This window comes from Brucella sp. MAB-22, from assembly GCF_025908475.1.
In the GTDB taxonomy this organism is placed as follows: Bacteria; Pseudomonadota; Alphaproteobacteria; order Rhizobiales; family Rhizobiaceae; genus Brucella; species Brucella anthropi.
The window spans coordinates 571635-629305 of record NZ_CP109782.1 but is presented as its reverse complement, the minus strand read 5'-3'; the positions used below and the strand labels follow the sequence as shown (position 1 = coordinate 629305).

Genomic DNA, 57671 nt, shown 5'->3' with positions numbered 1-57671 from the left:
ATGTACCGAGCGTCCGAGTAATCCATGCAGGTGGGCATGCTTCGAAGAAGGGGTTTTGGCATATAAAGGTCTTTATCCAGTCCGCGATGACCTTTTATCGAACTCATGGATTCAAACTGTTCTAGTTATCGGGTAGCCTCGCTGGCTGGAGGTGTTCGTAGGCTAAGGAAATCACCAATTCACTGGTTGTCGGGTTTCGCCAGCTCGAAATATGCGAACGCCCTTGGCTCATATCTCATTGGCCAGACAAATCTCGTGGCTTTTCCGCTCAAATGCCCTCAGCTTCCTGGCAGTTGCGCTCAGGAGCGAAGAGAGCCCAGGCATCAACCATCGTCCACTTCCGCCTTCTTCACCCATTGATTGAACACACACGCGTCTAGCCGATCTTGGCGTCAATCGAGTAAACCGCTGCCCATCGCGAGAAATATTCGCCTTGGTGATCCAAAACCATCCGCACTACTCGGGCGTCAACATCCGATGAAATTCGTTCGTCGTCTTGCTCATTCCAGATCCATCGACGCAAACAAATCGGCGCCTTCCAATTGGATCCAATTCCAAGTAACTATGAAATAGGAATAAGGCAAAAAGCGATTTAATGGTCCTGATAGGCTTACTGACTTTTCGTTTCAAAAATCTCGCTTTATGCTGCAATCTAAAATCTCGGAAAAGCAATGAAGATACTTGTATTAACCAACCACCTTTCCATATTCGGCGGGTCCGAAGTAGTTTCATTGGAAATAGCTGACGTTTTTTCGAGAATTGGTGGCGTTGTGAGCATATTTTCAGCGTATATTGCTGATCCTGTGCGCAGCTATATGGATGAATTGGGCCTAGAATACGGGGGGATTGAAGACTGTCCGAGTCCAGAGAATTTTGACATCATATGGTCTCAACACCACTTGCTGCCATACCTCCTCGCAAAGTACGGCATACATAGTATTGAAAACGTGTTCGTTGTGAACGCCAGCCTGTCACCATACGAACCTTTGGAGATACCGGGAGCGGTTGCTGATGTGGCGGATATGATCGTTGCTAACAGCCCGGAAACTGCTGATCGCCTGGTCGAACTGGGTGTGGTCGGTGAGAAGATTTCAGTGTTTTACAATGCGGCCCCTGATAGTTTTAATTTAACTCGCGAAGCTAGTCTCGACCTGAAGCATGCCTTAATCGTTTCCAATCATATGCCAGAAGAAGTTGCGCACGCTGCTGACATGCTAAGAAGCCGAGGAATCACCGTCGATCACATCGGCCTTCCATTGATTCAAAAAAAGATTACGCCAGAAATCATTTCTTCTTACGATGCAGTTATATCAATCGGTAAGACAGTCCAATATTCACTGCTCTGTGAAACCCCAGTGTATATCTATGATCGGTTTGGTGGGCCTGGATGGCTAACCGAGTCCAATGTTGTGGAAGCCGAAAAATTCAACTTTTCAGGTCGGTGCTGCCGGCGCGAGCTGCGACCGGAAGCCATAGCGGACGAACTAGTTGAGGGGTACTCCGAAGCAGCTTCGGCCATTCGCAAGCTGAAGCAGACATACTCCGAGAAATATTCGCTTCGTAATCATCTCACTCAAATCATCGAGCGCGCATCTGGTCGAGCAGATGAGGGAAACAACCGTCCAACCGACCTACGCACATCTAATCTTGTATGTAGAGAAGGCTTGCTGAGCGGTCAGTTGATAACCTTTTTTCAAGTAGCCAAGCATCAGTCGTCGGAAATTGCGCAGCTGATTTCGAACGCAGAAACAGAACGGCAGGACTTTATCCGGGCTCGCCAAGATCTCATCCTTGCTCATGAGGAGGTTTATTCCTCACAGCGACAACAGATTGATGAGAAGGAGCTGCTTATAAGCCAGCTGGAGAGGAACTTAGCGGATATGCTAGACAGCACATCCTGGAAAATCACTAAGCCGCTCCGCACAATAAAACAACGTATGTTACGTAAATGGGGCAAATCTCACACTTAACGGTGCGTGCACATCTCTAAGGATCTGCATTCAACGACTCAGATTCGAGCCATTGACAGCCTGGATGGCATCGAGCTCAACACTCAAATCGAAACGAGCAATTAGATGAAGCTTTCGGTCAGCTATAATTTTTTTAATGGAGAAGAGCATCTCATTGCCAGCATTAATAGCATACGATCCTCAGTTGATTTTATCAGCATCGTCTACCAATCTATTTCCAACGCTGGAAATACAATAAGCTCTGAAGCTCTCGATACTCTGAGCGATATTCGCAATAGAAAACTTGCGGACAGCATCATTGAATTCACTCCCGATTTTTCCGAAGTACGGCAGAAAAATGAGTTGGCCAAGCGAAGGATTGGCTTGGATGAAGCACTTCGTCACCGATGCACACACTTTTTTACGATGGATGCAGATGAATTTTATCGGCAAAATGAAATAGAGTTTGCCAAAGATTACGTTTCCAGAAACAAGATCTGGGCGACGAGTGTATCCAGCTTTTTCCACATCAAAACGCCCAATTGGAGGGCAAAAGATACAACCTGCTGCGCGTTTATTACGAGAATCAATAAACGCACTGAGATTGGGTTGGGAAGTTATTACATCAATATGGTCGATCCCACCCGATCATTAAAAACGCCCGATAGCGGCTCTTTTCTTCAAACTAAACTTAGAACGCTTTTCCCGCGCATGGATCACCATCATTTCGCCGACAGCGACGTGGCTATGTATCATATGAATTTCGTCCGAAAGGATGCAATGAAAAGTAAACTAGCCAATACTTCAACAACAGACACCGCTTTTCTGGAAGAAGTTCGAAATCGTTATCAGGGTAATCCCCCCACCAAATAACGGGCTTCAAAAGTAGAATTTTCTCGGGCTATATGATCGAGGAGATTTTAATGAAGACGAGCAGATTCAGCGAACCACAAATCCTTGCCATCCTTCGCCAGGCGGAAGGCGGCGTTCCTGTACCCGAGTTATGCCGGGAACATGGAATGAGCACTGCGTCATTCTACAAATGGCGATCCAAATACGGTGGCATGGATGCCTCGATGATCAGTCAGATGAAGGCTCTGGAAGACGAAAACCGTCGCCTGAAGAAGATGTATGCGGAGATGAGCATGCAGGCGGAACTGCTTAAAGAGGCTCTTGGAAAAAAGTGACACGGCCATCTCAACGCCGGGAGATGGCCGGGAAAGCAGTGGCGTTGCGAGGGGTGAGCGTTGCGCTTGCCTGCCGCACCTTCGAGGTCAGCGAGACATGCTATCGTTACAGCGCCAGGCTGAACGACGAGAACGGGCAGATTGCCGATCTCCTGATCGGACTGACGCGGGGGCAAAAGACCTGGGGCTTCGGTCTGTGTTTCCTTTATCTGCGCAATGTCCGGGGGCATCACTGGAACCATAAACGCGTTTACCGCATCTATCGTGAGCTTGAATTGAACCTCAGGATCAAGCCGCGCAAGCGGTTGAAGCGGGACAAGCCCGATGCTCTGACCGTGCCAGATGCGCCGAACATGGTCTGGTCCATGGATTTCATGGCCGACCGGCTGGAGGATGGAAGGCAATTCCGGCTGCTGAACGTCCTGGACGACTTCAACCGCGAAGGTCTGGGCATTGAGGTAGACTTCTCGCTGCCTGCCGAACGCGTCATCCGCAGCCTCAACCAGATCATCGAATGGCGCGGCAAACCATTCGCAATTCGTGTTGATAATGGGCCGGAATACGTCAGTGGCAAACTGATGGAATGGGCTGCCAACCAAGGCATCGCCTTGAGCCATATCCAACCCGGCAAGCCACAACAGAATGCGTATGTTGAGCGCTACAATCGCACCGTTCGGAATGAATGGCTCGACCAATATATCATCGAAAGCATTGAGGAGGCGCAGGAATTTGCCACGCAGTGGCTATGGACCTACAACAACGAACGTCCCAATATGGGCATCGGCGGCGTAACGCCCGCACAGAAACTGAAAATGGCCGCGTGAATTCTACTGACGAGCCCCGTTAAAAACGGGGGGATTACCTCAGGACTGGGAGCCGGGAAGAGTCTTCCATTTCCCCAATAAGGGGAAGTTCACATTCGAAAAAGTGGACAATGAATTCGACGCGTGGACGCCATAGGCATCCACGCGATTTCAAAAGTGTCCGCTGCTAGTCACAAAACAGATACCACGAGCATAATACGGCCAGAGTGAAACGAAGGGCGATAAGATCATGCTTAGAATAGAAGGGGTTAGAGCGTCTTGAAGTCCGCGCAAAACCAAAACATCAAGATTATGATCTTAGAATCTTCGCACTATCTTATGATCCCACAGATATCCCATAAGCGATGCAGCGTCTCCGGCTGACACAAAAATTCGATCAAAGTACGTATTGAACTCACGCAACATGTCTACTTGATCATCTGAAAGGGAAATTTCATTTGTCCGGAACGTGTACCGAACCCCCTCCTTAAATCGCTCTGATATGTAGCGGATGCTATCAGTGTTAATTCTGTTTATTTCCACCATCGCTGGCACCTCAGCATCGGCGCTAAATTTCTCCAAATATTTTCTTCGTAGAACATTTGTCATCCAGAATTGCGTTACCGAGCCCGAGCTAGTGACAGAATTTTTGTGTATGCGGTGATTATACAGCGCTTTATTCAGGTAATGAAACTTACCTTCGCCAATAGTGCGTAACGCAAGATCCCAGTCCTGCACCCCTGAATAATTATCATCACTTCCGCCAAGCTCTAGATAGAGTTTGCGTCGAATGACCTTTAGATGAGAAGCCACCATTCCAAGTAAAACGTCATCTTCAATCGAACCCGAAGGGGTTATCCAAGGATAACCGCCGTAATCAAAGCGGGATGTAAAGCGTCCGCTTTCGTCCATATGATTCTTATCGGTAAAAATATAGTCGGCCGATGTTTCTGCAATCACTTGAGATATATCATCAACAGCTGTATCCAAAACGTAATCATCACAATCTACGAAAGCGATATATTCTCCGCTGCACTGCTGTACTGCTAAGTTTTGCGTTAGTGATATTCCATAATTCTCGTCATTTTGGAAAACTTTCAATACAATGGGACCGCTATCAATAGCACACAAGGTATCGATTACGCCTGCCTGTGTAGATCTGTCATCAACAACAATGATCTCAAAGGGAATGGTTGTTTTTTGATTGATCAGAGATTCTATACACTGCTTCAGATATGCTTGGTGGTTGAATACCGGCACAACAAACGAAATAAGCGGGACGTTATCCGACACCGCCCCACTCTCCTTTTTCAGAGTAACGGTCGGATGGAGGCGACCATCCTGCCTTTGCTGTTTTTCACTCCGGCCTGAATTAGAACTATTGGTATGCAGGCGACTTTTTTCCTCGCTGGATAGCCTGCTGCCCTTATAGAAATTCAAATGCCAATCATTTGATGCTTTCGCAAAGCGCGGAAATTGAGGCGCGTAGAGCTTGTCGAGAATTTGTGATGCCTGTACCCACGACTCACCCATTTTATCGAGCGATCGCGTCATACCACTCTCATGCAAACGATAAATCACACCTACAAAGGGACAGTATATGAAGGCATTTTGCTGTCTGCCCGCCAAAATTGACCAAAATAACCAATCCTCTTTTCCGTAAAGCCTCTCTTCGAAAAACAGATCATCGAACACCGAGCGGTGGAATAACCCACAATGTATCGGTATCGAGAAGCCGCGTTCCCATTGGAAAAGAAAACTCTCTGCCGTAAACGGAAACCGATTTATGGAATGCGTCTCATCCCGTAAATTTCTCAACCATTCATTCGAAATATAATAGCCACATACCGAGACGAGTTTGTCCCTCGAATATTCTAGCTGATCGACCTGACGTTGAATCTTTCCAGGCAACAAAACATCATCGCAATCCAGGAGCTGGATGTATGTACCTTTCGCCTCGCGGATGCCAGCATTCCTCGCGGATGACAACCCGCCATTCTCTTTATGAATGATCCTGACGCGAGGGTCGAGCTTCCGGGCTTGATTGCAATAGTGTTTGGCGTGCCCCTCGGTGCTGCCATCGTCAACGACAAGCACCTCTATATCGCCGTTGTAGGAAGACAATGCTGACTGGACCGCAGACTGGAGATACTTTCCTTGATTATAGTAAGGAATGATCACACTAACAGAGTTCATTTTTCCACTACGCTCTTTCATATCCAGGAATCTTTTCAAGAGCTTCAAGGTAAGATTGCTCATTGTGTCGGCCATGCGCCAGTTTGATGAGGCGCTCAGTTCGTCTCTTCGCTTCTACTTGATCGCAAAAGATTTGTCTCAACGCATCAGCATAAGCTTCAGCTGGAGCAAACTTATCAATGGGCCACCCGGTCTTAGAATTTACAAGCTCTCCAACGCCACCGACATTAGAAGCAACAATTGGATAGCCTAGATACGCCGCCTCTATAAGCGCGTTAGGCATGCCTTCTTCCCGCGAAGTGAACAAATATACATTGCCTTTACCCCCAATATCCCATTCAGTGGGGCTTCGATAAGGCCCATACAAATTGATATTGCTTCTCTCTTTCAGTTGCGCTTCGTAATCTCCATCGACAACGCTCCCCCCAAATACCTGGAAATCGCAAAAATCCTCGGTCAGCGCCGCAATTTCGGCCAAAAGATCAGGCCGTTTCTGTCTATCCAGACGACCGGCCCAATGAACCTTACATCTCGCACCAAATTGCTCCTGAACAAGACGGCTATTCAACAGTTTCAATGATGTATCGACACTCACCGTCTGGTCGAGTTTCGATTTATTATAAACAACCTTGAACTTACTGGCGTAGTCTGCAAGACCCAACCTGAGGGGTCCTTCCAGAGAAAACATGTAATTGTCTGTAATGACACAATCTATTTTATCAATATTGGACGACAGGAAATCCTGTCCATATCCGATAATCTTTGTGTCATCCGTAGAATCAAACTGCAAACAAAAAACACTAGACACGACATTTATATTTGAGAGAAACGGCTGTGGAAGCCTTTTCAGCAGATCGAAAGCAACGACAGAGTTGACGATATGGAAAGTCTTCAACGGAACCAAACGCATCAACAGAAAAAGATATTCTTCTCGTGTATTAGAAGCATCTACTTGATCCGTCAGATCAACGACCATTATATTCTTCGGTAGATTTGGAATTTTTCTCTTGGGCCCATTGTCGGTCAAAACTATCAGCACAGAGCAATCACCGTTATTCTGTGCATACGCCCTAGCATAGTCCAATGCTACCGATTCAGCCCCCCCGCCGGCATAAAAATTAAGTGCCAACACCAAATTAACTGGTCCATTCTCTTTCATAAATGAAAGGACGTTATCCAGAAGTAAGGCCGGCAGTAAAGTTGCCCCCACAAAAAACGAGGCCGCCTCTACAGTGCCATCAGTAACCATCTCAGCGTTCGCAATTGATGGAAACCTTCGGGTGGCTCTAAACTGCTTCATACCTGAAGGTAACTGCCCGATTGCAGTCCGCATTGCGCGCATTACGCATCGCTTTATAAGAGCACGAAGCCAAGGGAACCTATCCAGGCGACTATTCAAATTACTCACCAGATACCAGGATAAACTCCGCTCAATAGCGTCGAGTTGAACGACAGCGTGCGCGGCTCTTTGCTCTTCCATTACCGCCCAGGCGGAAGTGCGTGAAAGTGCCCCCCTGAAGCACGCTTCCTGGATTGCAACCTCTTTAACTATCTGGTCCAACGCAAACTGAAGCGTTTGATTCTCACGAACTAGCTTCTCTTGATCAAGTGCATCCCGTCCGATGGTTGACGACTCATCGTTTTGAACCCGCCTCTCAGCACGATCTATCATCTTATATCCTCATTCTGACGCTCTATCGCGGCATCTTGTTCCTACACTAACTGCTGTCTATTGATAACCCACACGAAGCCATATCTACATTATCTTCGCCCATCGAAGGTACATTCAGAACAATCTATCAATAATTTCTTTTGAAGATCAATTGTTGATCTTCTTGTATTAATATTTCTGCGATATACTATGGTATAGTTATAGTATAATATTCATGCTCACTCATCCTTCGGGAGGCTAAAGGCTCAATACAAAGATTAGCCCAACACGTTAATCAAATTATACGTGATTCCCGCGATGCCATTCTTCAACCAGCGCCTCTATCTTGCGCTGCGCTTCCGCGATCATTGGGGTGTAACGCTCGTTTTCAAAACCCCAGAGCGTCGACGTCGCGTCCTCTTTATGGCCTGCAATAAATGGCAAAGCCACAACGACCCGAATGTCTTCCTGCCGCTCCAGATATCTGTCAATCGTATTCGTGACCGCATCGGTATTAAGCGGATCCCATTGCGACAATATTTTTAACGCACTTTCATTGTATATATTGAATACTGTGCTTGTCATTTTGTCGATAGTAACGTACGTGCGACCTTCATACTGATCAACCGAGATAATCTTAGCCTTTGGATGAACATCAGCCATCAAGCCAGAAAATATATCCCATTTTGATTTACGCGCATCAAGATATTCATTGATTTCAATTAGGATATCATTGAAATTATCAGGAAGTTCAACATCGTCTTCAATGACAGTCAACCTGCCTGCTTCATTCTCGAGCGCATAACGTGATAAGGCATTAAAACTGCCCCCACAGCCAATCCAGCCCGAACTGTGACGAATGCCGTCAAATAACTCACAACCAACCGGCAGCGACTGCGCTATGGTCTTGCGTCGCTCTATCGTTTCGGGCAACGAGAGAGCGAAAAAATCACTCCTTCGAGCCATATAAATCGGACGATCGAGGATAACATCGGCTGGAACAACTCCAATCGCCACCAGAAAGCGATCAAACATAAAATTGAAACGAGCAGCACTGACCGAAACAGCTCCTTCAAGAGCTTTGCTTATCGATTCAACATTGTTAGGCGGCGTGGACGAATTTGAGCCAGTATCTTGCGGTAGCAATATGAACCATGCTGATGAAGCTCTCGGCGAGTTGGTCGTATCGAGTAGCAATGGCGCGGTTGATTTTCAGTCTGCCAAACATCCGTTCGATTAGGTTGCGCTGTTTATACAGCGTGCGATCATATTCAATCTTCACGCGGCGGTTTGCTCTGCCAGGAATGACGGGCTTGATATTGCGGCTGGCAAGATCATCACGAATGGCATCCGCATCATATCCCTTGTCAGCAAGAAGCGCCTGTGGCGCTTGCTCGGGTAAGCTGATCAGAGTGTCGTAAGCCTTGCAATCTGCGGCTTCGCCAACCGTCAGATGGAAGGCAAGCGGTCTTCCTCTGGCATCAGCCAGACAGTGAAGTTTACTGGTGAACCCGCCCCGCGAGCGGCCAAGAGCGCGTCGATGAATCCCCCCTTTCCGCCCGCTGCCGAAATATGGGCCCGAACTGTGGTGCTATCGATGCTGTAGTGGCCGCTGTCAGCCATGATCTCAGCGAGCGTGATCGAAACAGCCTCCCAGACCCCGGCTTCGCTCCAACGCCGAAACCGCCGATAGATCGTATTCCAATTGCCGTATTTGGGTGGGACATCCCGCCAAGGCGTCCCGCAGCGAAGTCTCCAAAGTATGCCGTTGATGATCGCACGATTTTGCTCCGGACGACGACCGCGTCCCCGATTGACTGCTTCAATCGGCAATAAATCCTTCAGAACACGCCATTCGGATTCGCTCAGATCGCCTCGGCTCATGACTGCCTCCAAAAAGCAGTCTTGAATCAAGCTGCGATCAATTCGTCAACCAATTCGTCCACGCCGCCTAAGCACTTCTGACGCGCGGGCCATCATGCTATCGATAGACCCTTCATCAAAGAATTTCACGGCACCTTCAAGTTCAGGATACTCATCCTGATCGGATGTTCCCTCAGAAAGAACCGGCACACCCAATGAGATACACTCGCATATCCGAGGCATCTCTAACAGAGCACCTTCGTAGTAATGAATATTGATAACGACTCTGGATTCTTTAATAATAACGTAAAGTTCATCCCCAAACAGATCATTGCATATCTTAACGCTATATTTTTCCTGCAGCTTCTCAAGAAATCTACGCCGTCTTTCGCTGCTTAAGCTATCCCCATAGAACACAAAGTCATATTTTTTCTGCGTTGCATTGCCTTCAAATTCCTCATCAAGCGATGCTCCAATGGGCAAATAATGTACATTTGGATACTTCAGGCCATTCTTGGCCAAGAAATCAATATTCGTTAAAGAATACTCCAGAACCCCGAGTGATTCTGTTAAAATATTCATATAATTCTGCGTGAACCATCTTGAACTAACAGACTGCTCAAGCTGAAATATGACACGTTTACCTGCCGGCGGCAAATGCTTGAACATTTGCGCACATAAGACAATATACAAATCATGATCAAAACTCTTAGGAGAGCCTGTTACGATTTCACTCTCGATCCCATGGCTTGCTAAACGCTCAGATATTGCCCGAGCGATAAAAAGAGTATGGGGAGTACAAAGAATTCCCCACACTATACCGTTGCCGTTCGCAAGCCGCCTACGTAATTTGTCATGATTATATTCGCGCCCGTACCATTTCAAGCGCCTGAACAACCCTGAGACATCCCCTCGGGCCAGATAGCGTAGCGCATTTGTCACCTGTTTCAAACGACTGGCAAATTTTGGCATGGCTACTTACTACCTTACAATATTAATGAAAAATTCACGTAATGGAAAATACCCAACATCGACGTTGGCCTCTCAAACTACTCGTTCAATAGGCCTTCACCCGTCAGGCGACGGACTCATTCCATCATTCGCCAAAGTAGTTCGTCAGCACCTCATCGGGTGAGCCGTCCATTTTGACCCGTCCGTGTTCAAGCCAGATTATTCTGTTACAGTTTTTCTTCATCAGGTCTTTTGAATGGCTCGCGAGGACGAGTATTTTTGTCGAGTCGACCAATTCACGCATACGCTCGTTAGCACGTTCTTTAAAGTCCTCGTCACCTGTCGAAAGCCATTCATCCATGATCAGGATTTCAGGTCGAACTGCCGTTGAGGTCGCGAATGCCAATCTCAATTGCATGCCAGAAGAATAAGTGCGGAACGGAACATCCAGAAACTCTCCAAGTCCCGAAAAATCGGCAATCTGGTCAAACTTTTCGGCAATTTCTTCGGGCGGCATTCCCATCATCGCAGAGCGCAGGCGAATATTCTCCCGCCCTGTCGCATCCGGGTCAATTCCCAGATTGATATTGATCAGGGATACACAATTGCCGTTGATGACCGAACTTCCGTGTGTCGGCGTATAGATGCCAGACAAGACACGAAGCAATGTGGTTTTCCCCGACCCGTTATGGCCAATCAGACCAATTCGGTCACCATCCCTGAACGTCATGGATACATCGTCAAGACCGCGCACAATCACCAGACGATCACTTCGCCTTTCGATTTTCCCGCCCGTAGCGATGCTAAGAACTCTGTTTTTGAGCGAACGGCTGGTCGAGTTATAGATGGGAAACTCGACACTCACATTTTGAAGCTGAATTAAACTCATTTTCTACAACCAATACGCTACGCGCCAGCGATACCGCCCAAAGAATAGAATCGCGACGATCCACCCAATTATCGCGCAAGCAAAGCCGAAGGTCCAATCGAGCAACGATGGCGGCGAACCGAATAACGGGGCGCGTACGAGTTCGATGAAGTGATAGAATGGATTCAATTCGATAAATACTCGGGAGACATGGTCTGGCAGTATCTTAACCATCCACATAATGGGAGTGGCATAAAACAACACTTGCAGGATGTTCGTAACCACTTGGGTCATGTCGCGAAATCTAGCGCAGAGAATCGCAAGGATAAGCATCATCCAAGACAGATTGAGACACAGGAGAACAAACCCTGGAATTGCCCAAAGCACATTCAAGCTGATCATCCGGCCCATAATAAGAAGAAGAATGGGGAAAATAACAATATTGTGGGCGAATATTATTATATTTCTCCATACTGTGCGCATAATATGAGTGAATAGTGGCATCCGAACTTGCAGAATTATCCCATCTGAAGATGTAAATGTCGTGCATCCCTCGTTCAGACAAGTCGAGATAAAACCCCATGTAATGACGCCTGCACAGAGATACGGCAGAAACTCACGCATCTCGCTTTGGAAAAGCGTTCCAAAGATCAAACCCAGCGCACCGATAAACACGGCCATATTCAAGGTTAGCCAGAAAGCGCCCACCCGAGAGCGCCGATAACGTTGTGCTACGTCCTGCCATCCAAAAATTAACGCCAAACGATATTTGGATAGAGCTTCCGAAATGTCACCAATAGCAACTTTAGCTCCTTTTGTCGGCTCTGCTACTACGAGGCCATGAGGCATGCCTGCTCCAGATATCTCGATACTCATGATATTTCCCAGGCCAATCTTCTTTTTGTCACGACTGCCACTTTCTCGAATATATTTATCAGTTCAATAGGCGTAATTGAAGAAATGTAACCATTAAGTCAACTCCGTCGTTGCCGGTGAATACGGCGCATTTACGGCTTCCTCGTTCCAGCGCCATTTCAGAGCAATGAAGTGAAATAGCGAAGGACGCCATTCTGAATTGTAAAACCGGTTCCATGTCTGGGAATAATGTCCGCGCATTATCTCCGTTGAGATCGCATCCCTATCTAGGAGCTTTCGAAAGCGGGAGTGGCGCCACAGCTAAGTGCGCATTCTGCGAATAAGACAATATCGGGGATTGCAACCTCGGGATATTTGAACAAGATCAACAAGGCGTTGGCTTGTATCGGCGATTCATGGCTGGGGCGCCTGGATTCGAACCAGGGAATGGCGGTACCAAAAACCGCTGCCTTACCGCTTGGCTACGCCCCAACAAATCAAACCGAAGCAATCGGTTGCGCGGCCTTATAACCGCTTCGAAACCCGAGCGCAATCGCCTAATCACGAAATACCGCATAAGCTGACAGGCCCTGTGAAGAACGTTTTCAACCGCATATCGTCGCCACTTGTTCCCTAAAACGAAACCGCCGATTTGCGTCCGACTTCAAAGCTGCTACTTCCTACGGACAGGTGCATTTTCGGTATTCACTATGCGGTTTTTGTTGATTTCGTTTCTCGTCAGCGCTGCCTTGTGCGGCATTGGTCTCTATCTGCTCAACCGGCTCTTGCCCGAGCGCTTTCTCGCGGCTCGTATGAGTTCGCGTTCCAACCATACGACCGTCGCACGGCAGATCGGGGGGCTGGCACTCATTCCCGCCATCATCGCGACGCTGCTGATCTTTGCCCCGGACCTGGAAATCAATGCCCATCTGGCGCTTTGCCTTTCCGGGGCTTCGCTCTTGCTCTGGATCGTCGGTGGACTGGATGACCGCTACGAGCTTTCAGAGATCATCAGACTGGGATCGCAGTTCATTGCTGCCGGACTCGTTGTCTACGGTCTGGGGCCGGATTTCCGGTTGTTGCCGGACCTCTTGCCTCACTGGCTTGAGGCGATTCTCATCGTCTTTGCACTGGTGGTGTCAATCAATGTGACCAACTTCATGGACGGTCTCGATCTCATGACCGCAGCTGGTATAGGGATTCCGCTGGCTGGCATCGGGATTCTGGCCACTCTCGGTCTGGCCGGCCTGGAAAGTGGCGGCATCGGCATCATCGCGGCGGGCGGAGTTCTGGGGTTCGCCCTCTTCAACCGTCCGCCCGCAACCATTTTTCTGGGTGATTCAGGAAGTCTGCCGCTCGGCTTGATCACCGGCACAGCGCTGATCCTGCTCGCGCGCGAAACGCATATCGCCGTCGCACTGATCCTGCCGCTTTATTATATTCTGGATGCAGGCACGACCATCGTGATGCGGTTAAGTCAGGGTGAGAACATCTTGAAGGCGCATTCCAAACATGCCTATCAGGCAGCGAAACGCTCCGGCTGGAGCGTGCTCAAGGTGATTGGCCATGTAGCGCTTCTGAATGTGATTCTTGTTGCCTGCGCCGTTGCGCTGCTTGCTCTGGACCACACAATCACCCAGATCGCTTTCCTACTCGTGGCAATTGTCGCAACGCTGGTTCTGCTGCTGGATTTTCGCGGGCGCTTCAGGAAGTTATAACTTCGAACAGAACCTTGCGAACCGCATCAAGATCACCACTTTCCATCGCCATACGAAGTGCAGTGAGGCTGGCCGGAACATCAACCTCAGCCTTCTTGCCCCGAGGAGCGCGCATTATCTTGGGATGGCGCGTCGGCTTTGCCTGCGCAGGATCGTAGAAGAGTTCTTCATACATCTTCTCGCCTTCGCGAATCCCCGTCGTCTCAATGGCAATATCGCCGTGCGGGTTTTCGTCGTTTCGAACGGTCAGCCCTGCCAGCAGGATCATGTTCTCTGCCAGGTCGCGGATCTTCACCGGCTCGCCCATCTCCAGAAGAACCGTGTCGCCGGATGCGGCAATGCCGCCAGACTGTACAATAAGCTCGGCGGCTTCCTTGATCGACATGAAGTAGCGGGTCATGTCTTCATGGGTCAGGGTAATCGGACCGCCATTGGCAATCTGCTCACGGAAAAGCGGGACGACCGAACCGTTCGATCCCAGCACATTGCCAAAACGAACGGAATAGAAAGCCTTCTTCTTTCCGGATTGTTCAGCCAGCATACCGCAATAATAGACGACCAGCTCGGCCCAGCGCTTGGTTGCGCCCATCACATTCGTTGGTCGCACCGCCTTGTCGGACGAGATGAGGACCATGCGCTCGACATCGGTGTTGAGAGCGGCCTGAGCCACTTCCAGCGTGCCGAACACATTGTTGAAAATACCGACCAACGGGTTTTTCTCGACCAGTGGCACATGTTTGTAAGCCGCACAATGATAGACCGTATCGACATTGTGGTCGCGAATGGCATTCTCGACGCAGTCCCGGTTGCTGACTGTCCCAAGGATCGGCACGATCTCGCAACTGGCTATCTGCCTCAACTGCCTGTCAATGTTGTAAAGTGCGAATTCACTCGACTCGAACAAAACGATGCTGGCCGGGTTCCATTGCGCAATGGTGCGGCAGAGCTGGCTACCAATGGAACCGCCCGCTCCCGTCACCATGATGCGCCGACCTTCGACCACTTCTCGCAACAGAGCAGCATCCGGCGGTACCGGCGAACGCCCGAGCAGATCGTCGATCTCCACATTGCGCAGCGAACTGACCAGATATTTCCCGGCCGTCAAATCAGCGATCGGCGGAAGAATACGTGTACTGACAGGAAGGCGCCCGAGAAGCCGCGCGAAATCCTGACGCTGTTTCTGTTCCAGCGCGGGTTCGGATACGACTACCTGCTTGATACCGTAGTTTTCAATCAAGGCGGGAATGTCTTCCACCCCGTAGACACGCAGTCCGATAATATCCATGCCGCTGAGTTGGCCATCCGGATCGACAAAGCCGACCACCAATGTGTCGCTGTGGCTGCGGAGCGCCGTTGCGAGCTGGCGAGCAGGCTCGCCAACACCGATGATCAATGCTGAACTCGTATAACGTTTATCCGACTCGGAACTGCGCAAAAGCCATTTCGCACCGAAACGGCTGGCCGATATGAACACCGTGCTCAAAAGCCAGTAGAGCAATGGAACCGAACGCGGCAGACCGGTACTACCGTAGAGTTCCATTAGGAAGACGAGCGCAACCCAGAAAAGCGCGGCAATGGCGGTAGCCTGGAAAATCGGCCAGATCGCGCGTTCAGCCAGATAACGGATGATGGCGCGGTAAAGTCCAAACCGAACGAAAACCGGAATTGCCAGAACGGGCGCGATAAAAATCAGGAATGTCTGCCCTTCGTTCGGTACAAAAACGAAGCCAAGACGGATGACAAACGCCAGATAGGCACTCAGCAACAGCAGAACACAGTCGCTCAGCATCAGAATGATCTGTTTGCTGGCGCGGGGCAAAAGCGCCAGTCTCTGCCATGGATATTTCAAACTCATACGCGTGTTATCCCGCTCTCCCACGGAGAGAAATACCGGAACGATTCCAGCGCCATAAGGCTATTCTTACTACTAATGGGGACTAAAGCTTAGTCAATCCCTTCGCGACTTGCCGCACGCCATAGCTGCGAAGCATTCTAATCTCTCGCCACCGTTAACATGAGTCCTCCGGCAGGACTATATCAATTGCCGTTTCAGAGGCTTAACAAACATCTTTTGGTTACATTACGGCCCGTAGACTGCGTCCAGACAACAATGCGAGCCAATCCGCCGCATTTGTTGTCAGGCAATTATGGTGTTGGTGCGAATGCTGCGCCAATTGGTGCCATCAGAATAGGCTACCTCAGCACCAGATGGAGCGTTGGTCACGAAGACCATTGCGCCCGCACCGTGACTTCCGGCGGAGGGTAGCGCCGCGACGGCATAAGATGCAGGGCGGATGGGACCATCGACATGAAGCCGGGTCTGTGGCCAGATTGAGCCTACTGCAACATTGCCGGTCGCATGATCGATCTTTATCGCCTCACGCCATTGCCCGGTATCGCTGCTTACCTTCACGCTGAAATCATTGCTGCCATTCAACCCCATCTCGGCAAAGCCGGTCCAGTTGGTCTGATACAGAAGGCTTGCGGTATCGCTAACCGCCTGCTTGTTCACCTTCATCTGATGGCCTGCCCCGGCATTGTTGAACAGGCTGGCATCCGACGAGATGGCAAGCCGGTTGACCGCATCGGCAGTGGCATGAACACCGAGCATCGACAGGGACAGGTTTTCCGGAACCGATGAAACACCCTTCCAGAGAGCGCCATCAAAAACGATCAGCTGCGCTTCGTCCTCGACATAGGCCTGCCAGCCGATAGCAGCCGTCACGAACAACCACCCGCCATCAATGAAAGATGCTATTGCGCCGCCTTTTCCTGCCCATGCCCCGGCAGCAGCCGCAGCCACGAGATAGCGATCTCCACTGACAGGTGTTTCCGGCGCTTCGGCTCGATTCCGCGACTTGACGCTCAGATGCACGACGGCATCGAGCAGCCGCAATGCCTCATTATGAGTGACATGTTTCTGCGCCTGACTGGGCAGAATATAGGGCATTTTCAGATTTGGGGTTTGGTTCATGAACAGCTCCTCGCAATGGGTAATGCGAGGAGTCTAGTTCGTCTGCCCGAAAAGGGGATAAGTCCGGATCAGCTTCCACGATACGTTGAATAGGACCACGGGCTGACAAGCAAAGGCACGTGGTAGTTTCCGTCGACATCGGCGATTGCGAAGCGGATCGGAATAAGATCGAGAAACGGCGGATTGGCTTGTTCCGCACCGCGCCCCTCAAAATATTCGGCAACATGGAATTGCAACTCGTAAGTGCCAGTGCGCAATTCATCACCGGAAAGCAAAGGAGCATCCGTACGTCCGTCGAGATTGGTCACCGTGCGCTTGATCAGTTCGGGAGCGCCGTTTACGCCAATACGATAAAGTTCGACGCGCATCGCCGCCGCAGGGCTGCCATGGGCAGTGTCGAGAACATGCGTGGAAAGTTTACCCATAATATCCCTCGATAAAGCTCAGGCAGGTTTTGTTGTTTCAATGCGGTATGTGGTGTCGGAGAAGAAAAACTCCTCCAGATTGTCTTCCTTGCCTGCCCGGTCGACAATCAGAAAATCGGACTTCTGCTCAAGCGCCAAGAGCGGGTGGTGCCACACATTGCGCAGATAATTGACGCCCTGATTACCGTGCGCAAGGAAAACACGCAGACGTGCAGGCTTGCCACCATCATCTTCCGCGACCACCACAAGAAACGGCCTGCCATTCAACGGAATGAATGCCTGTGAACCGAATGGATGACGTTCCATCATGACGATGTCGATTGGCGCCTCGAACGACTGCCCCCGGAAAATATTGACGAGAACCCTTGCTTCGGTGCCAGCGGCTTCGACGCGCGCGAGATCGTGGTATCGCTCGGTCGTGCCATTGTTGATCAGACGAAGCTCGGCTCCTTCTGTCTCGATGACATCGCCAAACGGCGCAAAAGCGTCTTTTGTCAGCGGCTCGACCACCAGAGTTTCGACGTGCAAATCATCCTCCCCGTAAAAGCAGATTTCTTATAGTGACAAAGCTCGGTGATGTGGCTTCTGTCAATTGCGAAGCAGTTTCAACCGAAACAAGAAAAAGCCGGGCAAAGACCCGGCTTTCATCATGCGAAGAATTGGAAATTTCAGCGCTTCAGGAGCGACATCACCGCAGGCACGCCACATGCGGCGAGCGCGAGTTTCACGAGATCGCCGACGATAAAGGCGCCGAAGCCGAAGGCAATGGCTTTTTCCAGACCGAAGAGGTAAGCCATCCAGCCTGCGCCCATCAGCAGAATGACAGCTTCTGCAAGCAACATTGCACCGCCGAGAGCAAGTGGGTTGCGCGCCAACCCCTTGTCGGCAGCGCGCCCGACGATCCAGGCCGCAGCAAGATAGGAGAGCAGATATCCGCCCGTCGGGCCAACCATATAGGCAAGGCCGATGCCCTTCTCCGGCGTCCCGGTGAAGACCGGCATACCAAGCGCGCCTTCAAGCAGATAAAGAGCAACTGTCGCCACGGCGAGCCGCGAACCGTACAGAGCTGAAATTGCAAAGAGAGCGAAAGTCTGCATGGTCACGTTGACATAGACCAGATCGACTTTGATCTTGGCGGAAATGGTAAGAACAGCCGTTCCGATCAGCGCAAGCCCGACAAACCAGAAAGCACGAGCCAGTTGTCTGGTGGGCAGATATTCTGCGGCGAGAGAGGCCGTGGCGACGCGAGACTTTGCTCTATGAGGCATATCCAACTCCACTTTTAACGCGCTGACAGACACCGGAATGCGAAATTCTCCGGAATCTGCCCGCTGACACGATTGTCAGCGCGCGTGACTGTTCACGTTTGCAACCCGACTATATAAGGCCTATGCCGTTTCATCAATCAAACCAAAGAAGAATGGAAGCCGCTTCAATGGCGCTTGTTTTCGACAGCAGTTTCACGCCCCAATATGGGAAACCGGTTGAACTGAGTAAAGGTATTTTGCGCCTCACCGTCAACAATCCGAGCGCTTTCACCTTTCACGGCACCAACAGCTATATTATCGGCACGGATACGCTGGCGATCATCGATCCCGGCCCGAAAGATGAGGCGCATTATAACGCCTTGATCGCAGCCGTAGCCGGTCGCCCGGTCAGCCATATCTTCGTCAGCCACACCCACCGCGACCATTCACCTTTGGCGCAGCGCCTGAAGGAAAAACTTGGCGCCCGCACCGTCGCCGAGGGACCGCATCGCCCTGCCCGCCCGTATTATGCGGGCGAAACGAACATGCTTGAGGCAAGCGCAGATACGGAGTTCCTTCCTGATATCGTGTTGGCCGACGGAAGTGCAATCGAAGGCGACGGCTGGGCTTTGGAAGGGATTCACACACCCGGACATGCCGCCAATCACATGGCGTTCGGCCTGAAGGGAACGGGCGTTCTTTTTTCCGCAGACCATGTCATGGCCTGGGCGACGTCCATCGTCGCACCGCCGGACGGCTCGATGAATGACTATATGGTCTCGCTGGAAAAGCTGCTGGCACGCGATGACAAGGTCTATCTGCCGGGGCATGGCGGCGCTGTCACCAAGCCTGCCGCCTTCGTTCGCGGCCTGCGCGCCCATCGCAAGATGCGCGAGCGTGCCATTTTAGAACGCGTTCTGCAGGGGGACCGGACAATCGGCGATATGGTGAAAGTGATCTATCGCGACACCGATCCGCGATTGCATGGTGCGGCTGCGTTGTCCGTGCTGGCGCATCTGGAGGATCTTGTCGGACGCGGGGAGGTCACGACCGATGGCCATCCGTCGCTCGACAATATCTATCTTCCCGGCTGATTATTCCACGTCAGCGGGAGCCTTGTTGACCTCGCCTTCCAGCGCTCCCAGAAAATCGGTTATGAAACCGGCATTCTGCCCCATATCGCGTTTGCCATAGCGTGACAGCGAACGCACATCGACATAGGTGGTTTCGCCTTCGTCAAGCAGCCGGATAACGATATCGCTTTTCAGGCCCAGAATGAAACTGTGCGCCGTCACTGCAAATCGCGTGGTGTTCTGTTCCGGCGAAGACGCATTACGCGCGATCTCCTGCCATCCGAAAGTCCCGAGAACCGTCTCGACCCCTTGCGCAACGCGGTCGGGTGCGGCTTCATAGCGGCGTCCAACCACATCAGGATAGGCGGTCAACTGGGTCAGCGCATCGCCACTCACGGCCACTGTCAGCGGGTTCATCCATTGAAGGCGTGGCGGCATGTTGGACGGGAATTGCGGCGGCGTCTCGAAATCGGTGGAGATGTCGTAAAGCGGCGGAGAGAGATACCACAGTGACGTTACCAGCCCGACTGGAAGCAACACTGCACAAGCGAATATGCCGCCCCAGAAGGAGCGTGCGCCGCCCTTGTCGCCATTGACCCAGAGATTGCGAAAACCTTTAGCCGAGCAGAGAAGGGCCAGAGCGGCAAGACCGGTGCTCAATCCGGCAAGCAGCACCAGGTCAGGTGTCTCCAGTGTCCAGAAGCGATGCAGAAGAAATGCCATCGCAAGCAGCACGAGCGCAAAAACACCAAACCGAAGCGCCCACACTGCAGAGCGCGACTGACGCCGCTGGTAGCGAAGTTTTCTCATGCAGTCTCCGAGAGCATTTCCAGCTTATACTGAATCATTGGAGCCGCTCTGTCTCTCTTTTTTCACGCAGTATGAATAGCAGAGAGATTTTCGCTCGGCAAAACTTCGACGTAGCAATTCAAATGCCCCACCTGGCTTGAGCATGGCGGGGCACTTTTCTTGGCAATATCATTTAGAGCGGTTTCGGTCAAAACGGGGTTGCTGGGACCGCTCCAAATATTTGTTTCGTCGCATTGTCCTACGCAAAACCGCTTCGCACTTTTGCTGGAAATGCTGGCTTCTTTCGCATTGTCCTACGCAAAACCGCTTCGCACTTTTGCTGGAAATGCTCTAATAACGCGCATCTTTCGGCTTCTTCAAGTTGGGCCAGTCCTTCACCTTGCCTGCGAAATCGGGGCGCGGCATATGGGTGAAATATTCCGACACATCGATGGCTTCCTGATCGGTCAGAACACCGCCCTGCCCGATGGGCAGATTGTAGTTCTGTGCGGGCGGCATCGCATATTTGACGAATTGTGCCGCCTTGTAGGTCCGTGCCATCCCGGCGCCGATATTGAAGCTTTCATCACCCCAGAGCGGCGGGAAGATATAGTCACCGGCCTGATCCTTCATGCCCTCACCGCCCGCACCATGACAGGTCGAACATTGTGCGGCGTAGATTCTGGCACCATTTTCCGGATCGGGAGCAAGGCTTTCGTCGATGGGACCGGCGTTGCGGATCGCCACTTTCGTACCCTTCTTCACGTCCTGTCCTAGCCAGTCCATATAGGCGATCATCGCCCTCATGTCGGCTCCATCAGGCGGCAGTGGCTTGCCGTTCATCGAACGCTGGAAGCAGCCATTGATGCGCATCACCAGATCGACTTCCTTGCCTGCGCGGGGCATGACGGCAGGATAGAAATTGCTGGTATTGATATAGGAGGCAACGTTATCCATCTTGCCCTGCCCCATGTGGCAGGAGTTGCAGTTCAGGCCGTTGCCGACGCTGTCAGGCAGAAGCCGCGCCGTTTCGTTGAGCAGTCGCTTGCCGTGCATGATCTCGGGCGCGTTCGGCTGCTTGAGAATGTCCCGGTCCGGCGGGATGACATAGGTTCCGACCTGTTTTTTATCCTTATCCAGAACCGCATAGGCCATCGGAGCTGGAGCATCCAGTGAGGGCCGCAGGTGATTGAAGAGGAACGCACCGCCCGTTACTGCCACGGCAAAACCGGCACCAAGAACGACAATCGTACTGGTTTTCATTGCTTGTTCTCCGGAACGTAATGGACGGGCTTGTGAGCGATTTCACGGCGCATACGCGCGATATCCTGCTCCGTTATGGCAGCGCCGTGGTTGCCCCAACCATTGCGAATGAAGTTGAGGATTTCGGCGACCTGCCAGTTCGGAAGATTGGCGAAACCTGGCATGGTGAAAGCCATCCTGTCCGCAGGCGTGTCAGGCGTCCTGCCCCCGGTCAGAGTGACCTGAATGAGCGAGCTTGGATCATCGGCAAAGACAATCGAATTCCCGGCGAGCGCCGGATAGATGCGCGGTGCACCCTTGCCCTCCATACGGTGGCAGACCGAACATTGCTCGACATAGGACAGTGCACCCGGTGCGCTGAAATCTCCCGCCTTAAGCGCCGCTGTCGTCACATCTTCCTTCGGCTGCCATTCGCGCTCACGACCTTCGCTCGGCGGCAGCGACTTGAGATAACGGGCAATTGCACGCAAATCATCTTCCGCAAGATATTGGGTCGAATGCTGCACGACATCGGCCATGGAGCCGAATGCCGCTGTGCGATCGGTACGTCCGGTCTTCAGGAAGGTGACGATCTCGTCTTCGGCCCATGTCGAAAGACCTGTATCCTGATCGCGCAGGTTTTTCGCATACCAGCCTTCCAGAACCGAGCCGGACAGGAACTTGCCTTTCGGATCGTTCTTCACCGCTTTTTCTTCATAGGCGAGACCGCGTGGCGTATGACACGCGCCGCAATGGCCGAGACCCTCGACCAGATAAGCGCCGCGGGCGATCACCGGATCGGTATCGGCTGCAATTTCGAACGGACGCGAGTTTCCAAAGAAAAGCTGCCAGTAGGCGAGCGGCCAGCGCATGTTGGTTGGCCACGGCAAGGTGCTGGGCTGGTTTTCCTGCTCTACCGGCTCCACCTTCGACATGAAGAACGCATAAAGCGCTTTCATGTCCTCGTCATTCACGACCGTATAGGAGACAAACGGCATTGCCGGATAAAGATGAACGTCATCCCGGCGTACACCCTGCCGCACCGCGCGCTCGAAGTCGGCATAGCTGTAGCCACCGATGCCGGTTTTGCCGTCTGGCGTGATGTTCGTGGAATAAATCGTGCCAAGCGGCGTCTGCATGCCGAGCCCGCCCGCAAACGCCTTGCCTCCCGGCGCCGTATGGCACGCAGCGCAGTCGCCCGCATGAGCGATATATTCGCCTTTCTCGATCAAAGCCTTGTCTGAGATATCGACGGCGCTTTCTTGTCTCACCGTCAGCCAATGGGGCGTTGAAAGCGCAAAGAGCCAGGCTACGGCTAGCGCACCCGCGCCGCCGACCACCGCTTTCCAGATCAGTTTCATGTGCCCTCCGACACCAATTCCCTTGTGATGGGGAGAACGTCGAAGATTCGGGATGAAAGAGCATTGACCGCGATCAAAACCTATCGGGAGGAATGTTTAGCGATCTAAACAAGCATTATCTAATATACATTTGCCCGCTTGATAGATCCGGCAAATCGCATTAGGGGCAGCACCCTCCCGGAGCGCAATTCAATCTGATTACGGCAGATCGACGCTCCAATTGTTTGTTCAACACGCATCTGGTCCGAAATCCGTTTCACATTTTTCGAGATGCGTTCTTAGCCTGCAAAGATCACCAGCTTTAAGAATAAGTGAGAAAAAGCTAGGTAAATCAAATAAAAAGACATTGCAGCAACCGCTAACAGAAGGCATGATTGCGTGTATGGGGGCTTATATTGCAATCGTCGGAGAGGACGGAATGGATCGCGCCCTTCAAAATGGCAACCAGTCATCGGACGGCACAACTGCAGACGATACGATGACGCTTGAGGCCGTCGAACTTGAGTTCGCGCTCGGAGCCATCGACGTACTCATCGAAGGTTTTGATTCCGCGCTTGCCAAGGCCGCCGAACGTGTGGGCGGCGAAGTTCTGTTCAATATGCCTGCTCTCGACACCAGCGAAGCACAACGCATCGGTGCAATCGCCATCGCCGGACAACCGGAGGATCAGGTCATATTCGTCACACTGCGCAACGACGGCACGACCCTGTCCGTTGAACCACCAACGGGCGAAAATGCCGTTTTTGAAAGCCTTGGCCGCAACTATGCCGCGGTCATGAAAAGTCTTTCCCCGAAGGAAAAAGTCAACGGCGCCTGAACGGGATTATTTCGGCGCTGCTGGCTTTGGAACCCCCGCATGAAGATTGTGTGGAGCGACCGGGTTGAGCGTCATAGTCGTCTCGACATCCTTGAGACGTACGAATTTCATTCCCTTCGCTTTCAAGGCCAGAACGCCTTTGGCCACCCCTTCGCCCGCTGAGCGCGTTGGCTGGTTGATATGCGAGATGATGACATCGCCATCACGCGCGGCGGCGATGCGGCGTTCGACTGTCGGCGCCAGCAACGAGGCTCCCTGATCACCATTCAGCGAATAACCGCCGATCTTGTAGCCCATGCTTGTCGCAAGCTTGATCGCATCGGTCGAATAACGGGCCGTCGCATCGCGATACCAAACGGGCTTCGACACTCCGGCATCAGTGATCGCCGTCGCGCCGCCATCGATTTCCAGATGGACCGCCTCAAGTGACCCTGCCGTCTTGATACCATACATTTTCGGCTCGTTCGTGATGGCCGGAATATGCATTGCGCCATGGTTCTCGATATCGAACAGATCGGCATTGGCTTTTAGAACCGCCATGGCTGCGGGATTCTGCTTTATCCATCGCCCCGTCACGAAGATCGTCGCTGGAATACGGTTTTGCACCAGCATATCGAGTATCCGGTGATCGGTCTTGCCCATGCAGGCATCCAGCGTCAGCGCCACCTGGGGCGATGCGGCGCCACCACGTGCAATATGCAGTTGTGGCTCAACGATTTTGATCGTGTCGTGGCTGGGCTTGTTCTCCGCACGCTCCTGCGGCGAGATATCATAGGCACTGGCAATGCTGGTCGTGACGAGAATGACGGCTCCTGCCGCAGCAATACAACGAAGCATGGCAATATCTTCTAAAAATGGCTTAGCTACCGGGGACTACTCCGGTAGCTAAGCCAAATTGTGGCGTGCTGTCAAACCTTGCGTATAGCCGACTGTGCCGCAGCAAGACGGGCAATCGGCACGCGGAACGGCGAACAGGAAACATAGTCGAGACCTGTCTTTTCGCAGAATGCGATCGACGCCGGATCACCACCATGCTCGCCGCAGATGCCGAGCTTCAGTTTCTCGCGGGTCTTTCGTCCACGTTCGGCGGCGATTTCCACCAGTTCGCCAACGCCTTCGAGATCAAGCGACACGAACGGATCCTGTTCGATCACGCCACGCTGCTGATAGGAGGTCAGGAACGACGACGCATCGTCGCGTGAAATGCCGAATGTCGTTTGCGTCAAATCATTGGTGCCAAACGAGAAGAACTCAGCCGTTTCGGCAATTTCAGCAGCGCGCAAGGCCGCGCGCGGCAGTTCGATCATCGTGCCGACCATATAGTCGATCTTGACGCCTGCCTCGGCCATGACTTCCTTGGCAACGGCATCGATGCGTGCCTTGACGAAATCCAGTTCGGCTTTCAGCCCGACCAGCGGCACCATCACTTCCGGCACCACATGTTCGCCGGTTTTTTTGCCTGCTTCGACGGCAGCTTCAAAAATCGCCCGGGCCTGCATTTCCGCGATTTCCGGATAGGATACAGCCAGACGGCAGCCGCGATGGCCCAGCATCGGGTTGAATTCATGCAAGGCATCAGCGCGCTCGCGCAGCTTTGCCGCATCGACACCCATCGACCGGGCAACCTCTGCGACTTCCTCGTCCGTATGCGGCAGGAACTCGTGCAATGGCGGGTCGAGCAGGCGGATCGTGACGGGAAGTCCCTTCATGATCTCGAAAAGCTCGACGAAATCCGAACGCTGCATCGGCAACAGCTTTGCTAGAGCCGTGCGGCGGCCTTCTTCATTGTCGGAAAGGATCATTTCGCGCATGGCGACGATCCGGCTTCCGTCGAAGAACATGTGTTCGGTACGGCAAAGGCCGATGCCTTCCGCACCGAACGAACGCGCCGTGCGGGCATCTGCCGGAGTTTCAGCATTGGCGCGAACCTTCATTCGACGGGTGCGGTCAGCCCATTCCATCAGCTTGCCGAAATCGCCGGAAAGCTCGGGCTGAAGCATGGCGACAGCGCCTTTCAGGACCTGCCCTGTGCCACCATCGACGGTGACGACATCGCCCTTCTTGAAGGTCTGGCCTGCTGCCAGCATGACGCCATTGCGATAGTCGACGCGAAGCGATCCCGCGCCGGAAACGCATGGCTTGCCCATACCGCGTGCGACAACAGCCGCATGACTGGTCATGCCGCCACGTGTCGTCAGAATACCTTCTGCAGCATGCATGCCGTGAATATCTTCCGGGCTGGTCTCGATGCGCACGAGAATGACTTTGCGGCCTTCCGACTTCGCCTGTTCGGCATCTTCCGACGAGAAGACGATTTCGCCCGTTGCAGCGCCCGGCGATGCAGGAAGCCCCTGACCAATGACCTGACGCTCCGCACGCGGGTCAATGGTCGGGTGCAGAAGCTGGTCGAGTGCTGCCGGATCGACGCGCAGAACCGCTTCTTCTTCCGTAATCAGCCCTTCGCCGGCCATTTCGACGGCCATTTTCAGCGCAGCCTTTGCGGTGCGCTTACCCGATCGGGTCTGGAGCATCCACAATTTGCCGCGTTCAATGGTGAATTCGAGGTCCTGCATGTCGCGATAATGCTGTTCCAGCCGGTCGGCAACCTTGAGGAATTCGGCGAACGCTTCCGGCATTACCTTTTCAAGCGACGGCTTGTCGGAACCAGCCGCAATGCGTGCTTCTTCGGTGATGTTCTGCGGCGTGCGGATACCGGCAACAACGTCTTCACCCTGCGCATTGACGAGGAACTCGCCGTAAAGCTTCTTCTCGCCCGTCGAGGGATTGCGGGTGAATGCAACGCCGGTCGCAGAGGTCTCACCCATATTGCCGAACACCATGGCTTGCACATTAACCGCTGTGCCCCAGGCCGCCGGGATATTGTGCAAGCGACGATAGGTGATGGCGCGCGCATTCATCCAGCTTGAGAAGACGGCGCCGATAGCGCCCCATAGCTGTTCGCGCGGATCCTGCGGGAAAGGCTGGCCGAGTTCTTCCTCGACCTTGGCCTTGTAGGATCCGATGACGTCCTTCCAGTCTTCTGCCGTCAGTGCCGTATCGACCTCAACACCGAGATCCGCCTTCTTGTCTTCGAGAATTTCCTCGAAGAAGCCATGATCGACACCCAGCACGACATCCGAATACATCTGGATGAAGCGGCGGTAGCTGTCATAGGCAAAACGCTCATCGCCCGCCTCACGGGCAATGGCCTGCACCGTCTCGTCATTCAGGCCGAGATTGAGCACTGTATCCATCATGCCCGGCATGGAAGCACGGGCGCCGGAACGCACCGACACCAGAAGCGGCTTTTCGGCATCGCCGAAATTGCGCCCCGTCACTTTCGCGATATGGGTCAGAGCCGCCTGAACCTGATCATTCAGTTCGGTCGGATAGGAGCGGTCATGATCATAATAATAGGTGCAGACTTCGGTCGTGATGGTAAAGCCCGGAGGCACCGGAAGACCAAGGCTGCTCATTTCAGCCAGGTTCGCTCCTTTGCCGCCGAGAAGATTACGGTCGCTTGCCGCACCTTCTGCCTTGCCGTCGCCGAACGTGTACACCCACTTCGCCATCATGGCCTCCCTTGATGCAGGATAGGCTCATAAAAGGCTTGCAACAGTTGCAAGCACTCCCAGAACCTGCTCCCCGTTGCTTATGCGATCCGCAAGGCTGCTGCCAACCAAAAAAGACAAGCCGCGACAATAGAATCGATTAGAGGCGGGATTAGCCGGGCAAAGGCCACACAACAGATTGACTCTGCTGGCCGGATACAGCAAAGATAAGAACAAATAAGGAACACAGCGGAGTTCGACCATGCGTATCACGGGCAAGCTCGACTATCTGGAAATGCCAGCGGGAAACGGATCGCTCGATGCGACGAAGAGTTTTTACGCGCGCGCCTTCGGCTGGTCTTTCATTGATTACGGTCCAACCTATTCAGCCTTTTCCGAAGGGCTAGACGGCGGTTTCGACGCCGATGGACAGGCGACCGCAAAACCTCTGCCCGTGCTTTATGCGGCACGGCTGGAAGATGCTCTGGAAGCCGTTACCGATGCAGGCGGCACGATTGTGAAACCCATCTTCTCTTTCCCCGGCGGGCGGCGTTTTCATTTCACCGATCCGGCCGGAAATGAACTGGCCGTGTGGAGCGACCGGTAAATTCCGTTTGCGGCGGCAGAATATCGAGTTTCAGTGAATGTGTTCGGCAGATGCGCGATCTACGGTTTCCATCTGCAAGGTGGTGTGGTGTAGATCATATTTCTCCTGCAAGACCTGTTCAACCGCGCGACGTACGGTTTCACCCTCCACCCCATCGGCCAGCACGATATGCGCGGTCAGGGATTTCTGGTTCTTGGTCAGCGACCAGACGTGCAGGTCATGGAGTGTCGCCACACCGGGCACAGCCAGAACGGCCTTCTGCAGATCATCGAGGTTCAATCCAGCGGGAACCCCTTCGAGCAGAATATTGATGCATTCCTTGAGCAGAACCCATGTGCGCGGAAAGACCATGAAGCCGATACCGATGGCGATCAGTGAATCCACCCACTCCCATCCGGTCAGATAAATGATCACAGCGCCGACAATCACGCCGACAGAACCCAGCATATCTGCCCAGACTTCAAGATAAGCGCCCTTGACGTTCAAGCTTTCGTCCTTGTGCCCCATCAAGACCCGCATGGATATCAGATTGACGATCAGGCCAAGCACGGCAACGACCATCATGCCGACGGACTGCACATCGGCAGGACGCGAAACACGTTCATAGGCTTCATAGAGGATATAGAAAGCTACACCCAGCAACAGAAGCGCATTGACTGTCGCCGCGAGAATTTCAAAGCGGGCATAACCGTAGGTGCGAAGAATATCGGCTGGCCGACGACCCAAATAGATGGCGATCAGGGCAAGGAGAAGCGCAAAACTGTCCGTTGCCATGTGCATGGCATCGGATAAAAGCGCGAGACTGCCGGTGACGAAACTGCCGACGATCTCGGCAATCATGAAAAGGCTGGTCAGCGCAAAGGCGATCCATAATCTTGGAAGTGGCGTGTCGCTGACGTCTCCGTGGTCGTGATCGCCGCTCATGCCGTCCTCCGTACAGATTATGTTTTAGAGCATTTCCTGTTTCTCATGAACCATTGGAAATGCTCTATCTTTTTGTTTTTACGCATGTCTTTACCCCAAAACCGGTTCCACTTTTGGGAGACATGCTCTAGCTTGCTTCGCGCAACTGTTCCGCAGTCTGCAAGTCCACCGAAACGAGCTGGCTCACACCCTGCTCGCCCATCGTCACGCCGAAGAGACGGTTCATGCGAGCCATGGTAATCGGGTTATGCGTGATCACCACGAAGCGCGTTTCGGTCGAAGCCGCCATTTCATCCATCAGATTGCAATAGCGCTCGACATTATGGTCATCGAGTGGCGCATCCACTTCGTCGAGCACACAGATTGGTGCCGGATTGGTGAGAAACACTGCAAAAATGAGCGCCATAGCTGTCAGTGCCTGCTCACCGCCGGAAAGCAGCGTCATGGTCTGCGGTTTCTTACCGGGCGGACGGGCGAGAATTTCCAGACCGGCTTCCAGTGGATCATCGCTTTCGATCAGCTGCAATTCAGCCGTGCCGCCGCCAAAGAGATGCGTGAACAGACGCTGGAACTGCACATTCACCACGTCGAATGCAGCCAGCAGGCGCTCGCGTCCCTCGCGGTTGAGGCTCTGGATTGCCTGGCGCAGCTTCTTGATTGCCTCAATCACATCTTCACGCTCGGATACAATAGTATCGAGACGTCCTGACAGTTCTTCCTGTTCCTCATCGGCGCGCAAATTGACAGCACCGAGCCGCTCGCGCTCAATCTTCAACCGCTCCAGCTGGCGTTCCAGCTGATCGGGATCAGGCAAAGCTTCGTCCGGCCTTAAACCTGTCTGGCGAATAGCCTCATGCGGTGGGCAGTTCAAAGCTTCGGCAATACGGGCTTCGGCATCCTTGCGCCGCTCTTCTGCCGCCGCGAGACGTTCTTCGGCACGCGCCCTTTGTTCGCGGCTTGCCGCCAGTTGCTGGATGGCAAGAGTTGCCATCTTGTCGAGTTCCGCCTGCGCGGCCTCGGCCTCAGCCAGAACATCGCCAGCCTGTTTTCGAAGGGTATCCGCCTGCGAAAGCTCATTCAAAAGCGCCCGGCGGCGGTTCTCGATCTCGTCGGGCGCTTCCGCAAGGGCCTCGGCCTCATCTGCCGTTTCCGCACGACGATCGTTCAGCGCAGCGATATGACGGTCAGCATTTTCAGCGCGGGATTTCCAGTTACGGCGTTCCAGCGCAATCATTTCCAGTCGACGCTTGCGGGCGTCGGCCTCGCGCCGCAGCCCTTCATAGGCAGCGCGCGCTTCTGCCAGAGCAGTGCGGTCCGACATGACTTCGCTGCCCAATGCAGCAAGACGTTCCCCAATCGCATCCATATCCGGCATTTCGCCGAGCCGGTCTTCAGCTTCCGTGACACGGATCTGCGCTTCTTCAAGGTTTTCTTCCAGATGCGCCTTGCTGTCTTCAAGACCCGCGCGGCGTGTCGCCAACTGACCTGCTGCACGCTCCGCAGCTGCCAGAGCCTCCCGCGCTTCGTCAAGCTTACGCTGGTTTGCGCGCCATTGATCGCGTGCGACGCGCTCCTGCTCGACGGCCTCCCGGACGCCTGCCTCGGTGCGTTGCACATCCTGCTCAGCCTGCTCGGCACGCTTGCGCGCGGCAATCGCTTCCTGTTCGAGCTCCGCCAGCCGGTTTTTTTGTGCCAGTCGCTGGGCTGCCGGGGTCGGCGCATCGGCGCTTGCTGTATAGCCATCCCAGCGCCAGAGCGCACCGGCCTGGCTCACCAGCCGCTGACCGGGCCGCAACATGGCCTGCAGGCGCTTGCCTTCACTATCCGAAACAACGCCGACCTGTGCCAGCCTCCGGCGCAATTGCTGTGGTCCCTCCACCAGCCGATCCAGCGGCGTCACGCCTTCCGGCAGGGCGGGATCGGCGTTGGCAGCAGGATTGTAAGCCCAATAGACCGGCGCATGTTCATCGCTGGCAGCATCAAGATCTTCGCCAAGTGCGGCACCGAGTGCAACTTCAAAGCCCTTCTCGACACGCAACTCTTCCACCACTGGCGAGAATTGCCCTGTTTCACCAGCATTCAAAATGCGGGCCAGCGTTTGCGCTTCCGTTTCGATGCGGTTCAGTTCGGTACGCGCCTCGCTCAAAGGTTGGCGGCTGGCGGCTTCCGCTTCACGCGCGCTTGCAACAAGCTCTTCCGCGCTTGCGACCATTTCCTCGGCCGAAGCCAGTGCGTCCGCACAGCGATCGACCACGATGCGCTTTTCCGCCGGATCGAACAACCCGCCGATCTGCTCCGCAACAGCAGCGATGTCGCGCGCTATCGTTTCCATCTGGGCAGAAAGCCGGTCACGACGATCACGTGTTTCCTTCAGTGCCCGTTCGATCTGCGCACGCTCTGCGGCGGCTTCGGCACGCTCAGCCGTCACACGGGACAATGCGTTTTCGCTATCCTGCAAGCGAATTTCCGCTTCCTCGAACAGCGCGTGCAGTTCCTGATCACGCTCGCCGGATTCTTCGGCAGAAGCGATCAACTCCTGCTCCTCGTCGTCGAGCCGCGCCAGAATGTCAGCATTCTCGCGCATCATTTCTTCTTCGCGCGCAATGTCGGCAGAAAGCTGCTCAAGACGCTTTATCAGCTCTGCCCGGCGGGCACGAAGACGTTCGCCTTCCTCATCAAGCTGGGTTCTGGCAATGGAAAGACGCTGCAATGCAGCGGCGGCTTTCGCTTCGGCCTCGCGCAGTTCGGGTAGTTTGTGCGCGCCGACCGCCTGTGCCTTTGCCGCGTTCATCTGCGCTTGCGCCATGTCACCGACAGCAGAGGTTGCCTGCGCCAAGGCGCTTTGCGCTTCGCCTTCCTGTACCTTCGCCTGTGACCAGCGCAAATGCAGAAGTGCAGCTTCCGCCCGGCGAATATCTGCAGAAAGTGCCTTGAAGCGGTTTGCCTGGCGTGCCTGACGCTTCAGACTTTCGATCTGGCTGCCCAGCTCCCCTACAACGTCATCCAGCCGCTCCAGATTGGTTTCGGCAGCACGCAGGCGCAACTCGGCCTCATGACGGCGCGTGTGCAAGCCGGAAATGCCAGCCGCTTCTTCCAGAAGCGCGCGGCGGGCCTGCGGCTTCGCCTGAATAAGCTCGCCGATACGCCCCTGCCCGACCATGGACGGCGAACGTGCGCCGGTGGACTGGTCCGCAAAAAGAAGCTGCACATCTTTGGCGCGCGCTTCCTTGCCATTGATGCGATAGACCGACCCGGACTCCCGCTCGATGCGGCGAGAGACTTGCAATTCGTCCGCATCATTATAAGCGGCGGGCGCAGTTCGATCGGAATTATCGAGAAAAAGCGTGACTTCCGCAGTATTGCGCGCGGGCCGCGTGGCCGAGCCTGAAAAGATCACATCGTCCATGCCGGAGGCGCGCATGTTCTTGTATGAGTTTTCACCCATCACCCAGCGCAGCGCTTCAACCAGATTGGACTTGCCGCAGCCATTCGGGCCGACGACGCCGGTCAGTCCGCCTTCGATGACGAACTCCATGGGCTCGACGAAGGATTTGAAACCGACAAGGCGCAGCTTGGAGAAGCGCATCAGAATGCCCCTCCCATTGTGACTTCAGAAACGCAAAAAGCGGGCGCAGAGGAGCGCCCGCTTTTCGATCTGAAAAACGGATTAGAGAAGCTTGTCGATGATTGCCGACATTTCGTCAACCGAAAGCGCTCCAGCGTATTTTTGTCCGTTAATGAAGAAAGTCGGCGTTGCACTCACACCGAAATCCTTCGATCCACGCTCCATCGTTGCTCTCACATCATCGAGAACTTGCTGGTTCGTCAAGCAAGCCTTGAAGGACTCCTGTGTAAAACCGGCAAGTTTTGCAATTTGCAGGAGAGCTGCTTCACCATCTTCAGCGGTCGCCCACTGCTGCTGCTGCTTGAAGAAAACGTCGACCATAGGGAAGTAACGGTCTTCCGGTGCGCAGCGTGCGAGCATGAAAGCGGCGGTCGCGCGCGGATCGAACGGAAACTCACGGAAGATGAGCCGTGCTTTGCCCGTATCGATATATTTTTCCTTGATTTTCGGGAATGTATTGATCGTGAAATCTGCGCAATGCGGGCAGGTCAGCGATGCATATTCAACGATGGTGACCGGCGCATCAGCCTTGCCGTAGACCATGTCCTTGAGCTTGCCGGGTTCGGCAATCTTGGCCGCATCGACAGTGCCTTCAGGATCGCGCTGCTGCGCATTCGCGCCACCGGCAAAAGCCAGCCCGGCAGCGGCCGCTCCAGCAAGAGAAATAACGTGTCTGCGATTAAACGCTGCAGGCATCCGAATCATCCAGTCCTGTTTCAATAGTTGACTTCGACATACAATCTAAAGCGGCAGGTCGCTCTACGCTAGACCCACAGCGTTCACATGAAAGTCAGCACCTTGGATTATTTGTCTTCAAATTTGCGACAATAAACCAGGATGCCAAACACAAACTGCTGAAAGCTTGCATCAAATTTATGGCAGCGGGCCAAATTCAACTATCTTTGTCTTTTCGACCCGCTGTCCGCTTCTCTGCGAGAATGTTCTTGCCAAGGCGCGCAAGAGCCGCACGAAGCGCATCGTCTTCGATACCGTCCGTAGCCTTGTCGATGCGACGCTCTTCGGCAGGCCCAAGCGGCGCCAGCCGCTTTACGCGGCGCTTGGCCGGGATGATCGGCGGCTTCTGCTCGATGCGAATGCGCCCAACTGCCGAGAAGCCGAGAAAGCCATTGATGCGGCTGATGATCTCGCCTGTTTCATGCTGAACCTGCAGGGCTGCGAACCCTTCGCAGGCTATAATCAGCGTTGCAGGTGAAAACGGATCATCCTCGCGCAGACGACGCGGCCAGATAATGCGCAAAGGGCGCGAGGTTGCGCCGATGGCGGGACCGACAATATCTTCCCATGACTGAAGCAAGGCGAGATTGATACCGGCACGCTTTTGCAGCATCGGATCCACCAGACCCGAAGCCATATCTGCCAGCGGCCTGAAACCGCGTCTGGATGTTGGTTCGCTCATCGCGCTCCATTATAGCCGCGAAACCATTCCACAAACAAAGGAATACCCTGATCGAGTGTGGTTTTCGGGCTAAAGCCAAGGTCACGTGCCGCAAGTGCTATGTCGGCATAGGTGCGAGGCACATCAGCAGCAGGCATCGGTTCCAGCTTGCGTATCGCTTCCTTGCCGGTCGCTTTTTCAATCGCGGCGATAAAATCGTTGAGCATGACCGGTCGGTTGTTACCGAGATTGTATACGGGCGCTGTATCTTCAGGCTTGTCGAGAATACGTCTCACCGCGCCAATCACACCACTGACGATATCCTCTACGAACGTGAAGTCCCGCTGCATCTCACCATTATTGAACACGCGGATCGGCTCGCCTTTAAGGATCGCGGATGTGAACAGCCACGGCGCCATGTCAGGCCGCCCATAGGGACCGTAGACCGTAAAGAAACGCAAACCGGTGGAGCAGAGTTTGTGCACGTGACGGTATGAGTAGGCCAGCAATTCGCTGGAGCGCTTTGTTGCAGCATAGATCGAAACAGGGTGATCGACAGGATCGCTTTCGGAGAAAGGTACCTTTTCATTTGCACCATAGACCGACGATGAGCTGGCATAAACGACAGGCGGACGCTTCTCCATTCTCAATGCGGTTTCGAAAACGGTTATCTGTCCCTGCACATTGGCGGAAATATAGGCCGTTGGGTTCTCGATGGAATATCGCACACCTGCCTGTGCTGCGAGGTGCACAATGACATCCGCATCTCGATCAGAGCCGATTGCCGTGTTGAACGCTTCTGCATCGGAGATATCCGCCTTCGCAAACCGGAAGCCGTCACGCATGTGAAGCTTGGAAAGACGGGTTTCTTTCAATGCGACCGGATAGTAGTCGTTCACATTGTCGATGCCGATAACCTGCCAGCCCTCATCCAGCAAACGCTGTGCCGTATGAAACCCGATAAATCCGGCAGCACCCGTTACAATCGCTTTCATGCAGGTGATTTCTTTCCAAAAATATATGAGGTGAGACCTGCGCGCTTTGCCGCCATGACCCGCCGGGACGCCGCAGCGTTCAGCGCTGCGAGGAAGAACATGGTTGAGGATATAGTGACCTCGTGCAACAGCGGATTGTGCAACATGCCGTAACTGCCGCTGACCACCGCAAAGTAGAGCAAGGCTCGCCGCATCGCCCAACTGTCCGCGGTACGCCACAAATAGACGAAGATCGAGATAAATGCGCCGGCCATGAAGATGAGACCGACAATGCCATCGTTCAGCAATTCATCAAGAACTGTATTGTGGACATGGCGGAAACCGTCCAGCATCGCAGCCTTGTCTCCAGCCTCTGTCCTCACATAGTCCATTTTTGAGTAGGAACCAACGCCTGTAAACGGGTGCGCCGCGATAACACGGGACGCGCTTTTCCACATGACTTCGCGGATGTCAGCAGACACCTTATCCTCCCAGTCAGAGGCCCGTCCGGTATCGTAATATTCAACCATTCCAGAGAACCGTTTGGAGATTATATCACCGACGGGGCCGACAACGACGAGGGTCGCTATTGCTGCAAACAATACCGCGTAAGCCGCTCCCTGTTGCTTGATGCTGAAACGCCTCAGAAATACGAGGATTTCTATGGCTGCGAATATCGGCAGAACCACGATGACTGCTCGTGTTTCAGAGGTCAAAACTGCAGCGAATCCCAGAACCAACCAATGCGGACCGTTTGGCAGGTAGCGTGAGGCATTGCGCAGCGGGATTGCAGCAGAGATAGCCGCTACTCCGGCAACGAATGCAAAGACTGCTTGATTGCCGCCTATGCCAATGCGCCCGCCATTGGTCACAGAAAGATAGACCGCGATAATGACGGCGAGCAGGGTTCCAACGCGCGCGCCAAGGACATAGGCCCTCAGCGGGTCGCGGACAAGCACCATCCCCGAACCCGCAAACGCGAAAATGGTGATGAGCAGGGTGTAACCAATCTGCCGGTTATCCTGAAAAGGTTCGCCCCGTAACAGGATCAGACCTAACGACCAGACGGCATAGAGGATTATGAAGAGATAGAATTTTTTGGCGAACATGCGCGTCGTCGCGTGGCGTCCGCAGGCGAGATAAATACCGATGCATGAAAAGATAAAAAGTATCAGCGGTCCAAGCCCGATCCGAATGGGCATGGCTGCCGACGCGGCTCCAATGACCCAAGAGTCCACTCGGCGACGCAGCAGAAAAGATTTTTTAAAGTAACTCAACCCTAACCCTCTCTTAAGCTCTTCTTATGAAGAGCGTAGGCGATTCGTCTGGCATAGTCAGTCACTCGAAACAAAAGGGTGCTTATCCTTTTGTATGCCGGTAATCGCTTCTTGGCGTAGGTAGCGCGCCCCTGAGCAATCGTAGAAATCGCGATATTGGAAAACTCGACGACTGGCTTGTCGGTCGTAAAAATTTGATACGCGCCGGTCCACCCTCTCTCCAATGCAACATCATAAGGCAGTCGCATGGGACGGAGCGCCTTCAGCATTTTCGATGCACCTTCCCGGGTTACGACATATGCTGCTGAACTACCCAGCGGACCATGCAGGCAGCGACCGATGGAGAACTGATCGTCAACTCTTTGAAAGGAGCGAAACGCAGCTACCCTGTGATTAACGAGCTTCACCGCATCCCAACCCGTCACCTTCGTCAAATGCGTCAGGAACGGTTGAAAAGCAGAGGTGAAAACGACGTCGTCTTCCACAATAACAGCGAAAGGTTCTGGCGCGATGGCTATGGTTTCCAATGCTCCTATATGGCTGAAATAGCAGCCGATTTCCGCTGGCAACGCCACTTTACCATGCCAACGGCGGAATCCTGCATCATCAAAATCCGTCAGCTCTTCCGGAGACAGCAGCTTGCCCTCGACGGCTTCCACACGCCGGAGTTCGATCGAAAGCGCATCCGCATTGGATTTCAACCTGTCCCAGCGATCCCGTGACCGCGCAAGATTGATGACATAGACAGGTACAGAATGGTCCACTTATTTTCTTTCCAATGGGGCACATCAGGAGACTCATGCGAGACTTCTATGCTCTAGGCTCCAATATGCACAGCATTGTTTCTATCAATTGTAAAAATAAGGCATTAATCAGAATGCAGCCCAACTGTTAACCGATGCCTTTTTCATGCTGAATTCTGTCCCTTCCGATCAAAGCACAAAGCTCCTGCGCTGGTATGACCGGCACCATCGTGTTTTGCCATGGCGCGTGAGCCCGGCCGAACAGGTTTCCGGCGTCAAGCCCGATCCCTATCGCGTCTGGCTCTCCGAAATCATGCTTCAGCAGACGACGGTGGAGGCGGTCAAGTCTTACTTCATGAAGTTCGTCGACCGTTGGCCCACGGTTCAATCAATGGCACAGGCAAGCGAAGACGATATTCTGCGGGCATGGGCCGGGCTTGGTTATTATTCGCGTGCGCGCAATCTGAAGAAATGTGCAGACGCCGTAGCCTCGCAACACAGCGGCAGATTTCCGGATAACGCCATTGCATTGAAGGAGCTGCCCGGCGTCGGGGATTACACTTCCGCCGCAATTGCGGCAATTGCCTTTGGCGAAGCGGTTGCCGTCGTCGACGGCAATGTGGAGCGCGTGATTTCACGGCTTTACACAATCGACACGCCCCTGCCCGCAGCGAAAACGGAAATCCGCGCACTCATGGGGCAGTTGACCCCAATCGACAGGCCGGGAGATTTCGCTCAGGCTATGATGGATCTGGGTGCAACCATTTGCACACCGCGACGCCCCGCCTGTGCGATCTGCCCCCTCAATGATGACTGCATGGCTCTCAAATCGCGCGATCCGGAAGAATTTCCGGTCAAAGCTCCCAAAGCGGTAAAGCCCATTCGCACCGGCGCGGCATTCATCGCCATTGCCGGGGATGGTTCAATCCTCCTGCGCAAGCGAAAGGGTGAAGGACTGCTTGCCGGGATGACCGAGGTTCCGGGCAGTCACTGGACCGCGCGTATAGACGGAGATGCAACAATCGATGCAGCACCATTCCCGGCACAATGGATCTCTTCCGGTTCAATCAAGCATGTTTTTACGCATTTCGAGCTGCGATTGGCGGTCTATCGCTCCGAGAATGTCAGCAAGGCATTGTCCAACGAGGGATGGTGGTCCCGACCAGACGAGCTTTCGGATGAGGCACTGCCAACCGTCATGAAAAAGGCGATCACCGCCGCCATACCAGAAGCTTTCAAACGAGGGAGGAGAAACCATTGAGCAGTCCCGTCAAGCACGTCGTCTTCGATATCGGCAAGGTTCTGATCCACTATGATCCTGAACTTGCCTATCTGGATGTCATTCCCGATGCTTCGGAACGGCGTTGGTTTCTGGAAAACATCTGCACCAGCGCATGGAATATCGAGCAGGATCGCGGCAGAACCTGGCAGGAAGCGGAAGCGCTTCTGATTGATATACATCCGGAGAAAAGCGATCATATACGTGCGTTCCGGCAAAACTGGAATCGCATGGTTCCCCATGCTTATGAGGACAGTGTCAAGATTTTGCGTAGCCTGATTGACCATGGCAACGATGTTACCATGCTGACGAATTTCGCTTCAGACACTTTTCGCGAAGCGCAAACACGCTTTCCATTTCTGACCGAAAGCCGAGGCGTTACCGTATCGGGCGACGTTCGCATGCTGAAGCCTGACCGGGAAATCTACGATTATCACGTTGCATCGTTCGACCTCGATCCTGCGGCAACGCTTTTCATCGATGACACGATGCACAATGTGGATGGCGCCAGACAGGCCGGATGGCAGGCTGTGCATTTTACGGATGCGGACAAGCTGAGCGCCGATTTGAAAGCATTGGGCCTCACTTTCTAAACCTAAAATAGCGAAGGCGCCCGAAGCCGATGCTTCGAGCGCCTCACTATCAGACTATGCTGGAGGCCGTCCGATAACTTGTCGTTTGCGCATCTTATCCGAAAACCGCTTCGCACTTTTCGGGATGTGCTTTAAGCGCCTGCAACCGCCATCTGGTCGCGAATGACCTTGCGCAGGGCATCAATTGGCTTCAGCGCGCCGTTTTCCTCGTAGTGCCAGAAAGTCCATCCATTGCAGGCATCAAAGCCCTGAACCTTTGCACCGATACGATGGATCGAACCCGCTTCACCGTTGGCAGCCAGCGTACCATCGGCGCGAACAATGGCAGCAAAACGGCGACGTTCATCACAAAGCACCGTGCCGGGGCGAAGAAGGCCAGCTTCGAGAACGCTGGTGAACGCCACGCGCGGTTCGGCCCGCTTGCCGGTCATCACCGTCAGTTCGGCCTTGCCGAGTGGTTCTACAGCATCAATGCGCACCGTTGCTGCATCGATATAGCTCTGTTCGCGCTCGATACCGACGAAGTGGCGTCCGAGGCGCTTGGCAACCGCACCCGTCGTTCCAGAACCGAAAAACGGATCGAGAATGACGTCGCCTGGCTTGCTAGAGGCCATCATGATGCGGGCAAGCAATGCTTCCGGCTTCTGGGTTGGATGAACCTTGTCGCCATTTTCGTCTTTCAGGCGTTCGGAACCGGTGCAGATCGGGAAGAGCCAGTCCGAGCGCATCTGTACGTCGTCATTGGCGGCCTTCATCGCTTCATAATTGAAGGTATAGCCTTTGCCCTTCTGATCGCGCGAAGCCCAGATCAGCGTTTCATGGGCGTTCTGGAAGCGCCGGCCGCGGAAATTCGGCATCGGGTTCGTCTTGCGCCAGATGACGTCATTCAGGAGCCAGAAGCCGAGATCCTGCAACTGCGAACCGACCCGGAAGATGTTGTGGTAGGAACCGATGACCCAGATGGTGCCATTCGGCTTCAGGACACGACGGCAGGCCATAAGCCATGCACGCGTGAAGGCATCATAAGCCTGAAAGCTCTCGAACTGATCCCAGTGATCGTCAACTGCGCTGACCATCGACTGATCGGGGCGATGCAAATCGCCACCCAGCTGGAGGTTATAGGGAGGATCGGCAAAAATGACGTCCACGGAATGATCCGGCAGGCGTTCCAGAGCCGCTACGCAATCACCTTTGATGATGGAGTCAAGCCACGCGGTACGCGGAGCCTCGATGGGCAACTCATGTGCAAGACGTACAAGAGACATGGGATACTCGATTACCTGTGGACGCAAAAAACTTGTCCTTATGGTTACCGGGTAGGGTAAATATGCAGTTAACGCCAAGTGATTGAAATCGTAAATCTTTTCTTAATCGAGGAGGAAAGTCCGCAGTTCCGGGCTTTTCAAGGTTAATTGACATTCGACATTTTGCCGCCCGTCATCTTAACGCCGTGATCGCTATGCAATTGTAACTTTAACTTCTGGCCCTTGATAAGGCTTGGTTATTCCTTTTTGCCTATAATTGGCAGTCAACTTCTGAATTTGCGTGGCGGGCATGCGGGCCGCCCGCGTGCCCGGTGTATTTTATGATGAATATCGCTGAACTGCGACATAACCGGTATTTGCGGGTTCTCTTTGTACCCTTTCGCATGCGTGCACTGGTTCGCGGCAGCGAAATAGGCCTCGTTATCGCCGGTACGGTCATCGGCATTATTTCAGGGCTGATGGTTGCCGCGATTGGCAGCATTTCCCAATGGATGCATCAGGCAATCTTCGCCCTTGAACCCGGCGAGAAACTGAGTTCAGCAGCGTCGCTGCAACCCAGCGCCTATATCGCGCCACTCGCAGGCGGCATCTTGATGGGGATTGTGATCTGGGTTCTCGCACGCTGGCGCAAACGCCCCATCGTCGACCCTATCGAAGCAAATGCACTCCATGGCGGGCGTCTCTCGCTGACGGACAGCTTCATTCTCGTCGGGCAGAACCTGATTTCCAACGGATTTGGTGCGTCGGTCGGGCTGGAAGCTGCCTATACACAGCTCGCGAGCGGTTTCGCATCCCGTATCGGTCGGGCGCTCAAGCTTCGTCGCGCAGATTTGCGAACGTTGGTCGGCTGCGGCGCTGCGGCAGCTATTGCCAGCGCCTTCAATGCTCCGCTGACTGGGGCATTCTATGCATTCGAACTCATCATCGGCGTCTATTCGATTGCCACGCTGGCGCCTGTGGTTGTGGCCGCAATCGTTGGCGCTCTGGTAACACAGGCAATCGGCGGCGCGCCTTTCATCATCGATATCGGTCAGATCAACGACATCACGCCGCGCGACTACGTGCCAGCGCTCGTTCTCGGTTTCTTCTCGGCAGCCATTGCCATTCTCATCATGCGCGGCGTTACTTTTGTTGAAAAGGTCGCTCGGCGCAGCGTAGTGCCTAATGTGATGGCGCCTGCAATCGGCGGTGCCGTCGTCGGGATGATCGCGTTCATTTCGCCTCAGGTTCTGGCCTCAGGCCATGGGGCGCTGCATCTCGACCTCAATGCAAATATCACCATTCCGGCGCTCCTGCTCCTGATCCTCAGCAAGTCGCTCGCCTCTGCCGTCTCCATCGGTGCAGGTTTTCGCGGCGGTCTGTTCTTCGCATCGCTGTTTCTCGGCGCGCTGACGGGCAAGCTGTTTGCCGCCGTGGCGGGGTCTGTTCTGCCTGCCGGTCTGGCACTTGCACCAGAAGTCTATGCCGTTATCGGCATGAGCTCACTTGCCGTTGCCGTCGTCGGCGGTCCGATGACGATGACTTTTCTTGCACTGGAAATGACCGGTGATTTTCCAATCGCGATGCTCGTCCTCGGAGCCGTCGTCTCGTCCTCGCTGATGGTGCGGAAAACCTTCGGTTACTCCTTCGCGACGTGGCGCTTCCACCTGCGCGGCGAGGCCATCCGGTCCGCCCACGATATCGGCTGGATACGCAATCTGACCGTGAACCGGATGATGCGTCACGATGTGCGGACCGTGCTGATTGATACCGACATCGAAACATTCCGGCATGATTTCCCACTCGGCTCGACCCAGCGCGTGATCGCGGTCGATGCCGATGGACGCTATGTCGGCATGATCCCGGTTCCGGAAGTCTACGCCGACAGCTTCGACACATCCGACGGAGAGCACAGTATCAGCGAGCTTCTCAAGTATCAGGACGAGTTCCTGCTGCCCCAGATGAACGCCAAGGAAGCCGTCGCCCGTTTCGACCGGGCTGAAAGCGAAGCTCTGGCCGTGATAAACAATGCGCAGGAGCGCAAAGTGCTTGGTCTTCTCAGTGAAGCGCACACGCTGCGTCGCTACAGCGAAGAACTGGACCGGCGACGCCGTGAAGTTTCCGGTGAGGTCTGAATTCGAACCAGCCGCGATTTGACGGCTTCGCCATAAAGGTGTAGCTCAATCGCGGTGTTTCCGGCTGCTGCCGGTGCCCACTCCTCCCAATAAAAAGGCTATGATCATGGCGGCACCGTCCCTCATCATTTTCGATTGCGATGGCGTTTTGGTGGATTCCGAAATCATCGCGGCAGAAGTCGAATCCGCCCTCCTCACCGAAGCCGGTTATCAGATCGCGGCTGATGAAATGGCCGAGCGTTTTGCCGGTCTGACGTGGCAGGATATTCTTCTGACGGTAGAGCGCGAAGCCGGAATTCCACTTTCAGCATCGCTTCTCGACAAGTCCGAAAAGATTCTGGACGAGAAACTCGAGAACGAAGTTCAGGCGGTTGAGGATATCGTGGAAGTGGTCTCGGCGCTAAAGCTGCCGAAGTGCATCTGCTCCAACTCGACCAGCCATCGGCTGGAAAGCATGCTGAAACGTGTCGGCCTTTACGAACTGTTTGTGCCGAACATCTTTTCGGCCAAGGAAGTCGGCACTAAAAAGACCAAGCCTGCGCCGGACGTGTTCCTTTATGCGGCCAAGCAATTCGGAGTCGATCCGAAAGATGTCATCGTGATTGAAGATTCCGCGCATGGCATTCAGGGCGCTCGCGCCGCTGGCATGCGTGTGATCGGCTTTACGGGTGGTGCTCACACCTATCCGGGGCATGCTGACAAGCTGACCGATGCCGGTGCGGAAACCGTCATCCATCGCCACAAGGACCTGCCGAGCGTTATCGAGGCCCTGTCCGTCTGGACCGATGCCTGAGTGAATTAATCCGACGCCTGGCTTTTTTCAGGCGGCGGATTGCTTGTTGCGCCCCTTGGGCGGAGCATTGAGAATTGCCAGAAGCTCTTCGGCTTCGCTCTCCGAGAGGCCGATCAGCATACGGGTTCCCATGATGACGGGTTCGCCAGTGGACGTATCGAAGATCGCCCAGGTGTCCGTCGGTTCGAGAATGCGTTCATATTTCTGTTTCATGAGAACACACTAGCGTAAACCTGTTGCCATTCATTTCACGCAGGCAGTCGCATTTAATTCGAATTTTATCGATCTGCATTTTTCCACAGACCATTTCATTTACACAGCTCCCGAGACCGCCTTGCTACGCTTCTGCCTGACTTTGGGCGAACTGGTCCTCACCAGCGCCACGGCATCATGGGCGCGCATGGGCTTGCCGTAAAACCAGCCTTGCGCAGTCATCGGCGTTTTCATCTTACGGAAATAGTCGGCCTGGGCTTCTGTCTCGATCCCTTCGATGACAACGCCAAGATTATGCTGTCGCGCCATCGATATGATCTGCGGAACGATCGATACGGTATCTCCGTCAGTACAGACGGTGCGTGTAAATGCCTTATCGATTTTGATGGCATCGATCTGCAACTCGCCAAGATAGGCGAGGCTTGAATAACCCGTTCCGAAATCATCGATATAAACCCTGTGACCTTGCTCGCGAAGCTGCCGGATGCCTTCCGACGCTTTCGAGAAATCCACCGCCGTACGTTCTGTAAGCTCAAGACCGATCTGGCTGGGATCGATGCCTGCATCGAGCAGTTTCTTCTGGATACTGTTCTGGAAGAACGACGCCTGAACATCACTTGCGGTAATATTGATACTGATCTGAATGTTCCGGTTGCGACGGAGCAAATCTCCCATCTCATCGATAACACGATCGACGACGTAGGCCGTTACACGGCCTGCCATGCCTTTCTCTTCTGCTTCCGCGATAAATACGTCAGGCGGGATCAGATCGCCGGTTTGCAACTGCCAGCGCAGCAGAGCCTCAAAGCCTGTCACTTTGGCATCCGCCACATTGACCACCGGTTGATAAACCACCTCAAGCTGTCGGGCATTGAGCGCCTTGTTGAGCATGGAAGCCAAAGGACGCTCGCGATTACGATAGGCGAACCAGCTCAAGCCAAGAGTTGCACCGATAAGCAAACCGAAACTGATTGCAATAAAGGATTTCCACCGAGCGGACGCGCTGGAATTGTCCAGCCTCGCTTCGAGAGCAATGCAGATGCCAGTATTGTCGTCGCAACGGTACTCCCTGATGACATTGCTCAGCACATCGTATTTGCGCCCGAGATCATTGAAGTTCGGGGCTGGCAGATTGCTTGACGGATAACCGTAAAGCCGCGCGAAATGCTTCTGATCCCCGTCGCGCATATAAACAGCGAAGCCATATTGCGGCGTGTGGAGCAGGTCGAATGCGACCGAGCTCAAAACAACATTGGCCGCACCGTTACCGATCACCGAACCAAGGCTGCCCGGGGTAATCAGAGATCTCTCGCCATAAACATAGGTGCCATCGCTCAGATGAATGTCGGCAGGCGAACGGCTTGGCTGCTCGGGAATATCGCTAAGGAGCGTCGAGCAGATCAGGCGATCTCCACGGAATCGGCCTATATCTTTGATATGGTATCCGGAAAAGACCAGCTTGCGCAGATAGGTCATTTCTTCCGGGGAGCAAATTTTATAGGGGGAGCGATTGGCTGCTTCGATTGTTTCGTGAGCTGAAATGGCCAGACGATTAGCATGAGCAACCAATGCGGCCATGTAAATATTCATGTGCCGCTCTTCATCGACTATTCGAAATCTGTTGCCTACCCACTGTCCGAAAGCTGCACCAAGAAACAGCATAAAAAGCAAAACAAGCGGAACAGGCTGTAGAAATTTACTGCGATCAAATCGCATATGATCCTTGCCCCTAAATATATCACAGTATGCCCGGGGATTTATCGTACCCACCTATCGCTGCCGTCTAATGATGGCACGACAAGACCCCGACATTAAAAATCATAACACAAAACACATCGACCGTTTTATTACTATTCGAACTGTCATTAATGCAGAATTAAAACAGAAAAACACAGTAGATCCATCGATAATTCATCATAATCTAAAATAGAGATCCGAAATAAGCGTCAATAAAATTAAATACCGTATAAATAATAATGAATGATGCGCGGAATAAACTTTCCGCGCATCATTCAAAAGAACTACTTTGCCGCCAAATAGCTATTGGCGATTCCTTACTTCGTATTGTACGGACCTTCGTCAAAACCGACAAAAATCTGGATATTGTTCTTGTCCGCCATCGGCACGGTGATTGCCTTGTCATTAAAGACAAACTGCGTTGCGGTATCTCCATTGGCTATCGTAACCGCCTGCTTGTGCAGCTTGGAATAGATGACCTGATCGCCCTGGCGGACGGCAACACGGATCGGCATGGTAATGGTGCCGCTCTTGTATTTTGGTCCAGGTACGACTTTGCCGGCAGCGGCGACGTCAATCGTCATGGTCCCGGCGCCATACTGGCAAGCGCGGGTGGTATCGGTCAGGGCAGCCTGATAGATCACACGTGCGGGATCCTTATCACCGCCCTTTTCATATGTACTGAAGAAGGCCGTACCGTCACGCAGAGAAACCGAAGGACAGAAGGCGCGCAACTCGGATTCCTTGATGCGCTGGTCCCCGGTAGCGGCGGGCGTGGTCAACGAAGAACCTGCGCCTCCGTCGGCGGCCTTATCAGTGCCACTGGTTGTGCAGCCTGCGAGGGCTGCGAGCAAAACCGTTGCAAAGACTGGAAACAACGATGAACGATTCTGTGGTGCTGTTTGCATAAACCGGGCTTCCCTGCACTGATCGACCTGTCTTCTACATCACGCATGTGTGTAGCGCGATGACGTTTTCCCGTTTTTTGCTCCAGAGAGCAACCCCCATCCACGTCAACATGCTTTAAAACCTTGCGGCTTTTTTAGGGAGGCTCTATTGCATTACCCGGCTCAAAACCGCGCCGATCCGAAATGAAGGCCAAGAAATGAAATATGTAAGCACGCGTGGGGAAGCGCCGGTCCTGGGGTTCAGCGATGCATTGCTCGCCGGTCTAGCCCGGGATGGCGGTCTCTATCTGCCACAGGATTATCCTCAGTTTTCACCAGAACAGATCCGTGACCTGCGCGGAAAATCCTATGTGGATATCGCGCTGGCCGTGCTCACTCCATTTGTCGATGGCGAAATTCCGCATTCGGATTTCCGCCGTATGGTGCATGAAGCTTACGGTACTTTCCGTCACGATGCGGTCTGCCCACTGGTTCAAACCGGCGCTAATGAATTCGTTCTTGAGCTTTTCCACGGCCCGACGCTTGCCTTCAAGGACGTCGCCATGCAGCTTCTCGCTCGCATGATGGACTATGTGCTGGCACAACGCGGCGAACGGGCAACTATCGTTGGCGCCACATCGGGCGACACGGGTGGTGCAGCCATTGAAGCCTTCGGCGGTCGCGACAATACCGACATCTTTATCCTGTTCCCGAACGGTCGCGTATCGCCGGTGCAGCAGCGTCAGATGACATCGTCCGGCTTCTCCAACGTTCATGCCCTTTCCATCGAAGGTAATTTCGACGACTGCCAGAACCTTGTGAAAGGCATGTTCAACGACCTACAGTTTCGCGATGCGCTGTCGCTTTCGGGTGTGAACTCGATCAACTGGGCGCGCATCATGCCGCAGGTCGTCTATTACTTTACGGCGGCGCTGAGCCTCGGCGCGCCGGATCGCGCTGTATCTTTCACCGTACCAACGGGCAATTTCGGCGATATTTTCGCGGGCTACGTCGCCAAGCGCATGGGTCTCCCCATCGACCAGCTGATTATCGCCACCAACGATAACGACATTCTCTCACGCACGCTGGAAACCGGCGCGTATGAAATGCGCGGCGTTGCACAGACGACATCGCCTTCGATGGACATCCAGATTTCCTCGAACTTCGAGCGCCTCCTGTTCGAAGCACATGGACGCGATGCAGCAGCACTGCGCGGCCTGATGGACAGCCTGAAACAGTCGGGCGGCTTCTCGATCTCCGAAAAGCCGCTCTCGGCGATCCGCAGCGAATTTTCTGCGGGCCGCTCGACGGTCGATGAGACCGCGGAAACGATCAAATCCGTGCTTGAGGCGGACGGCTATCTGCTTGATCCGCATTCGGCAATTGGCCTGAAGGTCGCTCGCGAAAATGTGTCCAATGCAGCGCCGATGGTTGTTCTAGCAACCGCACATCCGGCCAAATTCCCTGATGCTGTAAAGGCTGCAAGCGGTGTCGAACCGCAGCTTCCGGCATGGCTTTCAGACTTGATGGAACGAAAAGAAAGCTTCACAGTTCTTCACAACGACCTGAAAATCGTGGAAGAATACGTTCGCCGCCATTCGAGAGCTTAAAAAGACCGGCTCCGAGACGAGAACCAGAGCGGGAATGCAGGGAGCAGTTTGCTTATGGGTGTTGAAGTAACGCGTCTTTCCAATGGATTGACGATAGCCACCGATACGATGTCCCACGTGGAAAGCGTGGCGCTTGGAATTTGGGTCAAGGCCGGTGCGCGAAACGAAGCTGCCGACAGGCATGGCATTGCTCATCTTCTTGAGCACATGGCATTCAAGGGAACTGAAAACCGTACTGCCTGGCAAATAGCATCGGATATCGAGAATGTCGGCGGCGAAATCAATGCCGCCACCAGCGTCGAGACCACGTCCTATTATGCGCGCGTTCTGCGCAATGACGTGCCGTTGGCCATCGATATCCTCTCCGATATCCTGACTGCCTCCAAGTTCGACGAAGCTGAACTGGAACGCGAAAAACAGGTCATCATGCAGGAGATCGGCGCGGCGCACGACACGCCCGACGATATTGTTTTCGACCGTTTCACCGAAACAGCTTACCGCCATCAGCCGATCGGGCGCGCCATTCTCGGCGAACCGGAGACGGTGATGTCTTTCACCTCCGCCGATCTGCGCCAGTATATGGACGAGCAGTACAGCGCCGACCGCATGGTCGTGACGGCTGCAGGCGGCGTCGATCACGACGCCTTCGTGAAGGAAGTCGAAAAACGCCTCGGCGGCTTCCGCGCCCACAATACAGCGCCTACGCTCGACCTTGCCCACTATGTCGGCGGCGATTTCCGTGAAAATCGAGAACTCATGGATGCACAGGTTCTGATCGGCTTCGAAGGACGCGCTTATCATGTGCGTGACTTCTATGCCTCGCAGCTTCTCTCCATGGTCCTTGGCGGCGGCATGTCTTCACGCCTCTTCCAGGAAGTGCGCGAGAAACGTGGCCTCTGCTATTCCGTCTATGCCTTCCATTGGGGCTTCTCGGATACCGGCTTGTTCGGCATCCACGCTGCAACGGGTCGCGACGAGCTGGTCGAACTGGTTCCTGTCCTGATCGATGAACTGCATAAGGCAGCCGACTCCATCAGCCTGGAAGAAGTGGACCGCGCCCGCGCGCAATATCGTGCAAGCCTTCTTATGTCACAGGAAAGCGCTGCGAGCCGTGCGGGACAGGTTGCGCGCCAGTTCCTGCTCTATGGTCGTCCTGTCGATAACAGTGAACTGATGGACCGTCTCTCGCTGATTACGCCTGAACGGCTGACCGACCTTGCCGGACGCCTTTTCCTTGACAGCAAGCCCACCATCGCCGGTGTCGGCCCGATCGGGCGGCTGATGAGCTTCGACGGGCTATCGGATGCTCTCTCGACGAGCGCGCATGCGAGGAAGATCGCTGTATAATTAAGGCAATAGGGCATTAGGGGAGTAGGGCAGTATGTTTAGCTCGGCGAATGCGTCCACCCTTCCCTATTGCCTTACCTCATCATGATCGGCCTGCCCTTCCGTAGAAGCAATCCGACCGTGCTGCGTGGGCAGCGCATCTATCTGCGCGAGCCGATGATGAGCGATTTTGCGAGCTGGGCCAGCCTGCGGGAGCAGAGCCGTGCCTTTCTCGCCCCGTGGGAGCCAACATGGCCCGACGACGACCTCACCAAGAGCGCCTTTCGCCATCGGATGCGGCGTTTTCAAGATGAAATATCGGCTGGAACCGGCTACCCGTTTTTTGTGTTCCGCAACAGTGACAACAAACTTGTCGGCGGCATTACGCTCGGTAATATCCGGCGTGGTGTCGGCCAGAATGGCATGATCGGCTACTGGAGCGGCGAGCCTTACGCCGGCAAGGGCTATATGACCGAAGCCCTATCGCTGGTTATCCCCTTCGCATTCGATCAACTCCGGTTGCACCGGATTGAAGCAGCCTGTATCCCTCATAATGAGCGTTCGATACGGCTTCTCGAAAAAGCCGGATTTGAGAGAGAAGGACTGCTGCGTTCCTATCTCAAGATAAACGGCTTCTGGCAGGACCACCTGCTTTTCGCCCTTATAGAAAGCGACAAACGTATGACGGATAACCGCATGATCAATGGCAAGGTTGGACGCTCGTGACGGGTTTTGCGGATAAGTGGTTTGTTGCTGGTGTGCGATTTCTCGCGCTCATGGTTTTTCTGACCGTTTCGGTCGTCCAGGCATCGGCCATTGAACCGATCAAGATTTCCAAGGAAGATACTGCCCTCGACCTGTCTCGCGCTGTTGAACTTCTGCGCAACAAGGGCGAAAGCGTGCAGGTATCGACCGCACCGGGTCCTGACGGCATTGTCCGCCGCATCGAAGTGCAGGCTGACCAGAACAGCAAGGCATCCGGCGACTGGGCCGCTTTCTCAATTGCAAATCCCACCGACGAGCAGATCGACCGCCTGATTGTGGCTCCGCATTTCCGTCTTGTCGGCTCCGGCGTCATTTGGCCCGATCTTGGCTCCCCGCGTATTGCATCGATCACACCAAGCGAGGGCTTTGCCCTCGACCGCCAGCCAAGCGCCGATGCAGACGTTTTCCGCATTACGCTCAATCCGGGCAGCGTTGTCACCTTCGTGGCCGAACTGTCTTCGCACAACCTGCCCCAGCTCTATCTCTGGGAGCCGGAAGCCTACAAGGATGCGGTCAATTCCTACACGCTTTATCGCGGTATTCTGCTTGGCATTTCCGGTCTGCTGGCGCTGTTTCTGACCATCCTTTTCGTCGTCAAGGGCACTTCGCTGTTCCCTGCAACCGCCGCACTTGCGTGGGCGGTTCTGGCCTATATCTGCGTCGATTTCGGCTTCTGGAACAAGTTGATGGAGATAACGCCGGGCAATGAGCAAATCTGGCGTGCGGGCACCGAAGTGGCACTTGCCGCCTCACTTGTGATTTTCCTGTTCACCTATCTCAATCTCAACCGCTGGCACGATCATTTCAGCTACGGCGCGGTAACATGGGTTCTGGGTCTGCTGGCACTTGCAGGGGTTGCCGTCTTCGATCCGCCCGTGGCTTCCGGTATTGCGCGTATTTCGCTGGCACTTACCGTTGTGTCCGGTGTCGCTATTATCGGCTATCTGGCGGTCAAAGGGTATGATCGCGCCGTCATGCTGATACCAGCCTGGCTTCTCACCCTCATATGGCTTTTGGGTGCCTGGATGACGGTTTCGGGCAGGCTCGATAATGATATCGTGCAACCTGCCCTTGGCGGTGGTCTTGTCCTGATCGTTCTTCTGATCGGCTTTACAGTCATGCAGCACGCCTTCGCTGGCGGAGCGCTGCAACAGGGCCTTCTGTCCGACATGGAGCGACAGGCTCTCGCCGTCATCGGTGCGGGGGATATCGTATGGGATTGGGACGTACCGCGCGACCGCGTGGTGACGACGCCCGACATCGCCAATTATCTTGGCAATACGGCCAACAGCCTGCAAGGCCCGGTGCGCAACTGGCTTCCCGCCATGCACGCCGATGACCGCGACCGCTTCCGCTCGACGCTTGATGCCATTTTGGAAAACCGGCGTGGACGTATCGGTCAGATTTTCCGGCTCCGTGCCAATGATGGCCACTATCACTGGTATGCGCTTCGTGCACGCCCCGTCATTGGTTCAGATGGCGAAGTGGTGCGTTGTGTCGGCACGCTGGTCAATGTAACGGAACAGAAAAAGGCCGAAGAACGCCTGTTGCACGATGCGGTGCACGACAATCTGACCGGCCTTCCAAACCGCGAACTGTTCCTCGACCGTCTCAGCAATGTCATGAACATGGCGCGTGGTGAAAGCAATCTGCATCCGACGGTATTCATCATCGACATAGACCGCTTCAAACAGGTCAACGACAGCCTTGGTATGTCAGCGGGCGATACGATCCTCCTGACGATTTCGCGCCGTCTGGCGCGCCTCATGAAGCCGCAGGATACACTCTCGCGCCTGTCTTCCGACCAGTTCGGGCTGCTGCTCGCCTCTGAAAGCGATCCGGGACGCATCGCCTCCTTTGCCGAGGCTCTGCGTCAGGCCGTCCGTGCACCAATTGCCTATGCAAAGCGCGAAATTGTTCTGACAGCGTCCGTCGGCCTGATTACCTGGACGAAGACAGCAACAACCGCCGAAGACTTCGTGAAAGACGCCGAACTTGCCATGTATCAGGCAAAGCGCTTCGGCGGTGACCGCATCGAGCCATTCCGTCCTGCCTTCAGGGCTATCGGCAGCGACAAGCTCCAGCTTGAATCCGATCTGCGACGCGCGCTGGAACGTGACGAGATCAGCCTTGTCTATCAGCCCATCGTCAAGCTCGACGAGGGCACGATTGCCGGTTTCGAAGCGCTCATGCGCTGGGAACACCCACGGCGCGGCGCCATTTCGCCCTCGGAATTCATTCCGATTGCCGAGAATTCCGGCCTTATCATCCAGCTTGGCCTGTTTGCGATGCAACGGGCTGCAGAAGATCTGTTCGCATGGCAGGAACAATTCCCGAAGCTCGACCTTTTCGTTTCGGTCAATCTGTCATCTACACAGCTCATCCGTCAGGACCTCATCAACGATGTCCGCTCGGTGCTTTCGCGCATTCATCTCAATCCGGGCAGCCTCAAGCTTGAACTGACTGAATCCGTCCTCATGGAAAATCCGGAACAGTCCACGCACGTTCTGGCCCGCCTTAAAGCGATGGGCATCGGCTTGTCGCTTGACGATTTCGGAACCGGCTATTCCTCACTGGCATATCTCACGCGCTTCCCGTTCGACATCATCAAGATCGACCGGTCGTTCGTGAAGGGCGACCAGCCGCAGAAAGCCACCCTGCTGCGTTCAATTGTGAGCATGGCGCATGATCTTGGTCTTGCTGTCGTGACCGAAGGTGTGGAGAGCGAAAGCGATGCGCTTCAGCTTCGTCAGATGGGTTGCGAATATGTGCAGAGCTTCATGTTCGGCCAGCCGACGAGCCGCGACGAAGCAACCCGCATGATCCGTGAACAGCTCAACGCTGCAGCGGCCTGATTAGGGCAGTAGGAAAATATGGCCGTTTCGGCCGTACGCAATTTAAACATATTGCCTTACTGCCCTATTGCCTTAATCCTGCTCTCAAGCATGCCCTGCATCGGAAACAAGCCGGGACATATCGATGCCCATATGGAGCATCAGGCGCGAATATTTGCCCTCTATATCGCTGTCGAACAGCATGTCGAGCGGCGCGTCGCAGGTTAGCCAGCCATTCTCGGCAAGTTCCACCTCGATCTGGCCCGGCGCCCAGCCGGAATAGCCTAGCGCCATCAGCGCGCGTGACGGCCCCCTGCCCCCGTAAATGGCGCGCAGAATATCGACCGTTGCTGTGAGGCAGACTTCCTCCGAAACCGGCATTGTGGAATCAACCATGTAATCATCGGAATGCAACACGAAGCCACGCGTACGGTCCACAGGCCCGCCATTGCGTACCATCATATGCTGCGCGCGATCCGGCAGAATAATCAGTTCATCCTCATCGATGACCCCGATCTGACGCAGGAGGTCTGGAAATTCGACCGGCTGAAGCTGATTGATGATGAAGCCCATCGCGCCTTCATGGGAATGCGCACAAATATAGACCACCGACCGGGCAAAACGCTCGTCGCTCATTCCGGGCATGGCAAGCAGGAACTGCCCGTTCAGAAAACCCTGCTCCTTGTTTGGCGCCTTGAGAATGGTCATGAATATGAAGGTAGCAAGACTACGCAAAATAACAATGGTCATTTATTTCCCGCCTCGGATTCGACGTGAAAACTCGTTCGGATAACCAACTAGGCTTCCTCCGCACAAGCAGCCGATGGACGTCGCAGCTCGACAATATTGGACTTGAAGCGACCATCTTTTCGTTCCATCTTTTGCCCATGAACATCCGAACTCTTGCACTCGCACCGTTTCTGTTGGCCTCGCTGGTACTTCCGGCATTGGCCTCGACCTCTGACTGGACCGAGACGCCCGGCGGGCGTGTTCGCGTCATCATTGAAGACAACAGCCCGAACAACGCGACCAGCAACGAACGGCGCGGTGCCTTGCAAGTTGAGTTGCAGCCAGGCTGGAAAACCTATTGGCGTAATCCCGGCGATGCGGGCGTTCCGCCGCAGATCAACATCGAAGGTGAGGCGAAAGCACAGATCGATTTTCCTGCACCCGTCCGGTTTGGCGGAGAAGATGAAGGCGGGATTGGATATAAACAGCCCGTTTCACTGCCGATAGTCTTTCACCTCACAGCCGCCGACACGCGGCTGAAAGGCCATGTTTTCCTTGGTGTCTGTGAAAAAATATGCATTCCGGTGCAGGCTACGTTCGATTTCCCACTCAATGAAGACGGACAACAGGATTCGCCACAAGCGATAGCGGCCCGCACGATCATTGAGACTGCGTTCGACCGGCTACCGACGGCGGCAACCTCAACGTTCGGCATAAGCGATGTGAAGCGGGATGGAGACCAAGCCGTCTTCGACCTTGCTGTTCCCGACCCCGCCGCCCCTGTGGAGTTGTTTGTCGCCAGCGACAAGATCAGGATTTCCGATGCCGTCGCAATTGAAAGTAGTCAGCCCGGCCACCGTTTCACTGCAAAGGTGCACGGGGAGGCAGATAATGCCGTCGTTGACTATACCATCGTGCAGGGCGGGAAAGCCGTTTCCGGTCAAGTGACGCTGGATTAGTTTTTCCTGCTTCTATCCTTGTTTTAAAATTGTCCAGCGACCTGTTATCGGTTTAACTGTGCCGCCCGCGCTTCGCGGTGCGATTAGAGTTTGACAGTAGGCAGCGGAGCAGACGGCCCCCTGCCCCGAGGAGAAATTAGATGACGATCAAAGTTGGCGACAAGTTGCCTGCAGCGACTTTCAAGGTGAAGACCGCAGACGGCGTCAAGGAAATGACGACCGACGAAGTCTTCAAGGGCAAGAAAGTCGTTCTCTTTGCCGTTCCAGGCGCCTTTACGCCGACCTGCAGCCTCAATCACCTGCCGGGCTATCTCGATAATCGCGACGCGATCCTTGCCAAGGGTGTCGACCAGATCGCGGTTGTTGCGGTGAATGATGCTTTTGTCATGGGCGCTTGGGCACAGAGCACGGGCGGCGAAGGCAAGATCCTCTATCTGGCCGATGGTTCGGCAGTGTTCACAAAAGCGGCAGGCCTTGAGCTCGACGCAACGGCTGGAGGCCTTGGCATTCGTTCCAAGCGTTATTCGGCAATCGTGGAAGACGGTGTGGTCACGACGCTCAACATCGAAGAGCAGGCCGGACAAGCGGTTACATCGGCTGCGTCGGGCATTCTCGAACAGCTTTGATCTAGAGCATTTCCAACGATTTCATTAGAGCGCCGATCTGACTGGATCAGATCGGCGCTCTAACAAAAAAGGGCGGCAATGCCGCCCTTTTTCATGCAAGTTTATTGCACTTTCAGTGACTTACGCCCACCATACTTGAATGGCTCCATGCCCTCCCGGGCAAGTTCGTCGGCGCGTTCATTTTCCGGATGTCCGGCATGGCCCTTGACCCAATGCCAGTTGACCTTGTGCGGCTTGCGCGCTTCATCAAGCGCCTGCCAAAGCTCAGCATTCTTGACCGGCTTTTTGGCTGCAGTCTTCCAGCCATTGCGTTTCCAGCCTTCGATCCAGCCGGAAATGCCGTCACGCACATAGACCGAGTCCGTATAAAGATCGACTTCGCACGGTTCTTTGAGTGCCGAAAGCGCCGAAATAGCCGCCATCAACTCCATGCGGTTGTTGGTCGTGTCGGCTTCGCCGCCCTTCAGTTCCTTGACATTATCATTCCAGCGCAGGATTGCGCCCCAGCCGCCGGGGCCGGGATTGCCCGAGCAGGCACCGTCCGTATAAGCCTCAATCCGCTTCACGCAGCTGCTCCCTGCTGCTCAAGACCATATTCGGCAGCAGTTTCGATCTGGCGATGGAAGCGGATCTTGCGCACATACTCCATCGGGTCTTTCTTGACCACGAAACTGCCTTCGGGAACATTCAGCCAGTCATAAAGCCGGGTGAGCATGAAGCGGATGGCGGCCCCACGCGCCAGAACCGGCAGTGCATCGGCTTCCGCCGCGGAAAGCGGACGGACCGAAGTATAGCCGCGCAGCAGTGCTGCACCTTTGGTGCGATTGTAGGAGAAGTCTTTCTCAAAGCACCATGCGTTCAGGCAGACGGCAACGTCGTAGGCCAGAGTGTCCGTGCAAGCGAAATAGAAATCGATGAAGCCCGAAAGCCTGTCACCAAGGAAGAAGACATTATCCGGAAAAAGATCAGCATGGATCACGCCCTGCGGCAGGTCGGCAGGCCAGTTCTTTTCCAGAAAAGCAAGATCAGCTTCCGCCTCGCGGACGAGGCCCGGTTCCACCATATCCGCGCGCTCACGCGACAGGTTCCACAACGGGCGCCAGTCGGCAAGCGTCAGGCCATTACGACGGCGCAACGAAAAATCGGCGCCTGCCAGATGCATATGTGCCAGCCCTTCGCCGACCGCTTCGCAATGCTCCACCGTCGGGCGACGCATCCACATGCCTTCAAGGAAAGTGACGATTGCAGCAGGCCGTCCGGCAAGCTCGCCAATTGTCGTGCCATCACGACGAACCACAGGCTGCGGGCACTCGAGCCCACGGCTAGCCAGATGCTGCATCAGGCCGAGAAAGAACGGCAGATCTTCGCGATTGGTGCGCTTTTCGTAAAGCGTCAGGATAAACGAACCAGAAGTCGTATGCAGAAGATAGTTGGAGTTCTCCACTCCCTCCGCGATACCTTTGTAAGATGTCAGTGTGCCGATATCGTACTGCTGCAGGAAAGCGCCAAGTTCGATTTCATTGATATCCGTATAGACGGCCATGCCGCTTATTTCCCTTGTATGATCTTGGGCATCAATTTCGGAATACCGACCACCCGGTGTTCCCCGTTGACGAATGCCATATCCTGCACCGTCAGTTCCACATCGCGAATCTCGCGATTCACAAGGAAATTCTCGGTTTCGACCGTAGTTTCGGCCAGTTCAATCTTCACGTTGAAGCGTGCCTTGAAGGCATCGATGATTTCATCGACGATGATTTCAGGCGCGGAAGCACCTGCCGATAACCCCACAACCGATATATCACCGATGCGGTCCCACTCGATATCAGCCGCGCGTTGAACCAGCATCGACATCCGTGCGCCCGCCTTCTCCGCCACTTCAACCAGTCGCTTGGAGTTGGAGGAATTGGGCGCACCGACGATCAGAAAAAGATCGCATCCGGGAGCGGCGGAACGCACTGCATCCTGCCGGTTGGTCGTGGCATAGCAGATCGATTCCGCAGCAGGCGCGGAAAGGTTTGGAAAGCGTGCTTGTAATTCTTCGATAATGCCTGCTGTGTCGTCCACCGAAAGCGTCGTCTGCGTCACGAAGCCGAGATTGTTCTCATCATCGAAATGGCAGCTGCGCGCATCCTCAACCGTTTCGATCAATGTCACCGCACCGTCCGGCAATTGCCCCATCGTGCCAATCACTTCCGGATGACCGGAATGGCCTATCAGAATGACATGGCGACCGAGGCGCTGATGACGCATGGCCTGCTTATGAACCTTGGAAACCAGCGGACAGGTTGCATCGAGATAGAACAGGTTCTTGGCTTCCGCATCGGCAGGCACCGATTTCGGCACACCGTGGGCGGAGAATACTACCGGCTGATCGCGGTGCTCCGCAGGTATTTCGTGCAGTTCCTCGACAAAGATCGCGCCACGCGACTGCAGACCCTCAACTACATATCGGTTGTGCACGATCTCATGACGAACATAAACCGGCGCGCCATATTTCTTCAGCGCCAGCACAACAATCTGGATCGCCCGGTCCACTCCGGCACAAAAGCCGCGCGGCCCGCAAAGACGAATTTCCAGTGATGGTCGCTGATCGGTCATGAAGCGTGCTCGCAAGGTTCGGCGTGGCTTGAAACTTTAAGCGCATAACGCGTTTAAGTTTTTGTTTCACACATGTCTTTGTCCCCAAAACTGGTGCGCTCTTTTGGAAAACATGCACTCGTCTGGGAGTTGGGCTGCAACGAGGCCGTTGTCAACCCCTCACCCCTCTTCGTCTTTATTCTCGCTGTCTCGGACGGAAAACCGGTCTCCACTTTTCCTAAGACAGCGATAGCGCCACAACCACGTCCCGACAACCCCTATCAGGGCCAGAGCG

50 protein-coding genes, 1 tRNA gene and 1 pseudogene (2 of these 52 cut by a window edge) are annotated in these 57671 nt (G+C 54.2%); 18 read left to right on the top strand and 34 right to left on the bottom strand.

Annotation, left to right across the window (positions count from 1 at the left end; translation table 11 throughout):
- The 4 genes from OHI65_RS12485 to OHI65_RS12470 form a co-directional block, all read left to right on the top strand.
- Window positions 1–125 carry the 3' end of a glycosyltransferase family 2 protein gene (locus OHI65_RS12485; RefSeq protein WP_264358936.1) on the top strand. It extends 712 nt beyond the left edge of the window, so the window shows 125 of its 837 coding nt (coding positions 713–837); its start codon lies beyond the left edge, outside the window; its stop codon occupies window positions 123–125.
- Window positions 126–671: 546 nt separating this feature from the next.
- Window positions 672–1970: a hypothetical protein gene (locus OHI65_RS12480; protein WP_264358935.1), complete on the top strand. Its 1299-nt coding sequence runs from the start codon at window positions 672–674 to the stop codon at window positions 1968–1970.
- 105 nt (window positions 1971–2075) lie between these two features.
- Entirely contained in the window at window positions 2076–2822 is a 747-nt protein-coding gene (locus OHI65_RS12475; protein ID WP_264358934.1) for a hypothetical protein, read from the top strand.
- Between the two features lie 50 nt (window positions 2823–2872).
- A protein-coding gene (locus OHI65_RS12470; RefSeq protein ID WP_264358933.1) for an IS3 family transposase occupies window positions 2873–3960 on the top strand; the annotation gives its coding sequence in 2 pieces (ribosomal slippage) (window positions 2873–3134 and window positions 3134–3960; 1089 coding nt in all).
- A 297-nt stretch (window positions 3961–4257) separates the two neighbouring features.
- Here the strand turns inward: OHI65_RS12470 and OHI65_RS12465 are convergent.
- The 8 genes and pseudogenes from OHI65_RS12465 to OHI65_RS12430 form a co-directional block, all read right to left on the bottom strand.
- On the bottom strand, window positions 4258–6198 hold the full coding sequence (locus OHI65_RS12465; RefSeq protein ID WP_264358932.1) for a glycosyltransferase family 2 protein: 1941 nt from the start codon (window positions 6196–6198) through the stop codon (window positions 4258–4260).
- Window positions 6143–7807, bottom strand: a complete 1665-nt coding sequence (locus OHI65_RS12460) for a glycosyltransferase family 4 protein (protein ID WP_264358931.1) — start codon at window positions 7805–7807, stop codon at window positions 6143–6145. Before OHI65_RS12460 ends, OHI65_RS12465 begins: the two co-directional genes overlap by 56 nt.
- 279 nt (window positions 7808–8086) lie before the next feature.
- Entirely contained in the window at window positions 8087–8932 is an 846-nt protein-coding gene (locus OHI65_RS12455) for a glycosyltransferase family 25 protein (RefSeq protein ID WP_264358930.1), read from the bottom strand.
- A pseudogene (locus OHI65_RS12450) lies at window positions 8889–9670 on the bottom strand (IS5 family transposase). Before OHI65_RS12450 ends, OHI65_RS12455 begins: the two are co-directional and overlap by 44 nt.
- Window positions 9671–9715: 45 nt before the next feature.
- On the bottom strand, window positions 9716–10621 hold the full coding sequence (locus tag OHI65_RS12445) for a hypothetical protein (RefSeq protein WP_264358929.1): 906 nt from the start codon (window positions 10619–10621) through the stop codon (window positions 9716–9718).
- Between the two features lie 124 nt (window positions 10622–10745).
- Complete coding sequence (locus OHI65_RS12440) at window positions 10746–11489, bottom strand: ABC transporter ATP-binding protein (protein ID WP_151689024.1); 744 nt, start codon at window positions 11487–11489, stop codon at window positions 10746–10748.
- 3 nt (window positions 11490–11492) lie between these two features.
- Window positions 11493–12344 carry an ABC transporter permease gene (locus tag OHI65_RS12435; RefSeq protein ID WP_151689023.1) on the bottom strand — a complete coding sequence of 284 codons (852 nt, stop codon included), beginning with the start codon at window positions 12342–12344 and terminating at the stop codon, window positions 11493–11495.
- 396 nt (window positions 12345–12740) lie between these two features.
- Window positions 12741–12815: transfer RNA gene (locus tag OHI65_RS12430), tRNA-Gln, on the bottom strand.
- A 218-nt stretch (window positions 12816–13033) separates the two neighbouring features.
- On the opposite strand from OHI65_RS12430, the gene OHI65_RS12425 reads away from it, so the two are divergent.
- A complete protein-coding gene (locus OHI65_RS12425; protein WP_125333807.1) occupies window positions 13034–14041 on the top strand; it encodes an MraY family glycosyltransferase in 1008 nt (335 codons plus the stop codon).
- On the opposite strand, the gene OHI65_RS12420 is transcribed toward OHI65_RS12425, so the two are convergent.
- From OHI65_RS12420 to OHI65_RS12400, 5 genes are all read right to left on the bottom strand, one after another.
- The gene (locus OHI65_RS12420; protein WP_264358928.1) at window positions 14028–15896 is read right to left on the bottom strand and encodes a polysaccharide biosynthesis protein; all 1869 of its coding nucleotides are present in this window, start codon (window positions 15894–15896) and stop codon (window positions 14028–14030) included. The genes OHI65_RS12425 and OHI65_RS12420 overlap by 14 nt on opposite strands.
- Window positions 15897–16178: 282 nt before the next feature.
- Window positions 16179–17015, bottom strand: coding sequence for a DUF2793 domain-containing protein (locus tag OHI65_RS12415; protein WP_264358927.1), 837 nt, complete (start codon window positions 17013–17015; stop codon window positions 16179–16181).
- Window positions 17016–17083: 68 nt separating this feature from the next.
- The gene (gene uraH / locus OHI65_RS12410; RefSeq protein ID WP_012090950.1) at window positions 17084–17440 is read right to left on the bottom strand and encodes a hydroxyisourate hydrolase; all 357 of its coding nucleotides are present in this window, start codon (window positions 17438–17440) and stop codon (window positions 17084–17086) included.
- 18 nt (window positions 17441–17458) lie between these two features.
- The gene (locus OHI65_RS12405; RefSeq protein WP_191192375.1) at window positions 17459–17968 is read right to left on the bottom strand and encodes an ureidoglycolate lyase; all 510 of its coding nucleotides are present in this window, start codon (window positions 17966–17968) and stop codon (window positions 17459–17461) included.
- A gap of 140 nt (window positions 17969–18108) precedes the next feature.
- Window positions 18109–18708 (bottom strand): biotin transporter BioY, encoded by a 600-nt coding sequence (locus OHI65_RS12400; RefSeq protein ID WP_036578020.1) that lies wholly within the window; start codon window positions 18706–18708, stop codon window positions 18109–18111.
- A 167-nt stretch (window positions 18709–18875) separates the two neighbouring features.
- On the opposite strand from OHI65_RS12400, the gene OHI65_RS12395 reads away from it, so the two are divergent.
- Window positions 18876–19781: an MBL fold metallo-hydrolase gene (locus OHI65_RS12395; RefSeq protein ID WP_264358926.1), complete on the top strand. Its 906-nt coding sequence runs from the start codon at window positions 18876–18878 to the stop codon at window positions 19779–19781.
- Here the strand turns inward: OHI65_RS12395 and OHI65_RS12390 are convergent, their stop codons facing one another.
- The 3 genes from OHI65_RS12390 to OHI65_RS12380 form a co-directional block, all read right to left on the bottom strand.
- Window positions 19782–20570, bottom strand: a complete 789-nt coding sequence (locus OHI65_RS12390) for a DUF1499 domain-containing protein (RefSeq protein ID WP_264358925.1) — start codon at window positions 20568–20570, stop codon at window positions 19782–19784. It abuts the gene before it with no gap.
- A gap of 330 nt (window positions 20571–20900) precedes the next feature.
- Entirely contained in the window at window positions 20901–21812 is a 912-nt protein-coding gene (locus OHI65_RS12385) for a c-type cytochrome (protein WP_264358924.1), read from the bottom strand.
- Window positions 21809–23152: a c-type cytochrome gene (locus tag OHI65_RS12380; RefSeq protein WP_264358923.1), complete on the bottom strand. Its 1344-nt coding sequence runs from the start codon at window positions 23150–23152 to the stop codon at window positions 21809–21811. The genes OHI65_RS12385 and OHI65_RS12380 overlap by 4 nt, the downstream gene beginning before the upstream one ends.
- A 418-nt stretch (window positions 23153–23570) precedes the next feature.
- Between OHI65_RS12380 and OHI65_RS12375 the strand changes: the two genes are divergently transcribed.
- The gene (locus OHI65_RS12375; RefSeq protein WP_114048364.1) at window positions 23571–23969 is read left to right on the top strand and encodes a hypothetical protein; all 399 of its coding nucleotides are present in this window, start codon (window positions 23571–23573) and stop codon (window positions 23967–23969) included.
- Between the two features lie 6 nt (window positions 23970–23975).
- Here the strand turns inward: OHI65_RS12375 and OHI65_RS12370 are convergent, their stop codons facing one another.
- Together OHI65_RS12370 and ppdK are read right to left on the bottom strand one after the other, a co-directional pair.
- Window positions 23976–24806 carry a polysaccharide deacetylase family protein gene (locus OHI65_RS12370; RefSeq protein ID WP_194531906.1) on the bottom strand — a complete coding sequence of 277 codons (831 nt, stop codon included), beginning with the start codon at window positions 24804–24806 and terminating at the stop codon, window positions 23976–23978.
- Between the two features lie 71 nt (window positions 24807–24877).
- Window positions 24878–27541, bottom strand: coding sequence for a pyruvate, phosphate dikinase (gene ppdK / locus OHI65_RS12365; RefSeq protein ID WP_264359161.1), 2664 nt, complete (start codon window positions 27539–27541; stop codon window positions 24878–24880).
- 241 nt (window positions 27542–27782) lie between these two features.
- Here ppdK and OHI65_RS12360 point away from each other — a divergent pair, with 241 nt between their 5' ends.
- Window positions 27783–28127 carry a VOC family protein gene (locus OHI65_RS12360; RefSeq protein WP_151689012.1) on the top strand — a complete coding sequence of 115 codons (345 nt, stop codon included), beginning with the start codon at window positions 27783–27785 and terminating at the stop codon, window positions 28125–28127.
- Window positions 28128–28157: 30 nt separating this feature from the next.
- On the opposite strand, the gene OHI65_RS12355 is transcribed toward OHI65_RS12360, so the two are convergent.
- The 7 genes from OHI65_RS12355 to OHI65_RS12325 form a co-directional block, all read right to left on the bottom strand.
- A complete protein-coding gene (locus OHI65_RS12355) occupies window positions 28158–29051 on the bottom strand; it encodes a cation diffusion facilitator family transporter (RefSeq protein ID WP_125333797.1) in 894 nt (297 codons plus the stop codon).
- A gap of 127 nt (window positions 29052–29178) precedes the next feature.
- Window positions 29179–32637 carry a chromosome segregation protein SMC gene (gene smc / locus OHI65_RS12350; RefSeq protein ID WP_231771341.1) on the bottom strand — a complete coding sequence of 1153 codons (3459 nt, stop codon included), beginning with the start codon at window positions 32635–32637 and terminating at the stop codon, window positions 29179–29181.
- Between the two features lie 81 nt (window positions 32638–32718).
- Entirely contained in the window at window positions 32719–33372 is a 654-nt protein-coding gene (locus OHI65_RS12345; protein WP_010658427.1) for a DsbA family protein, read from the bottom strand.
- Window positions 33373–33568: 196 nt separating this feature from the next.
- Entirely contained in the window at window positions 33569–34093 is a 525-nt protein-coding gene (locus OHI65_RS12340) for a DUF721 domain-containing protein (RefSeq protein WP_125333795.1), read from the bottom strand.
- Window positions 34090–35067 (bottom strand): SDR family NAD(P)-dependent oxidoreductase, encoded by a 978-nt coding sequence (locus OHI65_RS12335; protein ID WP_264358922.1) that lies wholly within the window; start codon window positions 35065–35067, stop codon window positions 34090–34092. Before OHI65_RS12335 ends, OHI65_RS12340 begins: the two co-directional genes overlap by 4 nt.
- Entirely contained in the window at window positions 35064–36248 is a 1185-nt protein-coding gene (locus tag OHI65_RS12330) for an O-antigen ligase family protein (protein WP_264358921.1), read from the bottom strand. The genes OHI65_RS12335 and OHI65_RS12330 overlap by 4 nt, the downstream gene beginning before the upstream one ends.
- A gap of 77 nt (window positions 36249–36325) precedes the next feature.
- Window positions 36326–37087, bottom strand: a complete 762-nt coding sequence (locus OHI65_RS12325; RefSeq protein ID WP_264358920.1) for a glycosyltransferase family 25 protein — start codon at window positions 37085–37087, stop codon at window positions 36326–36328.
- A 145-nt stretch (window positions 37088–37232) separates the two neighbouring features.
- Between OHI65_RS12325 and mutY the strand changes: the two genes are divergently transcribed.
- Window positions 37233–38327: an A/G-specific adenine glycosylase gene (mutY, locus tag OHI65_RS12320; protein WP_151689006.1), complete on the top strand. Its 1095-nt coding sequence runs from the start codon at window positions 37233–37235 to the stop codon at window positions 38325–38327.
- On the top strand, window positions 38324–38938 hold the full coding sequence (locus tag OHI65_RS12315) for an HAD family hydrolase (RefSeq protein WP_151689005.1): 615 nt from the start codon (window positions 38324–38326) through the stop codon (window positions 38936–38938). The genes mutY and OHI65_RS12315 overlap by 4 nt, the downstream gene beginning before the upstream one ends.
- A 131-nt stretch (window positions 38939–39069) precedes the next feature.
- Here the strand turns inward: OHI65_RS12315 and OHI65_RS12310 are convergent, their stop codons facing one another.
- Window positions 39070–40203, bottom strand: a complete 1134-nt coding sequence (locus OHI65_RS12310; protein ID WP_151689004.1) for a site-specific DNA-methyltransferase — start codon at window positions 40201–40203, stop codon at window positions 39070–39072.
- A gap of 323 nt (window positions 40204–40526) precedes the next feature.
- On the opposite strand from OHI65_RS12310, the gene OHI65_RS12305 reads away from it, so the two are divergent.
- Both OHI65_RS12305 and OHI65_RS12300 read left to right on the top strand, forming a co-directional pair.
- Window positions 40527–42317, top strand: coding sequence for a chloride channel protein (locus OHI65_RS12305; RefSeq protein ID WP_151689040.1), 1791 nt, complete (start codon window positions 40527–40529; stop codon window positions 42315–42317).
- A gap of 106 nt (window positions 42318–42423) precedes the next feature.
- Window positions 42424–43110 carry an HAD family hydrolase gene (locus OHI65_RS12300; RefSeq protein WP_010658418.1) on the top strand — a complete coding sequence of 229 codons (687 nt, stop codon included), beginning with the start codon at window positions 42424–42426 and terminating at the stop codon, window positions 43108–43110.
- Window positions 43111–43137: 27 nt separating this feature from the next.
- On the opposite strand, the gene OHI65_RS12295 is transcribed toward OHI65_RS12300, so the two are convergent.
- From OHI65_RS12295 to OHI65_RS12285, 3 genes are all read right to left on the bottom strand, one after another.
- Complete coding sequence (locus tag OHI65_RS12295; RefSeq protein WP_012090863.1) at window positions 43138–43323, bottom strand: hypothetical protein; 186 nt, start codon at window positions 43321–43323, stop codon at window positions 43138–43140.
- Between the two features lie 99 nt (window positions 43324–43422).
- On the bottom strand, window positions 43423–45039 hold the full coding sequence (locus OHI65_RS12290; RefSeq protein WP_264358919.1) for an EAL domain-containing protein: 1617 nt from the start codon (window positions 45037–45039) through the stop codon (window positions 43423–43425).
- A gap of 338 nt (window positions 45040–45377) precedes the next feature.
- Complete coding sequence (locus tag OHI65_RS12285) at window positions 45378–45968, bottom strand: hypothetical protein (protein ID WP_125333787.1); 591 nt, start codon at window positions 45966–45968, stop codon at window positions 45378–45380.
- 197 nt (window positions 45969–46165) lie between these two features.
- On the opposite strand from OHI65_RS12285, the gene thrC reads away from it, so the two are divergent.
- From thrC to pdeA, 4 genes are all read left to right on the top strand, one after another.
- Window positions 46166–47557, top strand: coding sequence for a threonine synthase (gene thrC, locus OHI65_RS12280; RefSeq protein ID WP_029925493.1), 1392 nt, complete (start codon window positions 46166–46168; stop codon window positions 47555–47557).
- A gap of 54 nt (window positions 47558–47611) precedes the next feature.
- Entirely contained in the window at window positions 47612–48904 is a 1293-nt protein-coding gene (locus OHI65_RS12275) for a M16 family metallopeptidase (RefSeq protein WP_125333785.1), read from the top strand.
- Window positions 48905–48988: 84 nt separating this feature from the next.
- Window positions 48989–49609 carry a GNAT family N-acetyltransferase gene (locus OHI65_RS12270; protein ID WP_040129757.1) on the top strand — a complete coding sequence of 207 codons (621 nt, stop codon included), beginning with the start codon at window positions 48989–48991 and terminating at the stop codon, window positions 49607–49609.
- 50 nt (window positions 49610–49659) lie between these two features.
- Window positions 49660–52503 (top strand): phosphodiesterase PdeA, encoded by a 2844-nt coding sequence (gene pdeA, locus OHI65_RS12265; protein ID WP_049768413.1) that lies wholly within the window; start codon window positions 49660–49662, stop codon window positions 52501–52503.
- Between the two features lie 84 nt (window positions 52504–52587).
- Here the strand turns inward: pdeA and OHI65_RS12260 are convergent, their stop codons facing one another.
- Window positions 52588–53190 (bottom strand): YqgE/AlgH family protein, encoded by a 603-nt coding sequence (locus OHI65_RS12260; protein ID WP_264359160.1) that lies wholly within the window; start codon window positions 53188–53190, stop codon window positions 52588–52590.
- Between the two features lie 179 nt (window positions 53191–53369).
- Here OHI65_RS12260 and OHI65_RS12255 point away from each other — a divergent pair, with 179 nt between their 5' ends.
- Together OHI65_RS12255 and OHI65_RS12250 are read left to right on the top strand one after the other, a co-directional pair.
- Entirely contained in the window at window positions 53370–54170 is an 801-nt protein-coding gene (locus OHI65_RS12255) for a protein-disulfide reductase DsbD domain-containing protein (protein WP_094514874.1), read from the top strand.
- 140 nt (window positions 54171–54310) lie between these two features.
- Window positions 54311–54796: a peroxiredoxin gene (locus OHI65_RS12250; protein WP_010658408.1), complete on the top strand. Its 486-nt coding sequence runs from the start codon at window positions 54311–54313 to the stop codon at window positions 54794–54796.
- A gap of 101 nt (window positions 54797–54897) precedes the next feature.
- Here the strand turns inward: OHI65_RS12250 and rnhA are convergent, their stop codons facing one another.
- The 4 genes from rnhA to OHI65_RS12230 all read right to left on the bottom strand — a co-directional run.
- A complete protein-coding gene (gene rnhA, locus OHI65_RS12245) occupies window positions 54898–55362 on the bottom strand; it encodes a ribonuclease HI (RefSeq protein ID WP_012090854.1) in 465 nt (154 codons plus the stop codon).
- Complete coding sequence (locus tag OHI65_RS12240; RefSeq protein WP_264358918.1) at window positions 55359–56339, bottom strand: homoserine kinase; 981 nt, start codon at window positions 56337–56339, stop codon at window positions 55359–55361. The genes rnhA and OHI65_RS12240 overlap by 4 nt, the downstream gene beginning before the upstream one ends.
- 5 nt (window positions 56340–56344) lie before the next feature.
- Window positions 56345–57397: a 4-hydroxy-3-methylbut-2-enyl diphosphate reductase gene (gene ispH / locus OHI65_RS12235; RefSeq protein ID WP_012090852.1), complete on the bottom strand. Its 1053-nt coding sequence runs from the start codon at window positions 57395–57397 to the stop codon at window positions 56345–56347.
- A gap of 159 nt (window positions 57398–57556) precedes the next feature.
- Window positions 57557–57671: the final stretch of an SURF1 family protein gene (locus OHI65_RS12230; protein WP_094514873.1), read on the bottom strand. It continues 680 nt past the right edge of the window; 115 of the gene's 795 nt are visible here — the last part of the coding sequence; its start codon lies off the right edge, out of view — the gene reads right to left on this strand; its stop codon occupies window positions 57557–57559.

Bases quoted from the DNA above. Each gene is read 5' to 3' on its own strand.
- OHI65_RS12415 (WP_264358927.1), bottom strand. From the start codon at position 17,015: ATGAACCAAACCCCAAATCTGAAAATGCCCTATATTCTGCCCAGTCAG.
- OHI65_RS12475 (WP_264358934.1), top strand. From the start codon at position 2,076: ATGAAGCTTTCGGTCAGCTATAATTTTTTTAATGGAGAAGAGCATCTC.
- OHI65_RS12335 (WP_264358922.1), bottom strand. From the start codon at position 35,067: ATGAAAGCGATTGTAACGGGTGCTGCCGGATTTATCGGGTTTCATACG.
- OHI65_RS12375 (WP_114048364.1), top strand. From the start codon at position 23,571: ATGGATCGCGCCCTTCAAAATGGCAACCAGTCATCGGACGGCACAACT.
- ppdK (WP_264359161.1), bottom strand. From the start codon at position 27,541: ATGGCGAAGTGGGTGTACACGTTCGGCGACGGCAAGGCAGAAGGTGCG.
- OHI65_RS12290 (WP_264358919.1), bottom strand. From the start codon at position 45,039: ATGCGATTTGATCGCAGTAAATTTCTACAGCCTGTTCCGCTTGTTTTG.
- uraH (WP_012090950.1), bottom strand. From the start codon at position 17,440: ATGGGTAAACTTTCCACGCATGTTCTCGACACTGCCCATGGCAGCCCT.
- OHI65_RS12295 (WP_012090863.1), bottom strand. From the start codon at position 43,323: ATGAAACAGAAATATGAACGCATTCTCGAACCGACGGACACCTGGGCG.
- OHI65_RS12305 (WP_151689040.1), top strand. From the start codon at position 40,527: ATGAATATCGCTGAACTGCGACATAACCGGTATTTGCGGGTTCTCTTT.
- OHI65_RS12340 (WP_125333795.1), bottom strand. From the start codon at position 34,093: ATGAGCGAACCAACATCCAGACGCGGTTTCAGGCCGCTGGCAGATATG.
- OHI65_RS12370 (WP_194531906.1), bottom strand. From the start codon at position 24,806: ATGCTTCGTTGTATTGCTGCGGCAGGAGCCGTCATTCTCGTCACGACC.
- OHI65_RS12360 (WP_151689012.1), top strand. From the start codon at position 27,783: ATGCGTATCACGGGCAAGCTCGACTATCTGGAAATGCCAGCGGGAAAC.
- OHI65_RS12330 (WP_264358921.1), bottom strand. From the start codon at position 36,248: ATGCCCATTCGGATCGGGCTTGGACCGCTGATACTTTTTATCTTTTCA.
- ispH (WP_012090852.1), bottom strand. From the start codon at position 57,397: ATGACCGATCAGCGACCATCACTGGAAATTCGTCTTTGCGGGCCGCGC.
- OHI65_RS12345 (WP_010658427.1), bottom strand. From the start codon at position 33,372: ATGCCTGCAGCGTTTAATCGCAGACACGTTATTTCTCTTGCTGGAGCG.
- OHI65_RS12425 (WP_125333807.1), top strand. From the start codon at position 13,034: ATGCGGTTTTTGTTGATTTCGTTTCTCGTCAGCGCTGCCTTGTGCGGC.
- OHI65_RS12275 (WP_125333785.1), top strand. From the start codon at position 47,612: ATGGGTGTTGAAGTAACGCGTCTTTCCAATGGATTGACGATAGCCACC.
- OHI65_RS12240 (WP_264358918.1), bottom strand. From the start codon at position 56,339: ATGGCCGTCTATACGGATATCAATGAAATCGAACTTGGCGCTTTCCTG.
- OHI65_RS12255 (WP_094514874.1), top strand. From the start codon at position 53,370: ATGAACATCCGAACTCTTGCACTCGCACCGTTTCTGTTGGCCTCGCTG.
- OHI65_RS12395 (WP_264358926.1), top strand. From the start codon at position 18,876: ATGGCGCTTGTTTTCGACAGCAGTTTCACGCCCCAATATGGGAAACCG.
- OHI65_RS12285 (WP_125333787.1), bottom strand. From the start codon at position 45,968: ATGCAAACAGCACCACAGAATCGTTCATCGTTGTTTCCAGTCTTTGCA.
- OHI65_RS12310 (WP_151689004.1), bottom strand. From the start codon at position 40,203: ATGTCTCTTGTACGTCTTGCACATGAGTTGCCCATCGAGGCTCCGCGT.
- smc (WP_231771341.1), bottom strand. From the start codon at position 32,637: ATGCGCTTCTCCAAGCTGCGCCTTGTCGGTTTCAAATCCTTCGTCGAG.
- OHI65_RS12445 (WP_264358929.1), bottom strand. From the start codon at position 10,621: ATGCCAAAATTTGCCAGTCGTTTGAAACAGGTGACAAATGCGCTACGC.
- OHI65_RS12390 (WP_264358925.1), bottom strand. From the start codon at position 20,570: ATGAGAAAACTTCGCTACCAGCGGCGTCAGTCGCGCTCTGCAGTGTGG.
- OHI65_RS12260 (WP_264359160.1), bottom strand. From the start codon at position 53,190: ATGACCATTCTCAAGGCGCCAAACAAGGAGCAGGGTTTTCTGAACGGG.
- OHI65_RS12460 (WP_264358931.1), bottom strand. From the start codon at position 7,807: ATGATAGATCGTGCTGAGAGGCGGGTTCAAAACGATGAGTCGTCAACC.
- OHI65_RS12465 (WP_264358932.1), bottom strand. From the start codon at position 6,198: ATGAGCAATCTTACCTTGAAGCTCTTGAAAAGATTCCTGGATATGAAA.
- mutY (WP_151689006.1), top strand. From the start codon at position 37,233: ATGCTGAATTCTGTCCCTTCCGATCAAAGCACAAAGCTCCTGCGCTGG.
- thrC (WP_029925493.1), top strand. From the start codon at position 46,166: ATGAAATATGTAAGCACGCGTGGGGAAGCGCCGGTCCTGGGGTTCAGC.
- OHI65_RS12420 (WP_264358928.1), bottom strand. From the start codon at position 15,896: ATGAGTTTGAAATATCCATGGCAGAGACTGGCGCTTTTGCCCCGCGCC.
- OHI65_RS12400 (WP_036578020.1), bottom strand. From the start codon at position 18,708: ATGCCTCATAGAGCAAAGTCTCGCGTCGCCACGGCCTCTCTCGCCGCA.
- OHI65_RS12380 (WP_264358923.1), bottom strand. From the start codon at position 23,152: ATGAAACTGATCTGGAAAGCGGTGGTCGGCGGCGCGGGTGCGCTAGCC.
- OHI65_RS12270 (WP_040129757.1), top strand. From the start codon at position 48,989: ATGATCGGCCTGCCCTTCCGTAGAAGCAATCCGACCGTGCTGCGTGGG.
- OHI65_RS12300 (WP_010658418.1), top strand. From the start codon at position 42,424: ATGGCGGCACCGTCCCTCATCATTTTCGATTGCGATGGCGTTTTGGTG.
- OHI65_RS12435 (WP_151689023.1), bottom strand. From the start codon at position 12,344: ATGAGTATCGAGATATCTGGAGCAGGCATGCCTCATGGCCTCGTAGTA.
- OHI65_RS12250 (WP_010658408.1), top strand. From the start codon at position 54,311: ATGACGATCAAAGTTGGCGACAAGTTGCCTGCAGCGACTTTCAAGGTG.
- OHI65_RS12480 (WP_264358935.1), top strand. From the start codon at position 672: ATGAAGATACTTGTATTAACCAACCACCTTTCCATATTCGGCGGGTCC.
- pdeA (WP_049768413.1), top strand. From the start codon at position 49,660: ATGGTTTTTCTGACCGTTTCGGTCGTCCAGGCATCGGCCATTGAACCG.
- OHI65_RS12440 (WP_151689024.1), bottom strand. From the start codon at position 11,489: ATGAGTTTAATTCAGCTTCAAAATGTGAGTGTCGAGTTTCCCATCTAT.
- OHI65_RS12355 (WP_125333797.1), bottom strand. From the start codon at position 29,051: ATGAGCGGCGATCACGACCACGGAGACGTCAGCGACACGCCACTTCCA.
- OHI65_RS12385 (WP_264358924.1), bottom strand. From the start codon at position 21,812: ATGAAAACCAGTACGATTGTCGTTCTTGGTGCCGGTTTTGCCGTGGCA.